This is a genomic window from Inquilinus sp. NPDC058860, assembly GCF_042743185.1.
Lineage (GTDB): Bacteria > Pseudomonadota > Alphaproteobacteria > DSM-16000 > Inquilinaceae > Inquilinus.
The window spans coordinates 1-41290 of the sequence record NZ_JBHYMS010000063.1 but is presented as its reverse complement, the minus strand read 5'-3'; the positions used below and the strand labels follow the sequence as shown (position 1 = coordinate 41290).

The following is a 41290-nucleotide window of genomic DNA, read 5'->3' as shown; positions in this document are numbered from 1 at the left end:
GACCGGGTCCCCGCCCTCCAGGCCGGACTGGAGGCTCGGCTCAAGGAGCCCGACGTCGAGGCGCTGATCGACGCCGAGCCCCCGGTCCGGGCGGCGAAACGCCTCTGCGCCTCCCTCGGCATCGACTTCGACGACGCCTGCCTGGAGCCGGAAAAACCCGACACCGGGTGACCCGCCGGCGGCCGCGTCCCGCGGGGACCGGTCTGTCCATTTTCCTCTGGATCGGCGCGGATGGAGGGGCTCTCCTGTCCGCCGGCGTCGAACCGAGGGAGGGCGGGCATGGGGGATTTCGGGAAGATCGTCGCGCTGGCGGCGGAGCGCCGCGGCGGCATGGACGTGCTCGAACGCGCGCTCGCCGAGACGAAATCGCGGACACCCGCCGAGATCGCCGCCACGCCGGACGACCGCATCCTGGCGGAGATGACGCGGCGCGTCTTCAACGCCGGCTTCGCCTCCAAGGTGATCGCCGCCAAGTGGGACGGCTTCGAGGCCGCCTTCGACGGCTTCGATCCCCGCCGCTGCGCCGCGCTGTCGGAGGAGCGGTTCGACGCGCTGCTGCAGGACAGCCGCATCGTCCGGCACGGCGCCAAGATCCAGTCGGTCGTCGCCAATGCCCGGTTCCTGCTGGACCTGGCGGCCGAACACGGCAGCGCCGCCGCATTCCTGGCGGGCTGGCCGGATTCGGACTATGTCGGCCTGCTCGAGATCCTGAAGAAGCGCGGCAACCGCCTGGGCGGCGACACCGGCATGCGCTTCCTGCGGGCGATCGGCAAGCCGGCCTTCATCCCGACCGGCGATGTCGTGGCGGCGCTGATCCGCGAGGGCGTGCTGACCAAGGCGCCCGGTGGCAAGGGCGACTTCAAGGCGATGCAGCAGGCCTTCAACCGCTGGTCGGCGGAATCGGGCCGCGACCTGACCGAGATCAGCCGCATCCTCGCCATGAGCATCGGCGACGTCGGCCACGGGCGGCCCGGGAGGTATTAAGACTGTCTTGCCCATCCTTATTTGTCATGCCCGGGCTTGACCCGGGCATCCAGAGGGCGTCGACATTCCCTGGATTGCCGGGTCAAGCCCGGCAATGACAGGAAGTGAAAAAGCCAAGCGGTTCAGCATCTTCCCGATAGCCGTGCCTCGGAGCCCACATGCAGCCGATCTACGTGACCTATCTCAACGGCCTCGACATCGAGGCGCTGGCGATCACCGACGACGAGATCCTGCAGGCGATCGAGACCAGCCTGGCGGCGCAGGGCCGCGGCGAGACCGTGATCGAGCCGCGGGTCCATCTCAAGCCCGACCCGCAGGTGCACGGCCATTTCAACGTGCTGCGCGGCGCCATCGGCGCGCCGATCAACGCCGCCGGGGTCAAGGTGGTCGGCGACTATGTCGACAACTACAAGCGCGGCCTGCCGTCGGAGATGGCGATCCTGACCCTGTTCGACCCGGCGACCGGCATGCCGCGGGCGATCCTGGACGCGACCGCGATCACCGACATGCGCACCGGGGCGGTGACCGCGATCGGCGCCAAGCACCTGGCCCGCAAGGGCAGCAAGGTGCTGGGCCATATCGGCGCCCGCGGCACCGCCTATTGGAACGTCCGGCTGCTCGACAGACTGTTCGATTTCGACGAGATCCGCGTTCATTCCCGCCGGCCGGAGAGCCGCGATGCCTTCGCCGAGCGGCTGACCCAGGATCTCGGCAAGCCGGTCCGCGCCACGACGGATTGGGAATCGGCGGTGCGCGGCGCCGACATCGTGGTCGAGGCCTCGCGCCTGCTGCAGCCCGAACCGCTGCTGCGGACCGAGTGGATCGAGCCCGGCGCGCTGGTGGTGCCCTACGGCACGATGAGCGCGGTCGAGCTGTCGCTGACCGACATCATGGCCAAGCTGGTGGTCGACGACTGGGGCCAGTGCCGCACGGGCCAGTTCGGGTCGCTGCGCGCCCATGTCGAGGCCGGCAAGCTGTCCGAGGCGACGCTGCATGCCGAGCTGGGCCAGGTCGTCGCCGGGCTGAAGCCGGGCCGCGAGCGCGAGGACGAGACCATCCTCCTGTGGCACCGCGGCCTCAGCCTCAGCGACATCGCTCTCGGCCACGCCATGCTGGAGAAGGCGAAGCGGCTGGAGATCGGCCAGCGGCTGCGCTTCGCCTGACCATGACCATCCGCCTCGGCGCCGGCCCGCTCTCCACCCGCGACCTCCTCGCCATCGCCCGGAACGGCGCGGCCGTGGCGCTCGACGAGGCCGCCCTGCAGCGGATCGAGGCCGGGCATCGCGCGCTGGAGGCGCTCGCCGCTGCCGGGGCCGCGATCTACGGCGTCAGCACCGGGCTGGGCGCCGCCGTCGACACCAGGATCGCGCCGGACGCCGCGGCGGTGCAGCGCCGCATCCCGCCCGGCCGCGCCGTCGGGGTGGGGCGGGAGGCGCGGGCGGACGAGGTGCGGGCGATCATCGCCGCCCGGCTGGCCGGGCTCTGCTGCGGCCGGTCCGGCGCATCGCGTGCCGTGGCCGAGGCGCTGGCGGCGCTGCTGAACCAGGGCGTCCATCCGGTGGTGCCGATGACCGGCTCGGTCGGCGAGGCCGACCTGCCGCCGCTGTCGCACATCGCCCTGGTGCTACTGGGCCGGGGCGAGGCCGAATTCCAGGGCGAGATCCTGCCGGCCGCCGAGGCGCTGGCCCGCGCCGGCATCGCGCCGCCGGAATTCGGCCTGAAGGACGGGCTGGCCCTGGTCTCGGCCAACGCCGCCTCGGTCGGCGCCGGCGCCCTGGTGGTCGAGGATGCGGCGCAGGCGCTGCGGGCGATGCTGGCCGCAGCCGCGCTGTCCTTCGAGGGCTTCCGCGCCGGTGTCGCCCCGCTCGACCCGCGCGCCGCCGCGCTGCGGCCGGCGCCGGGGCAGGCGGAGGCGGCGCGGTCGATCCTGGCGCTGCTGCAGGGCGGCGGCCTGGTGCGGCCCGGCGCGGCGAGGAAGCTGCAGGACCCGCTCAGCTTCCGCTGCGCGCCCTCGGTGCTGGGCGCCGCCCTGGCCGCGCTGCAGGCGGCGCGAGCCTCGGTCGAGCTGGAGCTGGCGGGAGCCGGAGACAACCCGGCGGTGATCGCCGAGGACGGCGTCGCCCTGCCGAACGCCAATTTCGACCCGACCCATCTGGCCCTGGCCTTCGAGGCGCTGGGCGGGGCGCTGGCGCGGGCGGCGGCGATCTCGGCGGCGCGGATCGTCAAGCTGATGTCGCCGTCCTCCAGCGACCTGCCGCGCTTCCTGGCCCCGGTGCAGGACGGCAGCGCCGGCTACGGCCCGACGCAGAAGACCGCGGCGGCGCTGCTGGCCGAGATCGGCCATCTCGCGGCGCCGATGCCGGTCGCGGTGCTGCCGGTTGCCGACGGGGTCGAGGACTACGCCACCATGGCGACAGCGACCGTCGACAAGACCGCCGGGATCGTGGAGCGGCTGCGGCTGCTGGCGGCGATCGAGCTGATCGTGGCGGCCCAGGCGGTCGACCTGCGGGGCGCACCGTCGCTCGGCCGGGGCACGGCGGCGATCCACGCGGCGGTGCGCGGACTGGTGCCGCGGATGCAGGCCGACCGCCCGGCCGCGCCGGACATCGCGGCGGTCGCCGCCTTCATCGCCGCGGATGGGCTCGAATCCATCCTTATGGAGCGAAGCGGGTGAAGACGTAGTCGTGGTCCTTCACCCCGGCCTCGTGGCAGGCGAAGCAGGTCTCGTGCTGGGCCTGGTCGACCGGCTTGCCGTCGATGAAGCGGCCGAAGCCCCAGCCGCCGGTGGCGGCATAGCGCTTCGAATCCTTGACCATGACCTGGACCGTCGTGGCCGCTCCCGGGACGTAGGCGGGCTCGAACTCGCTGGACTGGACATGCTTCCAAGCCAGCTTGACCAGGATGGTGCCGTCGGGGAAGGGCAGGGTGCCGTCCTGATACGCCTTGATCGCCGTCGGGTTGCCGACCACGACGCGCAGCTCGTTCAGCGGGTCGGACTCATGCGCCGGCGCGATGAACGGCCACTGCCGGTAGCCCTCGGGGATGGTGACCCCGTAGATCGGCGAGGCATTGCCGGCATCGCCGCCCGGCGCGGCCAGCGCGACCGCGACGACGACGGAGGAGGCGAGGGCGGCCCCGGACAGGGCGAGGCGGGCGGGCTTCATCGGAGGGCTCCTGCTTGGCGTGCTGCGGGCATCCAAGCAGGAGCGGGGAAGAACCGCCCGTTAGGAGTTGTGAGCGGCGTTGGCCGCCGCTCAGTTCAGCGGGATCGAGAGGTTCAGCGTCAGGGTCTCGACGCCCGGGTTCACGTCGCCGATGCCGGCGTTGGAGATGTGGTGGAAGGCGGCGCCGATCCGCATCCGGTTGTCGAATTCCCAGGCCGCTTCGATGCCGGTCCGGAATTCGAGGGTCGAGCCCATGTCCCGGCCGTCGCCGTTGAAATAGGCGCCGAGCGCGGCGTTCGGCGACAGGATGAAGTGCTCACCGAAGCGGACGTCGAACATGCCGCCGCCATAGATGTAGGTGGCGGATTCGGTGTTGCCCTCGATGCCGATGAAGGGCCGGATGCGCAGGAATTCCTGGTTGAAGCGCAGTTCCACCCGGCCGATGCCGGCACCGCCCTTGTCGCGGTCCTCGTGGCCCGGCTCGCCCTTGTCGTTCAGGATGTTGTAGTAGCCCGCCCCGAGGGTCAGCGACAGCGGTGCGCCGGTGGCGCCGTTGCCGACCCGGATGTCGCCGATGTCCGAATTCTCGCCGAGGATGCCGGCGGCAAGGACCGCGGCCGAGCCGATGCCGATCCAGATGGGCACCGACGCGGCCTGCGCCGCCTGCACGGATCCGAGCACGACGGCGACCGCCGCGACGCCGGTCAGGAGCTTCTTCATTCTGCACCCTTCATTCCTGCCGGGGCCGGGCCCCGGGGTCCGGGATGATTACGGGCGTGCGAAACCCGACGCAACGCTTTTCCGCCGGCTCATTGCGCCACGGCGGCGGTGTCCGGGCCACTGTCGCCGCGCTGGTCGAGCCGCAGCTCGATACGCCGGTTGCGGCGATAGGCCTCGGGCGTGTTGCCCGGGTCGAGCGGCTGCCACTCGCCGAATCCCGCGGCCGCCATCCGCTGCGGCGGGATGCCCTGGCTCGACAGGAAGTTCAGCACCGACAGCGCCCGGGCGGTCGAGAGCTGCCAGTTGGTGGGGAACGGACCGCCCGTGATCGGCTGCCGGTCGGTGTGGCCGTCGATGCGCAGCAGCCAGTCGACATCGGGCGGGAACTGGGCCGCGATTCGCTTCAGCGTCGCGGCGAAGGCGGCCAGCTGCTCCTCGCCGCCCGGCTGCAGCTCGGCCGAGCCGACCGGGAACAGCACCTCGGACTGGAACACGAAGCGGTCGCCGACCACGCGGACATCCGGCCGGTCGCCGAGCACGTCGCGCAGCCGGCCGAAGAAGGCGGAGCGGGAGCGGCTGAGCTCGTCGACCCGGCGCACCAGCGCCTGGTTGAGGCGCGAGGTCAGGTTGGCGATCTCGACATCCTTGTCGCTGACCGACTTCTCCGAATCGCGCAGCGTGCTCTCGATGTCCGAGAGCTGCCGGCGCAGCGCCGCCGCCTCGGCCGCCAGTTGCTCGCCGCGGCTGCGCTCGCTCTCGCTGGTCGACTTCTCGGTCGTCAGCGCCGCGGTGGCGCGGTCGAGCGTGCCGCTGAGCTCGGCGATGCGGGCGTCGAGCTGCGCCACCCGGGCGGTCAGGTCCTGCACGTCCTTCTGCGAGGCTGCGACCTGCTGCTCCAGCGCCTGGGCGCGGTCCTGCCCGGTCTTGGCGTCCTGTTGCGCGCGGTCTCGCTCGGACCGGGTGCGGTCGAGCTCGGCGCCGAGATCCGAGGCCTCCTTGCGGCTCTGCTCCAGCGCGGTCGAGAGTTGGCCTGCCGTCAGGTCGCGGTCCTGGGTCCCGGTGCGCAGCGTCGCCAGATCGGACTGCAGCTGCGCCAGCTCGCGCCGCTGCCGCTCGATCGTCGCCTGGTTGTCCTGGATCACCCGCGCCGCCTCCTTGAGCTGGGCGTCGCGGTCGGTTGTGCCGCCGGTCAGGGTCTCGATCTGGGCCAGGGCGGTGCGCAGCTGCCGGTCGACGGCGTCGCGGTCCTGCTGGACGGCGGCGAGCCGGTTGCCGAGGTCGGTCCGCTCGCGGGCGCTGCCCTCGAGGTCGGCGGACAGGCGGTCGATGCGGGTCTTCAGGTCGCGGCCGCTGTCCTGCTCCAGCGCCAGCCGGTCGGTCAGCTCGGACACCTGGCGGTTCAGCCGGCCCACGGTCTCGTCGCGGCCGCTGACCACGGTCGACAGGTAGAACTGCGAGGCCAGGAACACCATCAGCAGGAAGATGACGACCATCAGCAGGGAGGACAGCGCATCGACCCAGCCGGGCCAGACATCGATCTGGCGCCGCTCGTTGAGGGAGTACCGGCTGCGCATCGGCATCGCCTGTCAGCGCCCCTCGGTGCCTTCGGCCAGGGCGGCGATGGTGCGGGCCAAAAGCTTGATCTCGCCGCGGATCTCGCCGGACAGCTGGATCCGGCCGGTCGACATCTCCTCGATCATCCGCCGGACGGTGGTGTCCAGGCTGCGGATGTGCTGCCGGGTCGGCTCGTCGATGCCGAAGCGGTCGGATTCGAGCGCGGTGGCCAGGCGGCCCAGCACCGCGGCGGTCGCCTGCTGCCCTTCGGCCAGCCTGGCGGTCAACGCCTGCTGGTTCTGCAGATGGTCGTCGATCGTCGCCAGCTGGGTGGCGACGGCGCCGAGCGCGCCGCCCTGGCCGCGGCGCTCCTCCTCCGCCTGCACGGTCAGGCGGCGCAGCGCGTCGAGGTTCTCCGCGGTCTGCGCGACCACCGATTCGATATAGGCGGGGAACACCGGCTCACCGGCCTCGATCTCATAGCCGCCCTGCTGCGGGCCGGCGGAGAGGCGGGTGCTGGCCGACAGCCAGTCCTCGAGCTCGTTGTAGAAGCGGTTCTGCGCCTGGCTCGCCTGCAGCTCGAGAAATCCCAGGGCCAGCGAGCCGGCGAGGCCGAACAGCGAGGCGCTGAAGGCCGTGCCCATGCCCATCAGCGGCGCCTCCAGCCCGTGCTTCAGCGTGGCGAAGGCGGCGCTGGGATCCGCCGCCTCCATGTCGAGCCCGGCGATCACGCCGCTGGCCGAGCGCACCGTTTCCAGCAGGCCCCAGAAGGTGCCGAGCAGGCCGAGGAAGATCAGGAGGCCGATCAGGTAGCGCGAGATCTCGCGGCTTTCGCTGAGCCGGGCGCCGATGGCGTCGAGCAGCGAGCGCAGCGCCAGCGGCGACAGGCTGAGCTCGCCCTGCTGCTCGGCGATCACCCTCGCGATGGGGGCCAGGAGGCGTGGCTGCACCGGTGCCATCCGGCCGCCCTGGACGCGCTGCGCCAGATGGGCCTCGATCCAGCGGATGTCGGGCTCGAGGTTCAGCACGGCCCGGAAGCAGAACACGATGCCGAACAGCGTGGCACCCAGGATCACGCCGTTCAGCGCCGGATTGGCCATGAAGGCCGTGGACACGCCGGGCGCCAGCACGGCGGCGACGATGGCGACGACGATGACGAAGACCGTCATCCGGACCAGATACCGCCGCGGGCTGGACATCGCCGGGCGCATCGAGGATGGGCGAGCTGCCAGGGCGGTGATCGACATCGGGAGGGCCTTCTACTGGATCCGGAGGTCGACGCGATCCGCGGGTTGGTCCGGCGGCGAGGTGTTGCCCAGCGCGCGCAGGGCGATGCGCTTGCTGTCGACGCCGCGGTCGATCAGGAAGGACCGGATGTTGAGCGCCCGGCTGAGCGAGATGCGGCGGGCGTTGGCCGGGTCCGGCTTCGCCCCGGCAAAGGCCCGGATCTCGATCTGGCTGCCACCGTCGGCGGCCAGCTTCTCGACCAGGCCGGACAGCAGGTCGCCGGCCTCGGTGCCGATCTCCTCGGCGCCGGGGGCGAAGCGGATGCGGAAGCCGTCGCCGACGACCAGGCCGACCATGTCGCCGGGGGCCATCCCCGGCATGGCCTTGACCTTGACGTTCGGGTCGGCGAAGCCGGCGCCCTTGACCACCACGTCGGCGTCATAGGCCGGCGCCGGCTCGTCGACCAGGCCGGGCAGGGACGGGATGGCGGGCTGGGAGGGCTGCACGAACGGGATCGGGCCGGTCACCGGCCCGGCCGAGGTCGGCACCGGCAGCGGCGCCGGCGGAGCGGTCTCGCCGCGGGTCAGGATACGGGTGTCGAGCGGCAGGTCGCCGGTGGCGAGCGGATCCTCCGCCCTGGCGGCGGCCGCGCCCAGGATCAGGGCGGCGGGAAGAACCATGACCGCCGTGCGGGCCCATGCCCGCCGGCCGGTCTGCTGACGATGGGCCAAGCCGAACCTCACAACGCTACGGACCATGGATCATACACCCGCATGCAACGGGGCGGACCATAGCCTAGCGGAGGAGGGCGAAACAATCGCCATCCGGCGCGGGTTGGATCGCCTTTGTCACAAAGGCGGGCTAGGACGCGGCCGCGGCCTTTGGTGCCCGCGGGGCGCGGGCCTTGGCGATCGCCATGGCCAGGGTCTTGTGGATCAGCGCGTTGCCGGCGACCGCCGTGTCGGCGGTCAGGGCCGGGCCCTTGCCGTCGATGTCGGTGACGAAGCCGCCCGCCTCCTGCACCAGGACGATGCCGGCCGCGATGTCCCACGGGTTCAGCCCGGTCTCCCAGAAGCCGTCGAAGCGGCCGGCGGCGACATAGGCGAGGTCGAGCGACGCCGCACCCATGCGGCGGATGCCGGCGACATGCGGCATGATCATCTGCAGCTCGCGCTGATAGGCGATGCTGTCGCCGCGGCCCATGAACGGCATGCCGGTGCCGATCAGCGCGTCCGGCAGGTTCTTGCGGGCGGAGACGCGCAGGCGCCGGTCGTTGAGGAAGGCGCCGGCGCCCTTCTCGGCCCAGTACAGCTCGTCGCTCACCGGGTTGTAGATCACCCCGGCCACCGGCACGCCTTCCTGCTCCAGCGCGATCGAGATCGCGAAATGCGGGATGCCGTGCAGGAAGTTGGTGGTGCCGTCGAGCGGGTCGACGACCCAGCGGCGGTCCTTGTCCTCGCCCTCGATCACGCCGCCTTCTTCCATCAGCCAGCCGAAGCGCGGGCGGGCGCGCGTCAGCTCCTGGCGCAGGGTCTCCTCGGCCTTCAGGTCCGCGGCCGAGACGAAGTCGGCGGGGCCCTTGCGGCTGACCTGCAGGTTCTCGACCTCGCCGAAATCTCGGACGAGGCCGCGCCCGGCCTTCTGGGCCGCGCGGATCATGACGGTGATGAGGGGGGAACGTCCGGCCATAAGAGGAGATCAGTCCTTCGCGCGCTCGAGATAGGTGCCGTCGGCCGTGTTGATGACGATCCGGGTGCCCGAGGCGATGTGCGGCGGCACCATCACGCGGACGCCGTTCTCCAGCACCGCCGGCTTGTAGGAGGAGGAGGCGGTCTGCCCCTTCACCACCGGATCGGCCTCGGCGATCGTCATGGTGACGGTCTGCGGCAGCTCGAGCGACAGCGGCGCGCCTTCATACATCGTCACGGTGCAGACCATGCCTTCCTGCAGGAAGCGCGCTGGCTCGCCGACCACGTCGACCGGGACCTGGGTCTGCTCGAAGCTCTCATTGTCCATGAAGGTGAAGTGATCGCCTTCCTGGTACAGGAACTGCATCTCGTGCTCGTCCAGCCGGGCCCGCTCGACCGTCTCCTGGGTGCGGAACCGCTGCTGCGTCTTGGTGCCGGTGCGGGCGTCGCGCATCTCGACCTGGATGATGGCGTTGCCCTTGCCCGGCTGAATGATCTCGATCTTGGTCACCAGCATCAGCTTGCCCTCGTATTCGAGGACATTGCCCGGCCGGATCGTGATGGCGTTGACCTTCATGGCGGATCTTCTGCAGATAAATGCGTTTCGCGCCCCACTGGCGCGCCGGGGCGGCACGACAGGGCGGCGCGATGGGCGCGGACCCTAGCAGCAAGTCCCGCCAAGGGCAAATGTCGAGTCGGCTGCGCCGGCCGGCGCGACCTGCTATCGAAGCAGGATGACTGGATCGGACACGACCATGACGACGGGACCGGGCATTCGGGGCCTGCGCGGCCGCTGGTGGCAGAGCGGAGTCTATGCCCGCAAGCGGCCTTTCCTGGAGGCGCGGGCGCGGATCACGGCGGCCGTCCGGCAGGTCTTCGCCGAGCGCGGCTTCTTCGAGGTCGACACCCCGGCGCTGCAGGTCTCGCCGGGGCTGGAACCGCATCTGGTCGCCTTCTCGACCGAGCTGCGCGGGCCGCATCCGGACGACGCGCAGCGGCTGTACCTGCACACCAGCCCCGAATTCGCGATGAAGAAGCTGCTCGCCGCCGGGCTGGAGCGGATCTTCCAGCTGAGCCATGTGTTCCGCAACGCCGAGCGCTCCGCCACCCATCACCCGGAATTCACCATGATCGAATGGTACCGGGCGGGCGAGGGGTACCGGGTGCTGATCGACGATTGCCGCGCCTTGTTCCAGGCGGCGGCGCGGGCGGCGGGCCGCGACCGGCTGAGCTGGCGCGGGCAGGCGTGCGACCCCTTCGCCGAATGGCGGGTGCTGACGGTGCAGCAGGCGTTCCTGGAATTCACCGGCATCGACCTGCTGGCGACGGCGCCGGACCCACTTGATCCCAACCTGGCCCTGCTGAACGCGGCGACCACGGCGATCGGCATCCCGGCGCGCGAGGGCGACCGCTGGGACGACCTGTTCTTCCGCGTCTTCCTGGAGCGGATCGAGCCCCGGCTCGGCCTCGGCAGCCCCTGCGTGCTGACGGAATACCCGGTGTCGATGGCGGCGCTGTCGCGGCCGAACCCGGCCGACCCGCGCACCGCCGAGCGATTCGAGCTCTATGTCGCCGGGCTCGAGCTGGCGAACGCCTTCGGCGAGCTGACCGATGCCGCCGCGCAGCAGGCGCGGTTCGAGGCCGATATGGACCTGAAGCAGCAGCTCTACGGCGTGCGCTACCCGATCGACGAGGACTTCCTGGCGGCGCTCGACCCGGACCGCGGCGGCGGCCTTCCCGACTGCAGCGGGATCGCGCTAGGCTTCGACCGCCTGGTGATGCTCGCGACCGGGGCGGACCACATCGATGACGTGCTCTGGGCGCCCGTCATCGGAACGATGGTCGCACGCTGAGGGTTTCGGCCGGGCACCCGAGGGGCTGTTTGGCACCTTTGTAGGCCGTCGATCCGGAGTTCTTGATGATCCTGCATCCCGACTGCGAGGCGTATCTGGAGGCGGTGGAACGGTGGCGGGAGAAGACGAGCATCCAGTCCTGGGCCGATATCGGGGCGGACCGGGCCAAGGCGGTGTTCAGCGAGCTGAAGCTGTCAAGGATGCCGACGCTGCCGGAGATGGACCTCGTCGAGGACTATGAGATCGAGGGTCGGGCCGGGCCCCGCCGGCTGCGCATCCTGCGGCCGAAGGGGGCGGGGGGGCGCCCGCTGCCGGTCGCGCTCTACTTCCATGGCGAGGGCTATGTCCTCGGCGGCATCGAGGAGAGCGAGGACGAAGCCCGGCGGATCGCCGCCAACACGCCGGCGCTGGTGATCTCGGCCAGCTACCGCCTCGGCCCCGACCACCCGTTCCCCGCGGCGATCGACGACGCCTATGACGCGCTGCTCTGGGCCGCGCATCACGCCGCGGGCTTCGGCGGGGATCCGCGCCGGCTGATGGTCGGCGGCACCAGTTCCGGCGCCGGCCTCGCCGCCGCGATCAGCCGGCTGGCGGCGACCGAGAACGGGCCGCGCATCGCGCTGACCTATCTGCTGTGCCCCTGGCTCGACCTGACCATGAGCCAGCATTCGGTGCTGGATTACGGCGAGGGCTACGGCCTGGACCGGACCGATCTCGAATGGTTCCGGCAATGCTATCTCGGGCCGGACGAGGCGCCGGACCACCCGCTGGCCTCGCCGATCCTGCACCCGGTGCCGCCGCGGCTGCCGAAGACCTTCGTGCTCGCGGCGGAATGCGACCCGCTGCGCGACGAGGCGCGGGTCTATGCCCGGATGCTGAAGGAGGCGAAGGTGCCGGTCACCTATGTGATGGCGCCCGGCATGATCCACGCCTTCAACGCCCTGATCCACCTGATCCCCGGCGGCCTGCCGCAGATCGCCGCGATCGACGAGGCGCTCAGAGGAGTATGAAGGCCGACGGACGGGCGGGCTGAGATCGGCATTGATGCCGTCCGGGCGTTCGGGCAACTCTCATCGGTCCGGTGCACCTTCGTTGGCCCGCCCCGGCGATGCGGCTCGCTGCCGCCCTGGGCGATCGACACCGGCGGCGTCCAAGCCGGGCGGCCCGGACTTCAGTAGATCTCGAAATACTCCTGGTGCTCCCAGTCGGTGACGCTCGCCAGGAAGCGGCCGACCTCGAACTCCTTGAGGGCGGCGAGATAGGTGCCGAGATGCCGGCCCAGCGCGGCCTGCAGGATCTCGTCCTGCCGGAACGCGTCGATCGCCTCCATCAGGCTGCGCGGCAGGCGCGGCTGCCCGCCCTGGTAGCCCGCGCTCGCCGGCGGTCCGGCGTCGAGCCCGCGTTCGATGCCGTCGAGCCCGGCGATGATCTGCGAGGCGATGTAGAGATAGGGGTTGGCGCAGGGCTCGCCGACGCGGTTCTCGATGTGGATCTGGCCGCTCTGTCGCGCCCCCACGATGCGCAGCATGGTGCCGCGGTTCTCATGCCCCCAGTTGGCGTGGCACGGCGCCAGGCTGTCCGGCCGGTAGCGCTTGTATCCGTTGATCGTCGGCGTGGTCATGAGCGCGGTCCCGGCGGCATGCGCCAGCAGCCCGGCGAGATAGCGCATGCCGACGCCGGACAGCGGGCCCGGACCGCTGCCGTCGCCGACGAAGGCGTTGGAGCCGGTCCGGAGATCCTGGAGCGACTGGTGCAGGTGCCATCCGCTCGCCAGCGCGTTCGGGATCTTCGGAAGGGTCATGAAGGTGGCGTGGCAGCCACGGCGGCGGCAGAGCTGCTTGACCGCGCCCCGCAGCAGCAGCATGGCATCCGCGGCGGCGAGCGCCGGCATCGGCTGGAAGGTGATCTCGCATTGCCCGGGCCCCCATTCCGCGTCGAGGCCGGCGAGCGGAAGCCCCATGTCGAGCATGGCGGACCGGATCGCCGCCAGCACGTCCTCCAGCTCGTCGGTGCGGTTCTCGGACATGTACTGGTAGCCATGTGCGAGATTCGCGACCGCGGGAGGAGCGGGCGGATTGCCGGACTCTTCCGGGCTGAGACGGGCGTCGGCCAGCCTGAAGACGTGGAACTCGACCTCCAGGCCGATGATCGGCTCGAAGCCGGCCTGGTTCAGCCGGGCGATCTGGCGCTTGAGGAACTGGCGGGTGCACAGGGGGTCGGGCTCGCCGTCCTGCAGATGCATGTCGCCGAGAACCCAGGCGGTGCCGTCCAGCCAGGGCAGCCTGCGGCAGGTCGACGGATCCGGCATCAGCACGACATCCGGCAGCCCCGATATCCCCGGCAGGTCCAGATGGTTGCCGGCGGCGAACGGGTAGAGGATCGGGTGGTTGGTCGTGTCGAAGATGGTGAGGCTCGGGAAGTCCTTGCCGCTGTCGACGCAGTCGAGGAATTCCCGCGTCGTCAGGGTCTTGCTGCGGACGATGCCGTGCTGGTCGCCCCAGCCGAGGCGGACCTGGCGGATGGCATGTTCCTGCAGGTCGCGCTCGAGCCGGGCGAGCGGCGATGCGGAATCGTCCTGGTTCCGAGGCATGGTCGACCCTCCGTCCATCCCGCGGGCCCGCCCCGGCTGTTGTCCGCCTGTGGGACGGGGCTCCCATCCGGCAGTCTCGCAGATCTTTCCGCGAATACCAGATCCTCAGTCGGTCGACCGGTCCGTCGTTGGAGCAGCCCTCCGGCCCCGATCCTGCGCCGGATGGGGGAGGCCGACGGCTATCCGAAATCCTGCTCGACCCGGAACCGCGTGCCGACCACCGCGGCGATGCGGATGCGGGTGCCGGCGGGCAGGTCCGGGCCTTCCACGCCCCAGGTCGCGTCCGCGATCCGGATGCGGCCGACGCCGTTGGCGATCGGCTCGGTCAGCGTCACGATGCGGCCGACATACTGCTCTCCGCGGCGGTTCAGCGTCGGCTGGTCGCTGGCCTCGGTCTGCGGCTTCAGCCAGGCGCGCCAGGCGACGACGCTGACCACCGACAGCACGGCGAAGATCAGCACCTGAAACTCCCAGCCGATCGGGAACAGCCAGGACAGCAGGCCGACCACGCCGGCGGAGATGGCGAGCCAGAGGAAGAAGGTGGCGGGCACCATCACCTCGAGAATCAGCACCACTACGCCGGCGATCCACCACCACCAGAATTCCGGGCCCTGGACGATCATGCCTTCGGTCCCCACGGCCCGCCTTCGGGCGCCGCTGCGGCAGACCCGGCGGGCGGGCGGCGGGGCGGGGATGCCGGCGGCGGGGCGCCGTCAGCTCGGGAGCCGGAGGGGCCGAAGGCCTCGCGCGCGATCTCGGCGATGCCGCCGATGGCGCCGATCACGCTCGACGCCTCGATCGGCATGAACAGCACCTTCTGGTTCGGCGCGCTGGCGATCGCCTTCAGCGAATCGACGTATTTGGTGGCGACGAAATAGTTGATCGCCTGGACACTGCCGGCGGCGATCGCCTCGCTGACCGCGGTGGTCGCCTTGGCCTCGGCCTCGGCCGAACGCTCGCGCGCCTCGGCGTCGCGGAAGGCGGCCTCGCGCCGGCCCTCGGCCTCCAGGATCGCCGCCTGCTTCAGGCCCTCGGCGCGCAGGATCTGCGCCTGCCGGGTGCCCTCGGCCTCGAGGATGGTGGCGCGGCGGTCGCGCTCGGCCTTCATCTGCCGGCCCATGCTTTCGACCAGGTCGCGCGGCGGAGTGATGTCGCGGATCTCGATGCGGGTGACCTTGACCCCCCAGGGCTCGGTGGCGTCGTCGACCACCTTCATCAGCTTGACGTTGATCTGGTCGCGGTTGGACAGCAGCTCGTCCAGGTCCATCGAGCCCATCACCGTGCGGATGTTGGTCATGGTCAGGTTGATGATCGCCGATTCGAGATTGCCGACCTCGTAGGCCGCCTTGGCGGCATCCAGCACCTGGTAGAAGATCACGCCGTCGACCGTCACCATGGCGTTGTCCTTGGTGATGACCTCCTGCTGCGGCACCTCCAGCACGGTCTCCATCATCGACAGCTTGGCGCCGATCTGGTCGACGAACGGGACGATCAGGTTCAGGCCGGGGCGCAGGGTGCGGGTGTAGCGGCCGAACCGCTCCACCGTCCATTCGCGGCCCTGGGGCACCGACTTGACGCCCATGAAGATGACGAGGATCGCCAGGACCAGGATGGCCAGGACGATGATCGCAAAGGGCGAGACCGACATGATGGAATTCCGCTCCTCTTGGCGCGGCCGCAGTGTGCCATAGCGGCCACAGGGCCGGCCGGATTATTTCGCCGGAACTTTGTGGCGGAATCGCAGCGAGGCGGCAGCGGGGAGGGCGACCCGAGGCGGGTTGCGCGCGGATCAGGGCTCGAACTGCTCCTTCAGGATCCGCTCCTCCAGCGTCTTGCCGGGGTCGAACAGCAGGTGCAGCGACACCGACCGGTCCTCGGCGATCTCGACCCGCATGACGTCGCGCACCTCGGTCGAATCGGCGACGGCGCTGACCGGGCGCTTCGCCACCTCCAGGATGTCGAGGATGATCTTCGCCCGGTGCGGCAGCAGGGCGCCGCGCCAGCGCCGTGGCCGGAACGCGCTGATCGGGGTCAGCGCCAGGATGCCGGCGCCGAGCGGGATGATCGGGCCATGCGCCGACAGGTTGTAGGCGGTGCTGCCGGCGGGCGTCGAAACGATGGCGCCGTCGCAGATCAGCTCCGGCATCCGCACCACGCCGTCGACGGTGATCTGCAGCTTCGCCGCCTGCCGGGTCTGGCGCAGCACCGACACGTCGTTGATGCCGAGCGCCTCGTGCACCGTGCCGTCGGCCGTGGTCGCCCGCATCCGCAGCGGGTGTAGGATCACGGTGCGCGCCGCCGCCACCCGGCTGGCCAGATCCTCCTCCTGGAAGTCGTTCAGCAGGAAGCCGACCGAGCCGCAATTCATGCCGTAGATCGGCCGGCGCCGATCGACGCAGCGATGCAGCGTCTCCAGCAGGAAGCCGTCGCCGCCCAGCGCGACGATCACATCCGCCGATTCCGGCGGATGCTGGCCCCAGCGGGCGACGAGCCGCGCCTGGGCCGCCAGGGCCTCGGCGGTGTCGGCGGCGAGAATCGCCATGCGCGGCGGGGCCGGATCGGGGGATGCGAGTGTCATGGCCGGTGACTGTAGCCGAAGCGGAGCCGCGGTCCACCCCGGCCGTGAGACATTGTGAATCGGCCGTTCACGGTCGTTTCACGGTGGATGGGGGAGAGTGGCCGGGTCATCAACGGAGGAAAGCCGCAGAGGGGGTGGGGATGATGATTCCGGCTTTGATGGGAGTGTTCGCGACGATCGCCGTGCTGCTGTCCCGGTGTGGCCTGCATTTCGCCATGGTGACCGCCGGCACGGCGCTGTCGGGGACCATCCTGATGCTGACGCTGTGACCGGCGGAACTAACCGCCGGTCACGCTCATGTGCCGTGCCACTGCGGGCTGCGTGTGGCGGCGGTCGATGAAGAAGTCGTGCCCCTTCGGCTTGCGCAGGATGGCCTCGCGGATCGCGGCCTCCAGCGCCGCGTCGGTCGGATCGGTGCGCAGCGGCGCCCGCAGATCGGCGGCGTCGTCCTGGCCGAGGCACATATAGAGGGTGCCGGTGCAGGTCAGCCGCACCCGGTTGCAGCTCTCGCAGAAATTATGGGTCAGCGGGGTGATGAAGCCGAGCCGTCCGCCCGTCTCCTCCACCCGGACATAGCGCGCCGGCCCGCCGGTTCGGTAGTCGGTCTCGGTCAGCGTCCAGCGCCGGGCGAGGTCGGCCCGCACCTGTGACAGCGGCAGGTACTGGTCCAGCCGGGCCTCGCCGCCGATGTCGCCCATCGGCATCACCTCGATCAGCGTCAGGTCGTGGCCGTTCTCGCCGCACCAGCGGATCAGCGTGTCGAACTCGTCGTCGTTGACGCCCTTCAGCGCCACCGCGTTGATCTTGATCCGGATGCCGGCGGCCTTGGCCGCGGCGATGCCCTCCATCACCTTCTCGAACTTGCCCCAGCGGGTGATGGCGAGGAACTTGGCCGGGTCCAGCGTGTCGAGGCTGACATTGATCCGGCGGACGCCGCAGGCGGCCAGGTCCTCGGCGTGGCGGGCGAGCTGGCTGCCGTTGGTCGTCAGCGTCAGCTCCTCCAGCGCGCCGGTGCCGAGGTGCCGCGACAGGCTGCGGATCAGCGTCATCACGTCGCGCCGGACCAGGGGCTCGCCGCCGGTCAGGCGCAGCTTGCCGACGCCATAGCGGATGAAGGTGCTGCACAGCCGGTCCAGCTCCTCCAGCGTCAGCAGCTCCGCCTTCGGCAGGAAGGTCATCTCCTCCGCCATGCAGTAGACGCAGCGGAAGTCGCAGCGATCGGTCACCGACACCCGGAGATAGCGGATGGCGCGGCCGAACGGATCCACCAGTGGGGCGCTGGAGGAGGGCGACGGGTCGATCCTGGGCATCGGCGTCTGGAGCGTCATATACGACAATATAGGACGCTCCCCCGGCGAACGCGATAGGCCACCCTTCGCCGAACGCGTATGCTTTTCCGCGATGTGAGAAGACAGCAGGGACCGATGATCCGCAGACTGTTGGGCGTGCTGCTGCTGGTGATCGGCGCGTTCCGCGTGTTCAGCGCCGGCGAGGCGGCCTGGGACCGCGAGCAATGGCGCGAGGACGCGGTGGAGGTGCAGGGGCTGGTGCTGCCGCCCGGCGCCGGGGACCGCTCGACGCCGGCGCTGGCCGCGGCGCAGACGGTGGTGCGTCTGGGCACGCTGCGCGCCGTCTATGCCGCCGTCGACACCGGCTTGGCGACAGCGCCGCAGCCAGGCAACCGGGTCGCCATCCTGATCGACCCCGAGCGGCAGGATCGGGCGGTGCTGGACCATCCGCTGGCGATCTGGGGCGACCAGATTCTCGCCGGCGGCATCGGTGCGGTGCTGGCGCTCGTCGGGCTGGCGCTGATGCGTGCCCGGTCGCAGCAGCCGGCAACGGCCGGCGACGCCGCGGCGGCGATCACGACGGTGCTGCGGCAGGTCGCGGCGCGGCGCGCGGACGCCAAGGCGAAGCCCGCCGCGCAGCAAACGGCAGCTTCTTCCCTCGTCGAGCGTCCGGCGGCTTCCGGCAGCGTGGTCCAGCGCATGCGCGACAGCCCGGTCACCGTGCAGCGGTCCGGCGGTCCGGCCGTGAGCCGCATCGTCGAGCGGCCGAGCGGTGCCGTCCCGATCCTTGTCTTTGTCCTCGTGGTGCTGGCTCTGGCCGTCTATCTGCTCGTCGCGGCATGAGCCCGCCGGTGCTCGGGGTGATCCTGGCCGGCGGCTTGGCCCGGCGCATGGGCGGCGGCGACAAGGCGCTGCGGCCGCTGGCCGGCGTCACGCTGCTCGACCGGGTGATCACCCGGGCGGCGCCGCAGGTGGCGGCGCTTTGTCTCAACGCCAATGGCGACCCGTCACGCTTCGCCCGCTGGAGCCTGCCGGTCGTGCCGGACGATGTGCCCGGCACGCCGGGGCCGCTGGCCGGCATCCTGGCGGCGCTGGAGTGGGCCGCTATGGCCCGGCCGGAGATCAAGCTCGTGGCCAGCTTTCCCTGCGACGCGCCGTTTCTTCCACGCGACCTGGTGTCGCGGCTGGCAGCGGTGCGGCCCGACCGCGGGATCGCGGTCGCCGCCTCGGGCGGCCGGACCCATCCGGTGGTGGCGCTGTGGCCGGTGGCGCTGCGCGGCGACCTGCGGCGGGCCCTGGTCGAGGAGGACATCCGCAAGGTCGGGCGCTGGATGGCGCGCCACCCGACCGCGACGGTCGAGTTCGGCTGCGACCCGGTCGATCCCTTCCTCAACGGCAACACGCCGGAGGATCTGGCGGAGGCGGAGCGGCTGCTGACGCGGCATCCGGAGCTGGCATGACGGCCGAACCGGTCTGCGCCGGCGACGCGCCGATCCCGGTCGAGCTGGCGGAGGGCCAGGCGGTGCGCTGGTGCGCCTGCGGCCGCAGCGCCGCCCAGCCCTTCTGCGACGGATCGCATGAAGGCTGCGGCATCGGCCCTGTCGCCTTCGTGGCGCCCCGGGCCAAGACCTATTTCTTCTGCACCTGCAAGCGCAGCGGCCGGCAGCCCCTCTGCGACGGCCGCCACAACTTCGTGGCGCCGGCGCGGGGCTGATGCGGGTCAGCTTGGATCGATCTGGAAAGGAATCGGCTGACTCGAGATGCGGGACGGCGGGGGCGGCACGGGGGAGGCGCTGTTGACCCGCCGAAGGATCTCGCGATCGACCGAGGCGGAGCCGGACGACCGGGAGATCTCCGCCGAGCTGATGGTCCCGTCGAGCTCGATCGTCACGGTGACGGTGACCAAGGCCGTTTCCCGGACCATCGATGCCATCCGCCTGATCCGCTGGGTGAGATGCCCGCGCAACATGGCGGCGTAGTCGGCCGAGCGGGCGCCCCCACCGGCCGAGGCCGGCGGCGGCGGAGGGGATGGTTTGGCGGGAAGCGCCGCCTGCTGCGAGGCCGCGGGCGGGGTCTCCGCCGGCTGCTCCGTCCGGCGCGGCTGTTCGCGCCGCGGCCGCCGTTCGGCCGGCGGCTTCGGCCTGGTCGGCGGCGGCGGCACGATCTCCGGCTCCTCCGCCTGGACGGTCTCCGGCACGGCGGCGACCACGGCCTCGGTCTGGCCGGTCGTGGTCACCACCTCCGGCGGCGGGGTCTCCGGCGCCGGTTCCGGCGGCTCGATCTCCGTCGTCTCGGTCACCGGCGTCTCGGCCGGCGGAGGCGCCTCCTCGGCGACGGTCTCGACCGGCTCGGCCTGTGCAGTCTCGACGGGCACCGCCTCGGTCGGCTCGACCGTCTCCGGCTGCGCGGTCTCGACCGGTTCCGCCGTGTCCACCGCCTCCGCCGGGCCGCCGAAGCCGGCCATCTCGATCGCCATCGGGGTCTCGGCCGGCGTCGGCGCCGCCGACCCGGTCAGGCTGGGCAGAAGCGCCCAGACCACACCCCCGTGAATCAGAGCGGACGCGGCATAGGCGATGCCGCGTCCCGACAGGCGCAGGCGGGTCATGGCGCGGTCGGCGCGGCGCCGGCCCCGGCTGCGGCAGGAGCACCGGCGGCGGCCGGCTGGGTCGGCGCCCCCTGGGCGATCAGCGACACCTTGGCGAAACCGGCCTGGCCGACCACGCCCATCGCCTCCATCACCTTGCCGTAAGGCACCTCGCGATCGCCGCGGACATAGACCACCGCCTCGGGATTGGCCTGATAGGCCGCCTGCAGCGCCGTGGGCGCCGTCTCCGGCGTCAGCACCTGGCCGTTGTCGATCGACCAGGTCCCGGCCTTGTCGACGGTCAGGATCACCGGCTTCTGCGGCTGGCCGATCTTGGCCGCGCTGGTCTTCGGCAGGTCGACCGGCACGCCGACCATCATCAGCGGCGCCGCCACCATGAAGATGATCAGCAGCACCAGCATCACGTCGACCAGCGGCGTGACGTTGATCTCGGCCAGCGGCGCGTAATCGTCGCCGTCGCCGGAATCGAGCAGGGCGCCGGCCATTACTCGGCGGCCTCGCGCCGGGCGGCGGCGGCGCGCCGCGTGCCGGACAGGTGCTCGGCCATCTGGCCGATGGCGGTGATGAAGGTCTGGTTGATCCGGCGCAGATCGGTCGAGAACTTGTTGTAGGCCATCACCGCCGGGATCGCGGCGACGAGGCCGATCGCGGTTGCGAACAGCGCCTCGGCGATGCCGGGGGCCACCACCGCCAGGCTGGTGTCCTGCGAGCTGGCGATCGAGGTGAAGCTGTTCATGATGCCCCAGACCGTGCCGAACAGGCCGACGAAGGGCGCGGCCGAGCCGATGGTGGCCAGGAAGGGCAGACCCAGCTCGCGCCGGCGCACCACCTCGCCGGCGGCGCGGCGCATCGCCCGCTCGATCCGGTCGCGGCACTCGGCCCGGCTCTCCTCGGGGTCGACGGCGCGCCACTGGGCCAGGCCGGCCTCGACGATCGGCTTGGCCGGGTCGGCCGGAATCAGGTCGACCTCATGCTCGGTGTCCACGCGGCGGCGCATGGCGGCCGCGGCGCGGCGCAGCCGGCCGATGGTGAACAGCTTGTCGAGGACGATGCCCCAGCAGCCGATCGAGGCCAGAACCAGCAGCGCCAGCACGCTCTGGACGATGACGTCCGCCTGCTGCACCAGGGTGAGGATCGAGAGATCGTGCGACATCGGTGGCCTCCTCAGCGCATCAGGGCGACGGGCAGGCGAGACTTGGTCTCGACCCGGTCGATGCAGTCGGCCACCGCGCCGGCCTCGGTGCGGCAGTCGAGCACGTCGTTGACCAGGACCGAGCCGATCGCGTCGCAGGCCAGGCCCGAGACCTCGAAGGCCTTGACGCTGGTCTTGCGGGCGCGGAGCGGCGCCGCATCGACCGCCAGGCGCTTGCGGATGGCGCCGTCGGTGCCGAAGAAGACGAGATCGAGCTTGAACGACTGGTAGGCGTCGTCGCCCGTGCCGAACACCATGTTCACGGCGCAGTTCTGGCCGCGCGGCTCGAGCGTGTTGAGCTCCAGGCTGACGCCGCCCGCGGTCTCGGCGGGGGCCGCGTTGGCGGCCAGGGCCGGCGCCGCCGAAAGGGCGAGAAGCAGAGCGGAAAGCGCGGACACTGATTGGCGTCGGCTGGTCATTGCGTCCTCAGAGCGGAACAAGGAAGGGCCTGTCGGATTTCGGGTGGGAAACAATCTCGACCGGGCAGCCGAACACGGCCTCCACGGTCGCGGCGGTGAGCACCCCGGCCGGCGGGCCGGCGGCGAAGACGCGGCCGCGGCGCAGCAGCACGATCTCGTCGGCGAAGCGGGCGGCCTGGTTGAGGTCGTGCAGGATCGCCAGCACGCCGGTGCCGGCATCGGCCAGGCCGCGGGCCACGCGCAGCACCGCGGATTGATGCGCCAGGTCGAGGCTGGCGGTCGGCTCGTCCAGCAGCAGATAGGTCGGCGCCGCGGCGGCGGCGGCCCCGCCGAGCTGGGCGAGCGCCCGGGCGAACTGGACGCGCTGCTGCTCGCCGCCGGACAGGCTGGGATAGGAGCGGTCGGCCAGGAACGCGACATCGGCGGCGTCCAGGGCCGCGTCGACGGCCCGGCGGTCGGCGGCGGCATCGGCGACGCCGCGATGCGGACCGCGCCCGAGGGTCACCACCTCGCGGACCGTCAGCGGGAAGTCCAGCGTCACCTGCTGCGGCAGCACCGCCCGGCGGCGGGCCAGGGCGACCAGGTCCCAGCCGGCGATCGGCGTGCCGTCGAGGGTGACCCGGCCGGATGCCGGCGCGATCTCGCCGGCGAGGCAGCGCAGCAGCGTCGACTTGCCGGCACCGTTCGGGCCGATCACGGCGGTGAAGCGGCCGGGGGCGACGGTGAGGTCGACGCCGTCGAGCAGCAGGGCCCGGCCGATGCGGACGGCGAGGGAGTCGGCGCGGATCACGGCTCGGACCTCCGCCGGCGCAGCAGCAGCGCCAGGAAGACCGGGGCGCCGAGGCCGGTGGTGACGATGCCGATCGGCAGCTCGGCCGGGGCCACGGCGACGCGCGCGACGAGGTCGGCGCCGAGCAGCAGGGCGGCGCCGAGCAGGGCGGTGGCCGGCAGCAGGCCGCGATGATCGGCGCCGATGACGAGCCGCAGCATGTGCGGCACCAGGAGGCCGACAAAGCCGATCATGCCGCTGACCGCGACCGCGGCGCCGACCGCGAGAGCGACCGTGCCGACCAGGAGGCGCGTCACCTTCTCGACCGGGAAGCCCAGATGCACCGCCACCGCCTCGCCCAGCAGCATGCCGTTCAGCGCCCGCGCGGCCAGGGCGACGGCGGCGAGCAGCACCAGGGCAAAGGGCAGCACGGCGAGGACCGAGGTCCAGGTCGCGCCGCTGAGGCTGCCCATGGTCCAGAAGGTGATGGTGCGCATCGCGTTCTCGTCGGCCTTGAACACGACGTAGCCGGTGCCGGTGGCGACCAGCGCGTTCACCGCGATGCCGACGAGCAGCATCATCGTCACCGAGATCCGGCCGTCCCGCTTCGACAGGCGGTAGACGGCGAGGGTGGCGACGAGGCCGCCGAGGAAGGCCGCGAGCGGCAGGGCATAGATGCGGAGGAGGGGGATGCCCGCCAGCGCCGCGGGCATTCCCAGCGAGATCACCGACACGCCGGCGAAGGCGGCGCCGCCGCTGACCCCGATCAGGCCCGGATCGGCCAGCGGGTTGCGGAACAGCCCCTGCATCATCGCCCCGGACACGGCGACCACGGCGCCGACCATGGCGCCGAGCAGCGTCCGCGGCAGCCGGATGGCGTCGACGATGGCGGCGTCGCGCGTCGTCACCGCGTCGAGGCTGCCGAGCCCGAGATGGTGGCCGAGGATCGCCAGGACGTGGCCGAGCGGGATGTCCGCCGGCCCGATGCTGATGCTGGCCAGCACCGAAGCGGCCAGCAGCAGCGCCAGCCCGGCCAGGGTCAGCGACAGGCGGCGGGCCCGCCGCTGTTCCGCCGGGACCGGCATGGCGCCGCTGGTGGCCAGGACCGTCACGAACCCGCGCTCCAGGCCCGGTCGGGCAGTGTGGGCGGGGTCCAGCCGGGATGCAGCACGGCCGCCAGGTCGCGCGCCGCCTGCGGCGTGCGTGGCCCGAAGCCGAGGAGGTATAGGGAATCCATCGAGATGATCCGGCCCGACTTGGCCGCGGGGGTCTGGGCGAAGACCGGCAGCGCCGCGATCTTCTCCATGCCGCCATTCGGCTCGACGGCGTGGCTGGCGATCACCACCACCTCCGGCGCCGCGGCTGCCACCGCCTCGGACGACAGCGGCTTGTAGCGCTCCATCTCGCCGACCGCGTTGGTTCCGCCGGCCAGGCGGATGATGCCGTCCGCCGCCGTGCCGCTGCCGCCGCCCAGCGGCGCGCCCTGGGTGATCGACAGCACGAACAGCACCCGCGGCTTGCCCGGCAGCTTGGCGACGGCGACCGCCACCGTCGCGAAATCGGCGCGGACCGCCTGGCTCAGCCCCGGGTCGGCCAGGCCGAGCGCCTTCTCCACGCCGATGATCTTGGCGACGACGCCCTCGGCGGTGAAGGCCTCGGGCAGGGCCTCGACCGGCGTTCCGGCGGAGCGGATCTGCTCCAGCACCGCCGGCGGGCCGGCCGACACCGTGGTCAGCACCAGATCCGGGCTCAGCGACAGGATGCCCTCGGCCGAAAGCTGGCGCAGATAGCCGACATCCGGCCGCTCGCGGGCGGCGGGCGGATACAGGCTGGTGGTGTCGACCCCGACGATGCGGTCCTCGGCATGCAGGGCGTAGACGATCTCGGTGATGTCGCCGCCGGCGACGACGACCCGCTGCGGCGGCTCCGCCCGGACGGGCAGGGTGGCCGCGAGCAGCGCCGCGGCGGCGAGGGACATGAGCGGGCGCATCAGGCGGCGACCAGGGCGCTGACCCGGCCCACCAGCTCACGCCAGTCGGCGCGCTCCGGCTGGCCCGGCTTGCGGGCGCCGAACAGCATCGCCATCAGCGTGTTGTCGACGTCGAACAGCTCCAGCGAGGTGACGACGCCGTCCTTGGTCGGCTTGCGCACCACCCAGGCGCTGTCGATCCGGTCCTCGCGCAGATGCAGGTTGAAGCCCGGATCCAGCACGTTCAGCCAAGGCCCCATGTCGTGCAGCCGGTGCACCGGGCCGGTGTGGATCTGCAGGCAGCCGGGATTGCCGACGAAGACCATGATCGCGGCGCCGGTGTCCGCCGCCGCGGCCAGCACCCGGCGCAGCGCGTCGCGGCCGACCGGCTCGGCCCGCTGCGGCCCGGCCAGGCGCATCGCCTGCAGCCGGTCGAGCCGATGCGACTTCAGCAGGCCGAAGAACTGGTGCGTGTCCTCCATCGCGTCCCAGCCGGCGCGGAAGCCGGCGACGTCGATCTCGCCATCATCGAGGATCGCCGGGCGGACCATCTCCTGCGGCGCCAGCACCGGCGCCTGGTCGGCGTGACGGAAGCGTTCGACCAGGCCGATGAAGGCGGCGCGGTCGCTGCCCTCGGTCAGGAAGATCTTGTGGATCGCGGTGCCCGCCGGGTCGAAGAACTGCAGGCTCGGCTTCGGGTGACCGGCGCCGCCGACCGCAAAGCCGTGTGCCCAGCTCGTGTAGAACAGCCGCAGGTCGATGTCGGGGCCGAGCGCCAGGCCGACATGGCTGCCGGCCGAGACGTTCTGATAGGTGCCGGTCTTCTCGTGCACCACGCTCTCGTTGCGGGTCAACGCCATGACCGGGCCGAGCGCCTCGACCGCCTGCAGGATCGTGCTCCAGTCCCCGCCAATGCGGGTGGTGCCGGCGCCGAGCTGGGAGGCGACGAGCTCGCCTTCGCTGACGCCCAGCGCCGCCGCGGCGTCACGGGCGCGAAGCTGCGGCTGTTCGGCGCGCAGCGCCGCCCAGCGCGCGGCGAGGGCGGTCGGCGGGACCGGATGGTCAGGATCGAGGCTCTGCATCATGCTCTCCGATCACCGGTGACTGGGGGCGCCGGCGGCCGGCGGGTTGCGACAGGACACGCGAAAACGCGGCCGAAACATGGGCCGCCAGGGATGCGAAGCATGACGAGAACCTGTGCGGGCGACGGGTCCTCGCGCAAACCTGGCGGCGGGCGGATGCCCGGCTGGCTGGGGGCGCGAGCCGAGGGAAGGGGCTACTTGGTCAGGATGAGCTTGCTGTTGCGGGTGATCCGCAGGCGGTAGACGTCGTCGCCGTGCTGGATCGTCAGCTCGCGGCGGGCGCCGAACAGGTCGCGCGTGTCAAGGCTGGCCGGGGCGGGCCGCTGCGGCGGCTCGACGGCATGCGCTGTGGGTTGATCCAGCATGGTCCCCATCCACGGTGAGATTGATCGGACAAGACGATGTTGAGAGTCATTCTCACATCCCTGTGCGCCGGTCAAGCAAATGCGTGTCATTCCTAATTGCATTTATCAAAAATATTTCACATGGCGGCGGGGCCGGGCCGGAAACCTCCGGAAACGCGATGCTTGGTGCGGATCGCACCAGGGCGCATATAATGCGGGCATCAATGGAATGCCGCGAGGACGGTGCGGATGGAGGCAGAGGCCGGACGATGACCGAGGTGCAGGAGATCGAGCGCAGGCCGGCAGACCGGCCGGCCCAGCCTTCAATCGGCCTTTCCGTCTGCGAGGATCGCGTGGTCGAGCGCTTCCTCGACCATTCCGCGGCCCCGCGCAGCGACACCGATCTCCTGCGCCGGCTCAACCGCAGCCTGTTCGACGAGCCGGAGTACCAGCCGACCGTGCCGAGCCTGCGCAGCCTGGTCCTGGTGGCGGTCGTGGCGCTGTCGGCCGTGGGCGCGGCGGCCCTGATCGGCACGGCCTGGCACGATCTGAGCGGCGATCGGGCCGCGGAGCAGGAGGCCCGCTGAGCCGCCCGCCCGGTCCGATGGCCTCAGCTGTCGTATTGCAGCAGCGAGGCCAGCGGCGCGTCGATCTTGTCGCGACCGCCGAGGAAGGACAGCTCGATCAGGCAGGCCGCGCCGCGGACATCGGCGCCCACCCTGCGCAGCAGCTGGATCGCCGCCGCCATGGTGCCGCCGGTGGCCAGCAGGTCGTCCAGCACCACCGCCTTCATCCCGGGTTTGATCGCGTCGGCCTGGATCTCGATCGCGTCCGACCCGTATTCGAGCTGGTAGAGATGGCCGATCGTCTCGCCCGGCAGCTTGCCGCGCTTGCGGCACATCACGAAACCGCAGCCCAGCACATAGGATAGTGGTGCCGCCGCCAGGAACCCGCGAGATTCGATGCCGACCAGGATGTCGGGCTGCCACTCGCGGACCTTGGCCGCCAGGCTGTCGACGGCATGCCGCCACGCTTGCGGGTGGGCCAGGAGCGGCGAGATGTCGTAGAAGAGGATGCCTGGCTTGGGAAAATCCGGGATGCCGCGTATGTGCGACTTGAGATCCATGAGACGTCCTTGGTTGCGGGCCGGAGCGACCCTGCATCGTAGTGCCTGCGGCCCGAAAGGCAATTCGCAGGTGCGGGAGCCGGCCGGCCCGGAGGCTGCGCGGTGACCACGGCGACGGCCATGGACGCCGAGGCCCGCATCGACAGCCGCATCGAGAGCGGCGTCACCCGGCTGCACCTGGAAGGGCCCTGGGTGACCCGGGCGGCGGCGCCCCTCGACCACGAGCTGTCGGAGCTGGTGCGGACATCGGTGAAGGGCGAGGTGGTGCTGGACCTGTCCGGCGTCACCCGGCTCGACACCGTCGGCGCCTGGCTGGTGCATCGCACCCAGGAGGATCTCGCGGCCGCCGGCGCCGCGGTCCGGGTCGAGGGCGTGTCGGACGACCAGAAAGGCCTGCTCGAGGCGGTGTCGCGGGTCGAGCGCGACGAGCCGATCAAGCATCCCGACCGCAACATCCTGTACGAGCTGGCGCTCCGCACCGGCAAGGCGACCTACGATTTCCGCGACGAAGCGCTGGCGCTCCTGAGCTTTCTCGGCATGCTGGTGGTCAAGAGCGTCGCCACGCTGCTGCGGCCGCGCCGGATCCGCTTCACGGCGCTGGCGCACAACATCGAGGCCACCGGCCTCAACGCCATGCCGATCGTCGGCCTGCTGTCCTTCCTGATCGGCGTGGTGCTCGCCTATCAGGGGGCGGACCAGCTCAGCCGTTTCGGCGCCCAGATCTTCGTGGTCAACCTGCTCGGCGTCTCGGTGCTGCGCGAGCTCGGCGTGCTGATGACGGCGATCATCGTCGCCGGCCGCTCCGGCTCGGCCTTCACCGCGCAGATCGGCACCATGCAGGTGAACCAGGAGGTCGACGCGATGGAGACGCTGGGCCTCGACCCGATCGAGGTGCTGGTGATCCCCCGCGTCTTCGCCCTCGCCATCACCCTGCCGCTCTTGAGCTTCTATGCCAGCCTGATGGCGATCCTGGGCGGCGCGTTCATGTCGTATTTCGCTCTGAACATCAGCTTCGTGCAGTTCCTGAACCAGTTCCAGGCGGCGATCGGCATCAACACCTTCTGGGTCGGCATGGTCAAAGCCCCGGTCTTTGCCTTCACCATCGCCATGGTCGGCTGCTATGAGGGGCTGAAGGTCTCCGGCAGCGCCGAGAGCGTCGGCCGGCTGACCACTCAGTCCGTCGTCGTCTCGATCTTCCTGGTGATCGTGCTCGACGCGCTGTTCTCCATCCTGTTCGCCACCCTGGGGGTCTGACGATGAGCGAGGATCCCCGGGCGCCGGGCCAGGTGCCGGACGAGGATGCCGTGATCCGCGTGCGCGGGCTCCGGACCCAGTTCGGCACCCAGGTGATCCATGACGGGCTGGATCTCGACGTCCGGCGCGGCGAGGTGCTGGGCGTCGTCGGCGGCTCCGGCACCGGCAAGTCGGTGCTGCTGAAGGAGATCATCGGCCTGATCCGTCCCGCCGCCGGGTCGCTCGAGGTGCTCGGCGTCGACATGGACCAGGCGGACGAAGCGGAACGCCGGGCGGTGCAGCGGCGTTGGGGTGTGATGTTCCAGGACGGCGCCCTGTTCAGCTCGATGACCGTGGCCGAGAACATCCAGGTGCCGATGAAGGAGTACACCCGGCTGTCGCACCACATGATGGACGAGCTGGCGCGGGTGAAGATCGCCATGGCCGGCTTGGCCTGCAGCGCCGGCATCAAGTATCCCTCCGAGCTGTCCGGCGGCATGCGCAAGCGCGCCGCCCTGGCCCGGGCGCTGGCGCTGGATCCGGAGATCATCTTCCTCGACGAGCCGACCGCCGGCCTCGACCCGATCGGCGCCGCCGCCTTCGACCAGCTGATCTCGGAATTGCAGCGCAGCCTCAAGCTGACGGTGTTCATGGTCACCCACGATCTCGACAGCCTGGTCACGATCTGCGACCGCATCGCGGTGCTGATCGACAAGAAGGTCGTGGTCGACACCTACGAGAACCTGCTCGAGGTCGACCACCCCTGGATCCAGGAATATTTCCACGGCCCGCGCGGCCGCGCGGCGGCGGCCGAGCATGCCGCCCTGGAGCATGCGCAGACGGGGGCGGAGGGCTGAGATGGAGACGCGTGCGAGCTATGTCGCCGTCGGCAGCTTCGTCCTGATCCTGATGGTCGGGCTGGTGGTGTTCGCCGTCTGGCTCGGCGGATCGGGGCTGCGCGAGAACGCGGAACGCTACCTGATCTACTTCTCCGGCAACGTCACCGGGCTGCAGGAGGGCAGTCAGGTGCGCTACCGCGGCATTCCGGTCGGCACCGTCGAGGACGTCCAGATCGATCCGTCCAATGTCGAGCAGGTGCAGGTCCGGATCGCGGTCCGGCCGAACACGCCGATCGTCAAGGGCACAGTGGCGTCGCTCGAGATCCAGGGCCTGACCGGCGGCGCCTTCGTCCTGCTCAGCGGCGGGGTCCAGGGCGCGGCGCGGCTGGACAAGGAGGAGGGCAAGGCCTACGCGGTGATCCCGTCGCGCCAGTCCGGGCTGCAGGCGATCGTCGACACCGTGCCGCAGCTGCTCGACCGGCTGTCCGACATCTCGCGCGAGGTCCAACGGATCTTCTCCGAGGACAACGTCCGGAACATCTCTGAAGTCCTGACCAATGTGAACACCCTGACCGCGGCGCTGGCGCAGCGTTCGACCCAACTGGCGAGCACGATCGAGCGGATCGATACGCTGACCCAGAATGTCGACGGGCTGGTGACCCAGGCGCGGACCGATCTGGACCGCCTCACCACGGGCGCGGACGGCTTCCTGTCGACCACGAACACCCAGGTCAATGCCGCGGTGGTCGACGCCCGGGCGATGATCGCGTCGCTGCGCCAGAGCGCCGACGGCGTGGCCCGGCTCCTGAAACAGTCCGGCCCAGGGGTGGAGAGCTTCTCCACCGACGGGCTGTACGAGATCACCCAGCTGATCACCCAGCTCCGCCAGTTGACCGACAACCTGAACCGGACCCTGTCGCGGCTCGACCGCAGCCCGGCGCAGTTCCTGTTCGGCGGCTCGTCCGGCGGCGTGCCGCCGCAAGGTTCCTCGAGGTGAAGATGAGCTTCTCCCCCCTGTCCCGGCGTCTCTTCCTGCGCCAGGCCGCACTCTCCTCGGCCGCGGTCGGCCTGGCCGGCTGCGGCGGGATCAGCGCCCTGGCCCCGCCGGCACCGCAGGTCTACGAGCTGACGCCGAAGAACACCTTCGACCCCGGCCTGCCCAAGGCGTCGTGGCAGCTCCTGGTCGACATGCCGACGGCCAATGCCGGCATCGACACCGACCGGATCGCGATCAGCGAGAACCCGACCTCGCTCGACTATTTCGCCAAGGTGGCCTGGGTCGACCGGGCCCCGGCGATGGTCGTCGGCCTCTTGGTCGAGAGCTTCGAGAACACCGGCAAGATCGTCTCGGTCGGCCGGCAGATCTCCGGCCTGCGTGCCAACTACGTGCTGCAGCCCGAGATCCGCGAGTTCCGGGCCGAGCGCTGGCCGGGCGAGCCCTACCGCGTCCGGGTGCGGATCGGGGCCAAGCTGGTGCGCTTCCCGCAGCGGACGATCATCGGCGGCGAGAGCTTCGAGCGGGTGGTCGAGGTGCAGGGCCCCGAGTTCTCGGCGGTGATCCGGGCCTGGGACGATGCCCTGGGCGGGGTGATGAAGCAGGTGGTGGAGTGGACGCTGCGCACCGGCGACCGCGACGACCGCGCCGCGGGCCGGCCGCGGCGATAAGCCGGGGCGGGACGTCACGCCGGTTCCGGGCGGAACCGGCGTCGTGCGTCAGCGGAGCGGCCGCGTCCTCAGCGGGTGACGGTCTGCCAGAAGAAGAAGGCGATGACGCCGATGATGATGACCCACTCTGCACCCATGATCCGGTCCATCCCCGTGTTTCTTGCCGTCCTTCATAGCACGGGACGGCCCGATCGCAAGGCCGTCGCCATGGACGGCATGCCTGGCCGATGTTCGCAAATGAAAATATTGGCATCGTTTCCGCTTCCCCTTTAGCATTCTTTTTTCGTCCAGCCACGGAAGAAGAGCGGCCATGAACGCCACGGCGCGGCAGAGCCAGATCGTCGAGCTGGTCCGCCAGGAGGGCTATGTCACGGTCGAGACCTTGGCCGACCGGTTCCAGGTGACGCCGCAGACGATCCGCCGCGACATCTCGCTGCTGCAGGACCGGGCCCTGCTGCGGCGCTTCCACGGCGGCGTCACCGCGCCCGGCAGCGTCGAGAACTTCGCCTATTCCACCCGTCAGGTGCTGTGCCTGGAGGAAAAGCGCCGGATCGCGCGGCTGGTGGCGCGGCAGGTGCCGGACAACGCCTCGCTGTTCCTCAACATCGGTACGACGACCGAGGAGGTGGCGCGCGCGCTGCTCGGCCATCGCGGCCTGCGGGTGATCACCAACAACATCAACGTCGCGAACATCCTGTATTCGAATGCGAGCTGCGAGGTGATCGTCGCCGGCGGCGTGATTCGCGCGCGGGACGGCGGCATCGTCGGCGAGGCGACGCTCGATTTCGTCCGCCAGTTCAAGGTCGATGTCGGGATCATCGGCATCAGCGGCATCGACGAGGACGGCACGCTGCTCGACTACGACTACCGCGAGGTGCGGGTCGCACGGGCGATCATCGACAATTCACGCCAGGTGTTCCTGGTGGCCGACCACACCAAGTTCGGCCGCAACGCCATGGTGCGGCTGGCCTCGATCGGCGAGGTCCATGCCCTGTTCACCGACCGGGTCCCGCCGGCGCCGTTCCGCGAGGCGATCGCCGCCACCAGCTGCCGCATCCACGTCGCTGACTGACGCCGATTCGGGGCCGAATCTCAGATCACCTTGTCCTGCTGCAGGCGGGCGACCAAGTCCTTGGCCGCCCGGGCGGCGAGATCGGCGAAATCGGTGCTGGAGCCGCCGCGGGCGGTGGCCTCGCCCGCCCAGATGACGGCGCCATCGCCGGCCTGCTGCAGCCTGGCCTCGTAGCGGGCCGCCGGCTCGTCGACCCAGCCGCCGCCGGTCGCCGGGCCGGCGAAGGGGCCGCGGCCGTACCAGTACCCGCCATAGGACCAGGGGCCGCCATACGGCCAGAAGGGATCCCCGACATAGGTCGGCGGGACATAGCGGGCGACCATGGCGCGCTGGTCGACGGCGATGCGCAGCACGGCGCCGACGCCGGCCGTCCGGATCGCGGCCGTCTCGGCGGCCGGGCCGCCGGGCCGGGTCGGCGGCACCAGGTCGATCATCCGCACCGCGCGGACGCCGCGGGCCGTGAGCTCCGCCACGGCCGCGTTCTCCAGCGCTTCGCGCTCCGCGAGCCGCGGTGTCTCCGCGGCCACGGCGATCGAGCGGACCGTGGCCGCGCCGCGATAGGCGGGGTCGACATAGCCTGCGACCCGCGTCTGCACGCAGGCGGCGAGGAGGAGGGCGGTGAGGGCGAGGAGAAGGGCGCGCATGACGCCTCCTGAGAATCGATCTCACAGAGATGGCGCAGCGGATCGCGGCCGCCAAGGAGTGCGGTTGCGATTGTGACAAATTTGTCTCTCAGCCGAGCGGACGGAAGCGGGGAACCGCATACCGCCTCATGCGGCGGCTGGGCTTCCGGGAGCGTCTTGTGTATTGAGGGCAGGGTATCGGGGGCCGTCCGGGGGGAATAATGGCCGTTGCGAGGAAGATTGCCATTGCCGTTGCTGCTGCCGTCATTGCGGGCGGCACTCTCGCGGCGACGACGGGAACGGCGACGGCCAGCCCATGGGCGGAGCCGGGCGATTCGACCCTGCGCAATGACATCCACATCCTGGAGAACTTCCGCCTGATCGACGGCGTGCTGAGCGCCTGGCCGCTTCCCTGGGCGCAGATCACCTACCGCCTGGCGAAGGCCGACCGGGACCTGCTGCCGCCCTATGCCCAGGCCGCGCTCGACCGTGTCCGCGCCCGGGCCGCGGCCGAGACCCGGCAGGGCCAGCTGCATGCGGAGCTGCGGGCCGATCTGACCAACCAGCCCGCCCTGGTGCGCGGCTTCGAGTACACGGCCCGGCAACGCGGCGAGGTCACCGCCTCCTTCGAATACATGGGCGATTCGACGGCGCTGCGGCTGTCGCTCGGCGCCTATTCCCGCTTCGTCAAGGGCGACAGCCCCTGGTACTACGCCGGCGAGGACGAGTTCCAGCCGTCGCTCGACGGCACCTATCTTGCCCAGAGGGTCGACAACTGGATCCTCTATGCCGGCTGGCTCGACACCTGGTGGGGGCCGGGCGAGACCACCAGCCTGATCCTCTCGACCAATGCGCGGCCGTTCCCGAAGGTCGGCTTCATGCGCTCCAATCCGCATGCCTTCGAGACACCGTGGCTGAGCTGGATCGGACCTTGGCAGATCACCGGCTTCCTCGGCGTCCTGCCGGACGACCGGATCGTCTCCAACACCCTGATGTTCGGGTTGCGGGCCTCGATCAGCCCGATCCCGGGGCTGGAGCTCGGCGCCTCGCGCATCATGATGTTCTGCGGCAGCGGGCGGCCCTGCGGCTTCCGCTCCTTCATCGACGGCTTCTTCGGCAACACCAACGTCGATGATCCTGCACAACAGGCCCAGGACCCGGCCAACCAGATCGCCGGCTTCGACGCCCGCTACAGCAACCAGCTGTTCGGCCAGCCCTTCGAGATCTATGGCGAGCTGACCGGCGAAGACGCCGCCTATTCCGACATCGGCATCCCGCTGCCGTCGCGCAACGCGGCCGTGATCGGTGCGTCGCTGTGGAACGGCTGGGGTGACGACGGATCGATGTGGAAGGTCAATGTCGAATACTCGAACTCGACCGCGAACTTCCTCGACAAGAAGATCTACGGATATTTCTACGAGAACTTCGCCTATCGGGACGGCTACCGGTTCTACGACCGTTCGATGGGCGACAGCCTCGATGGCGATGCCGAGCTGTTCGGCGTCACCGGCACCTTCGTCGACAGCGACAACTGGACCTACAAGGCGGCCTATTACCACGCCTTCCTGAACCCGAAGAACAATCAGCGCAACACGGTCAGCCAGAGCAAGGAGGACATCAACATCCTCGATCTCGGCGTCTCGATCCCGATGCGGCGCAACACGGTCGGCATCAACCTGCGGCTGCAGGACGATTCACCGAACAGCCCGGGCGAGCAGAAGCCGATGGCGGCGCTGGGCGTGTCGACGACGATCCGCTTCTGAGCAGGGGCGGGTAGGTTGGGTTCGCGGCACGCGAACCCAACGATTTGACGGCGGTACGATGTTGGGTTCGCTGTCGCGAACCCAACCTACGATTTCCGGATCACGGCTCCTCGAGCCGGACGACGTCGTCCTCGCCAAGATAGGGGCCGGTACGGACCTCGATCAGCTCGAGGTCGATCTTGCCGGGGTTCTCGAGCTTGTGGTCGGTGCCGATGGGGAGGTAGACGGCCTCGTTCTCGCGCAGGATGCGGGACTGGCCCTCCATGGTGACGCGGGCGGTGCCGGAGAGCACGACCCAGTGCTCGGAGCGGTGGTAGTGGCGCTGCAGGGCGATGGCCTGTCCGGGATGGATCAGGACGCGCTTGACCTGGAAGCGGTCGCCGGCGTGCAGCGACTTGACGGTGCCCCAGGGGCGGTAGATCTCGCGGTGGATCACGGCCTCGGGGCGTTTGGCCTTCTTCAGCGCGTCGGTGACGGCCTTGACGTCCTGGACCTGGTCCTTGGCGGCGACCAGGACGGCGTCGTCGGTGGCGATGACGATGGCGTCGTCGAGGCCGATCACGGCGGTGAGGATGCCGTCGGAGCGGACCAGGCAGTTGCGCGAGGCAAACGCCAGGGCGTCGCCCTGGGTCAGGTTGCCGTCGGCGTCGCGGTCGCCGATCTCCCACAGCGAGGACCAGGATCCGACATCGGTCCAGCCGATCGAGGCCGGGACGATGCCGGCGCGGTCGGTCTTCTCCATGACGGCGTGGTCGATCGAGATGGAGGGGGCCTGGACGAAGGCGGCGGGGTCGAGGCGCAGGAAGGTGAGGTCGCGCGAGGCGGCCTTGAGCGCGGCGTCGGCGGCGGCCAGCACCTGGGGCGCGTGGCGGGCGCATTCGGCCAGGTACTGGCCGGCGGTGAACAGGAAGATGCCGGCGTTCCACAGGTGGCGGCCCTCGGCCAGGAAGCGCTCGGCGGTCTCGCGCGGCGGCTTCTCGACGAAGCGGGCGACGGTGCGGGCGCCGGGGGCCCCGGCGATGTCGTCGCCGGGCAGGATGTAGCCGTAGCCGGTCTCGGGCGCGGTCGGCTGCATGCCGAAGGTCATGAGATAGCCCTGGCGGGCGGCGGGCGCGGCGGCGGCGATGGATGCCCGGAAGCCCTTCGGATCGGCAATGTGGTGGTCGGCGGGCAGCACCAGCATCAGGGTGTCGGGGGCGCGGTCGGCCAGGAAGCGGGCGGCGACGGCGACGGCGGGAGCGGTGTTGCGGGCCGAGGGCTCGAGCAGGATGGCGTCGGGCGTCACGCCGATCTGGCGCATCTGCTCGGCGACGATGAAGCGGTGGTCGTCGGCGCAGATGAACACGGGAGGCGCGAAGCCGTCGGCCTCGCCGACCCGGGCCACCGTCTCCTGGATCATGGTGCTGCCCGACACCAGCGGCAGGAACTGCTTGGGGTACCCGGCCCGCGACAGCGGCCACAGCCGCGTCCCGGACCCGCCCGACAACACCACCGGCACCACGGCCTGGCCGTCGGCTTCCGTCGCCGTCATCGGTCGCTCGGCCGTCTTCGCCTTCGCCATGTCCTGTCGTTCCGTCCGACCTCGATCGGAACGCTTATCCGCCATCCGCTGCGGTCTGTCCAACATCGCCGCACCTGGAGCGGTCCGTTGACAGTGGCCGAACAATCATCCGACAATTCACGCTGATCGAAGAGTCGGGATCGCGGCGCGGCACCGCCCCGACAGACCAAATCGCCGTGGAGGAGAGCTCATGACTGGTACGTTGCAGCGCGTCCTGCTGGGCGCGGTCCTGGCGGTCGCGGTCGCCCTGCCGGCGGCGGCGCAGGACAAGAAGACAATCCTGACATCGGTGCCCAGCCTCGGCTTCCCGTTCTTCGTCCACATGATGAACGAGCTGAAGGCCGAAGCGCAGAAGCTGGGCGTGGCCTCGGTCGAATCCGACGGCCAGAACAGCGCGCCGAAGCAGACCGCCGATGTCGAGGCGGCGCTGGTGCAGAAGGTCGACGGCATCGTGATCAGCCCGATCGACGTCAACGCCATGGCGCCGGTGCTGACCGAGGCGGTGGAGGCCGGCGTGCCGGTCGTCACCATCGACCGCCGCGTCACCGGGGTCGACGGCATCCTGGCCCATGTCGGCGCCGACAACGTGCTGGGCGGCGAGGCCCAGGCCAAGTGGCTGATGGACACCTATCCGGACGGCGCCACCATCGTGAACCTGCAGGGCCAGCCGGGCGCCAGCCCGGCGATCGACCGCAACAAGGGCGTGCACAACGTCCTCGACGCCCACAAGGACAAGTACAAGTTCGTGGCGGAGCAGACCGCCAACTTCGCCCGCGACCAGGGGCTGAGCATCACCGAGTCGATCCTGGCCGGCCTGCCGACGCCGCCCGACGTGATCGTCGCCGCCAATGACGACATGGCGCTCGGCGCGCTCGAGGCGGTGCGCGGCCGCAACCTGCAGGACAAGATCAGGATCATCGGCTTCGACGCGCTGCCGGAGGCGCTGGGCAGCATCCGCGACGGCGGCCTGGCCGGCACCATCGAGCAGTTCCCGGGGGGCCAGAGCCGCAAGGCGGTCGAGGTGCTGGTCGACTATCTGAAGACCGAGAAGAAGCCGGACCCGTCGCTGATCCTGCTGACCCCGATCGCCATCACCAAGGCCAATCTCGACAAGGCCGAGCGCATCGGCGAGGTGAAGTAGCTCGCAGGTTGGGGTCGCGGCATCGCGAACCCAACAGAACAGCCGGAGAGTGTTGGGTTCGCCATGGCGAACCCAACCTACGCCGCATTCCAGGGACGCGCATGACCGAACCGCTGCTGCGCATGACCGCGATCACCAAGCGCTTTCCGGGCGTCGTCGCCCTGGACGGCGTCGGGCTGGAGGTCGCGGCCGGGGAGGTGCACGGCCTGCTCGGCGAGAACGGCGCCGGCAAGTCGACGCTGCTGAAGATCCTGTCCGGGGCGCAGGCGCCGGACGGCGGCAGCATCGTCTTCGCCGGCGAGACGGTCAGCTTCGCCGCGCCCTATGAGGCGCAGCGGCGCGGCATCGTCACGATCTATCAGGAGTTCAACCTGATCCCGAGCCTGACGGTGGGGGAGAACATCCTGATCGGGCGCGAGCTGGGGCGGGCCGGGCTGGTCGACTGGGGCGCGATGCACCGGGCGGGGAAGGCGGCGCTGGACCGGATCGGCCTGACCATCGACCCGCGCCGGCTGGTGCGCGACCTCAGCGTCGCCGAGCAGCAGATGGTCGAGATCGCCCGCGCCCTGTCGATGGAATCGCGGCTGATCGTGATGGACGAGCCGACCTCCGCCCTCAGTTCCACCGAGGTCGACCGGCTGATGGCGATCATCCGCGCCCTGCGCGGCCAGGGCATCGCCGTGATCTATGTGACCCACCGGCTGGACGAGGTGATGACGGTGTGCGACCGGGTCACGGTGCTGCGCGACGGCAGGCTGGTCGGCAGCGCGCAGGTGGCCGAGATCACCGTCGACGACATCATCCGCATGATGGTCGGCCGCGACCTCGGCGCCCTGGCCCGGATCGAGGGCGGCGCGGCCCAGGCCGGCCCGCCGGCGCTGCGGGCCGAGGGCATCGCCACCGAGCGCAGCGCGCTGAACCCGCACGCCACGGTGCTGCACGACGTGTCGCTGGCGGTGCGGCGCGGCGAGATCCTGGGCATCGCAGGGCTGGTCGGCGCCGGGCGGACCGAGCTGGCCCGCGCCGTCTTCGGCGCCGACGCCCGCACCGGCGGCCGCGTCCTGGTCGAGGACAAGCCGGTCGAGATCCGCAGCCCGGCCGACGCCATCCGCCACGGCATCGGACTGGTGCCGGAGGACCGCAAGCAGCAGGCGCTGTTCCTGTCGCTGGCGATCCGCAGCAACCTGGCCATCGCCGCGCTCGGCAAGCTGGCCGGGCTGTTCGGCTATGTGCCGGACAGCCGCGAGCGGGGACTGGTCGAGGAGTATCGCCGGGCGCTCGGCATCCGCATGGCGGGACCGGAGCAGCAGATCGCCAACCTGTCCGGCGGCAACCAGCAGAAGGTGGTGCTGGCCCGCTGGCTGGCGCTGCGGCCGAAGGTGCTGATCGTCGACGAGCCGACCCGCGGCATCGACGTCGCCGCCAAGGCCGAGGTGCACCAGCTGCTGGGCCGGCTGGCGCGGGAAGGCATCGCGGTGATCGCCATCTCGTCGGAGTTGCCCGAGGTGCTGGCGATCAGCGACCGCATCGTCACCATGTGCGAGGGCCGGATCACCGGCGAGGTCGGCCGGGCCGAGGCCGACGAGGAGACGCTGATGCGGCTGATGACTCGCCGCCGGGCGGCATAGGGAAGACCAAGATGGCGCAGGGCACGACACTTCCGGACCGCGGCGGCTTCGACCTGTTCGGGCTTCTGGCGCGGTTCGCGCCGCTGATCTTCCTGGTGGTGCTGATGGCCGGCTTCGCCATCGCCGAGCCGCGCTTCATCTCCACGGTCAATCTGCTGAACGTGCTGCGCCAGGTCTCGATCTACGGGCTGCTGGCGATCGGCATGACCTTCGTCATCCTGACCGCCGGCATCGATCTGTCGGTCGGCGCCGTCCTGGCCTTCTGCGGCCTCGCTGCCGCCATCGTCGCCAAGGGCAGCGCCACCGGCAACTTCGCGCTCGGCTCGGACGAGGTTCAAGGCTGGGGCTGGGGCGCCGCCGCCCTGGTCTCGATCCTGCTCGGCATGACGGCCGGCGCGGTGCAGGGCTTCGCCATCACCCGGCTGAAGGTGCCGCCCTTCGTGGTGACCTTGGGCGGCATGTCGGCCTTCCGCGGTGCCGCGCTGCTCCTGTCCGGCGGCGGGCCGATCAGCGGCTTCGACGCGGATTTCCGCTACTGGGGCCAGGGCAAGATCCTGGAGATCCCGGTGCCGGTGCTGGTCTTCCTGGGCTTCGCCGTGCTGGCCCATCTGGTGCTGCGCTACAGCCGCTTCGGCCGCCAGGTCTATGCCGTCGGCGGCAATCCGGAGGCGGCGCGGCTGTCCGGGCTGAAGGTGCGGCGAGTGCTGCTCAGCGTCTACGTCATCATGGGCTTCTTCGCCGGGCTCGGCGCCTTCGTGCTGTCGGCCCGGCTGAACTCGGCCGAGGCTGTGGCGGGGCAGGGCTACGAGCTGACCGTGATCGCCTCGGTGGTGATCGGCGGCACCAGCCTGTTCGGCGGCATCGGCACCATCTTCGGCACGGTGATCGGCACGGTGCTGATCGGCGTGCTGCTGAACGGCCTCGTGCTGATGAACGTCTCCTCCTACATCCAGCAGATCATCATCGGCGTGATCATCGTGCTGGCCGTGGCCTTCGACACCTTCGCCAAGTCGCGCCGCCGGCGGGTGTAGCCCCCGTCGATTTTTTCGCGGACGATGTCGAAAGGCCTTCTGCCGGCCCGTCATGGGGGTGAGCGAGACGCGCTCGACCCATGCGATGGAGACGATCATGCAGTACGCGTTGCTGTTCCAGCAGACCCCCGAGGAATTTGCCGCCCGCCGCGACCCGGAGAAGCACGCTGCCTTCTGGGCCGCCTTCATGCCCTATATGACGGCGCTTAAGGAGGCCGGACTCGTGGTCGCCGGCGCCGGGCTGGAGCCGCCGGCCACCGCCACCTCGATCCGCATCGGCGGCAGCGGGCGGCAGGTGCAGGACGGTCCCTTCGCCGACACCAAGGAGCAGCTCGCCGGCTTCTTCATCATCGAGGTGCCGAACCTGGACGTGGCGCTCGACTGGGCCTCGCGCTATCCGGGCGGCCCTGGCGGCGGGGTCGAGGTGCGGCCGGTGGCGCCGCCGAAGCCGCAGCAGTGAGCACGGACACGCGCCGCGCGGTCGAGCGGGCGGCGCGTGACTCCTACGGTCGGCTGGTGACCTTCCTGGCCGCCCGGTCGCGCGACATCGCGGCGGCGGAGGATGCGCTGGCCGACGCCTTCCGGTCGGCACTGGAGACCTGGCCGCGGGACGGCGTGCCGGACCGGCCGGAGGCTTGGCTGCTGACGGCGGCGCGCCGGCGGCTGATCGACGGCGCCCGCCACCTCCAGGTGAGGGCGGAGGCGGTCCCCGACCTCCGCGTTGCGGCAGAGGAGGCGCAGGAACTGGCCGCGTCCGACGCATTCCCGGACGAGCGGCTCAGGCTGCTCTTCGTCTGCGCCCATCCGGCGATCGATCCGGCGATCCACACGCCCCTGATGCTGCAGACGGTGCTCGGGCTCGACGCGGCGCGCATCGCCTCGGCCTTCCTGGTCAGCCCCGCCGCCATGGGCCAGCGGTTGTCGCGCGCCAAGGGCAAGATCCGCGACGCCGGCATCGGCTTCGAGCTGCCGGAGGCGAAGGAACTGCCGCCGCGCCTCGACGCGGTGCTGCAGGCGGTCTACGCCGCCTATGGCAGCGGCTGGGACGACGTCGCCGGCGCCGATCCGCGCCGCCGCGGGCTGGCGGCGGAGGCGATCGATCTCGGCCGGATGCTGCGGCCGCTGCTGCCGGCGGAGCCGGAGGTCGAGGGGCTGCTGGCGCTGATGCTGCATTGCGAGGCCCGGCGGGAGGCACGCCGCGGCCCTGCCGGGGACTACGTGCCGCTGTCGGAGCAGGACTCGGCGCGGTGGTCGAAGCCGATGATGGCGGAGGCGGAGCACATCCTGTCGGCCGCCGCCCAGGACCGGCGCATGGGGCGGTTCCAGCTGGAAGCGGCGATCCAGTCGGTGCACGCCCAGCGCGCCCGGACCGGCCGGCGGACGCCGCCTATGAGCGCGCGATCGGCCTGTGCGAGGACCCGGCGATGCGGGCCTTCCTGCTGCGGCGGTTGCGAGAGGCCTCGTAGGTTGGGTTCGCGTTGCGAACGTCAGCATCCGGTGAGGACCGCAGTGTGGTCTACTGCGAGGATCCGGGCTTGGGCGGAGCGAGGCCGGCAGCGCGCCGGTCGGCGATGATCTCCT

The 41290-nt window shown here is 70.8% G+C and carries 44 protein-coding genes; 20 read left to right on the top strand and 24 right to left on the bottom strand.

The window, feature by feature from the left end:
• Positions 1-279 precede the first annotated feature (279 nt).
• The 3 genes from ACFW16_RS30410 (at position 280) to hutH (ending at position 3658) form a co-directional block, all read left to right on the top strand.
• Positions 280-984, top strand: coding sequence for a DNA-3-methyladenine glycosylase I (locus ACFW16_RS30410; protein WP_380312314.1), 705 nt, complete (start codon positions 280-282; stop codon positions 982-984).
• Between the two features lie 158 nt (positions 985-1142).
• A complete protein-coding gene (locus ACFW16_RS30405; protein WP_380312312.1) occupies positions 1143-2147 on the top strand; it encodes an ornithine cyclodeaminase family protein in 1005 nt (334 codons plus the stop codon).
• 2 nt (positions 2148-2149) lie between these two features.
• Complete coding sequence (hutH, locus tag ACFW16_RS30400; RefSeq protein ID WP_380312310.1) at positions 2150-3658, top strand: histidine ammonia-lyase; 1509 nt, start codon at positions 2150-2152, stop codon at positions 3656-3658.
• Here the strand turns inward: hutH and ACFW16_RS30395 are convergent.
• The 7 genes from ACFW16_RS30395 to efp form a co-directional block, all read right to left on the bottom strand.
• The gene (locus tag ACFW16_RS30395) at positions 3639-4148 is read right to left on the bottom strand and encodes a cytochrome P460 family protein (protein WP_380312308.1); all 510 of its coding nucleotides are present in this window, start codon (positions 4146-4148) and stop codon (positions 3639-3641) included. The two genes, hutH and ACFW16_RS30395, sit on opposite strands and share 20 nt — an antisense overlap.
• A 90-nt stretch (positions 4149-4238) precedes the next feature.
• Positions 4239-4868, bottom strand: a complete 630-nt coding sequence (locus tag ACFW16_RS30390; protein WP_380312306.1) for an acyloxyacyl hydrolase — start codon at positions 4866-4868, stop codon at positions 4239-4241.
• Between the two features lie 89 nt (positions 4869-4957).
• Complete coding sequence (locus ACFW16_RS30385; protein WP_380312303.1) at positions 4958-6442, bottom strand: peptidoglycan -binding protein; 1485 nt, start codon at positions 6440-6442, stop codon at positions 4958-4960.
• A gap of 12 nt (positions 6443-6454) precedes the next feature.
• The gene (locus tag ACFW16_RS30380; RefSeq protein WP_380312301.1) at positions 6455-7669 is read right to left on the bottom strand and encodes a flagellar motor protein MotA; all 1215 of its coding nucleotides are present in this window, start codon (positions 7667-7669) and stop codon (positions 6455-6457) included.
• A gap of 12 nt (positions 7670-7681) precedes the next feature.
• Positions 7682-8329 (bottom strand): OmpA family protein, encoded by a 648-nt coding sequence (locus ACFW16_RS30375; RefSeq protein WP_380312299.1) that lies wholly within the window; start codon positions 8327-8329, stop codon positions 7682-7684.
• Positions 8330-8510: 181 nt separating this feature from the next.
• Positions 8511-9338: an inositol monophosphatase family protein gene (locus tag ACFW16_RS30370; RefSeq protein ID WP_380312297.1), complete on the bottom strand. Its 828-nt coding sequence runs from the start codon at positions 9336-9338 to the stop codon at positions 8511-8513.
• 9 nt (positions 9339-9347) lie between these two features.
• Positions 9348-9914: an elongation factor P gene (gene efp / locus ACFW16_RS30365; protein WP_380312295.1), complete on the bottom strand. Its 567-nt coding sequence runs from the start codon at positions 9912-9914 to the stop codon at positions 9348-9350.
• A gap of 178 nt (positions 9915-10092) precedes the next feature.
• On the opposite strand from efp, the gene epmA reads away from it, so the two are divergent.
• Positions 10093-11190 carry an EF-P lysine aminoacylase EpmA gene (gene epmA / locus ACFW16_RS30360; protein WP_380312293.1) on the top strand — a complete coding sequence of 366 codons (1098 nt, stop codon included), beginning with the start codon at positions 10093-10095 and terminating at the stop codon, positions 11188-11190.
• 65 nt (positions 11191-11255) lie between these two features.
• Positions 11256-12200, top strand: coding sequence for an alpha/beta hydrolase (locus tag ACFW16_RS30355; protein WP_380312291.1), 945 nt, complete (start codon positions 11256-11258; stop codon positions 12198-12200).
• Positions 12201-12361: 161 nt separating this feature from the next.
• On the opposite strand, the gene ACFW16_RS30350 is transcribed toward ACFW16_RS30355, so the two are convergent.
• The 5 genes from ACFW16_RS30350 to moaA form a co-directional block, all read right to left on the bottom strand.
• Positions 12362-13780 (bottom strand): glutamine synthetase family protein, encoded by a 1419-nt coding sequence (locus ACFW16_RS30350; protein ID WP_380312289.1) that lies wholly within the window; start codon positions 13778-13780, stop codon positions 12362-12364.
• 179 nt (positions 13781-13959) lie between these two features.
• Positions 13960-14403 carry an NfeD family protein gene (locus ACFW16_RS30345; protein WP_380312286.1) on the bottom strand — a complete coding sequence of 148 codons (444 nt, stop codon included), beginning with the start codon at positions 14401-14403 and terminating at the stop codon, positions 13960-13962.
• Entirely contained in the window at positions 14400-15428 is a 1029-nt protein-coding gene (locus ACFW16_RS30340; protein WP_380312284.1) for an SPFH domain-containing protein, read from the bottom strand. The genes ACFW16_RS30345 and ACFW16_RS30340 overlap by 4 nt, the downstream gene beginning before the upstream one ends.
• A 141-nt stretch (positions 15429-15569) precedes the next feature.
• A complete protein-coding gene (locus ACFW16_RS30335; protein WP_380312282.1) occupies positions 15570-16358 on the bottom strand; it encodes an NAD kinase in 789 nt (262 codons plus the stop codon).
• A 278-nt stretch (positions 16359-16636) separates the two neighbouring features.
• Positions 16637-17668, bottom strand: coding sequence for a GTP 3',8-cyclase MoaA (moaA, locus tag ACFW16_RS30330; protein ID WP_380312280.1), 1032 nt, complete (start codon positions 17666-17668; stop codon positions 16637-16639).
• Positions 17669-17782: 114 nt separating this feature from the next.
• On the opposite strand from moaA, the gene ACFW16_RS30325 reads away from it, so the two are divergent.
• Genes ACFW16_RS30325 through ACFW16_RS30315 form a run of 3 tightly spaced genes read left to right on the top strand, consistent with a single transcriptional unit; the run spans position 17783 to position 19361 of the window.
• Positions 17783-18490 carry a hypothetical protein gene (locus tag ACFW16_RS30325; protein WP_380312278.1) on the top strand — a complete coding sequence of 236 codons (708 nt, stop codon included), beginning with the start codon at positions 17783-17785 and terminating at the stop codon, positions 18488-18490.
• Between the two features lie 8 nt (positions 18491-18498).
• Positions 18499-19107: a molybdenum cofactor guanylyltransferase MobA gene (gene mobA, locus ACFW16_RS30320; protein ID WP_380312276.1), complete on the top strand. Its 609-nt coding sequence runs from the start codon at positions 18499-18501 to the stop codon at positions 19105-19107.
• Positions 19104-19361, top strand: a complete 258-nt coding sequence (locus tag ACFW16_RS30315; RefSeq protein ID WP_380312274.1) for a CDGSH iron-sulfur domain-containing protein — start codon at positions 19104-19106, stop codon at positions 19359-19361. Before mobA ends, ACFW16_RS30315 begins: the two co-directional genes overlap by 4 nt.
• Positions 19362-19367: 6 nt before the next feature.
• Here the strand turns inward: ACFW16_RS30315 and ACFW16_RS30310 are convergent, their stop codons facing one another.
• The 9 genes from ACFW16_RS30310 to ACFW16_RS30270 all read right to left on the bottom strand — a co-directional run bounded on the left by ACFW16_RS30310 (position 19368) and on the right by ACFW16_RS30270 (position 26048).
• Positions 19368-20252, bottom strand: coding sequence for a TonB family protein (locus tag ACFW16_RS30310; RefSeq protein ID WP_380312271.1), 885 nt, complete (start codon positions 20250-20252; stop codon positions 19368-19370).
• Positions 20249-20737 carry an ExbD/TolR family protein gene (locus ACFW16_RS30305; RefSeq protein ID WP_380312270.1) on the bottom strand — a complete coding sequence of 163 codons (489 nt, stop codon included), beginning with the start codon at positions 20735-20737 and terminating at the stop codon, positions 20249-20251. Before ACFW16_RS30305 ends, ACFW16_RS30310 begins: the two co-directional genes overlap by 4 nt.
• On the bottom strand, positions 20737-21405 hold the full coding sequence (locus ACFW16_RS30300; protein WP_380312268.1) for a MotA/TolQ/ExbB proton channel family protein: 669 nt from the start codon (positions 21403-21405) through the stop codon (positions 20737-20739). The genes ACFW16_RS30305 and ACFW16_RS30300 overlap by 1 nt, the downstream gene beginning before the upstream one ends.
• A gap of 11 nt (positions 21406-21416) precedes the next feature.
• Positions 21417-21842 (bottom strand): Tat pathway signal sequence domain protein, encoded by a 426-nt coding sequence (locus ACFW16_RS30295; RefSeq protein WP_380312265.1) that lies wholly within the window; start codon positions 21840-21842, stop codon positions 21417-21419.
• Between the two features lie 28 nt (positions 21843-21870).
• Complete coding sequence (locus ACFW16_RS30290; RefSeq protein ID WP_380312264.1) at positions 21871-22653, bottom strand: heme ABC transporter ATP-binding protein; 783 nt, start codon at positions 22651-22653, stop codon at positions 21871-21873.
• Positions 22650-23744 carry a FecCD family ABC transporter permease gene (locus tag ACFW16_RS30285; protein ID WP_380312262.1) on the bottom strand — a complete coding sequence of 365 codons (1095 nt, stop codon included), beginning with the start codon at positions 23742-23744 and terminating at the stop codon, positions 22650-22652. The genes ACFW16_RS30290 and ACFW16_RS30285 overlap by 4 nt, the downstream gene beginning before the upstream one ends.
• The gene (locus ACFW16_RS30280; RefSeq protein WP_380312260.1) at positions 23741-24610 is read right to left on the bottom strand and encodes a hemin ABC transporter substrate-binding protein; all 870 of its coding nucleotides are present in this window, start codon (positions 24608-24610) and stop codon (positions 23741-23743) included. The genes ACFW16_RS30285 and ACFW16_RS30280 overlap by 4 nt, the downstream gene beginning before the upstream one ends.
• An 11-nt stretch (positions 24611-24621) precedes the next feature.
• Positions 24622-25683 carry a hemin-degrading factor gene (locus tag ACFW16_RS30275; protein WP_380312258.1) on the bottom strand — a complete coding sequence of 354 codons (1062 nt, stop codon included), beginning with the start codon at positions 25681-25683 and terminating at the stop codon, positions 24622-24624.
• Between the two features lie 194 nt (positions 25684-25877).
• Complete coding sequence (locus tag ACFW16_RS30270) at positions 25878-26048, bottom strand: hemin uptake protein HemP (RefSeq protein WP_221938508.1); 171 nt, start codon at positions 26046-26048, stop codon at positions 25878-25880.
• A 248-nt stretch (positions 26049-26296) separates the two neighbouring features.
• On the opposite strand from ACFW16_RS30270, the gene ACFW16_RS30265 reads away from it, so the two are divergent.
• Positions 26297-26614 carry a hypothetical protein gene (locus ACFW16_RS30265; RefSeq protein WP_380312256.1) on the top strand — a complete coding sequence of 106 codons (318 nt, stop codon included), beginning with the start codon at positions 26297-26299 and terminating at the stop codon, positions 26612-26614.
• Between the two features lie 23 nt (positions 26615-26637).
• Here the strand turns inward: ACFW16_RS30265 and ACFW16_RS30260 are convergent, their stop codons facing one another.
• Positions 26638-27153 (bottom strand): adenine phosphoribosyltransferase, encoded by a 516-nt coding sequence (locus ACFW16_RS30260; protein ID WP_225766187.1) that lies wholly within the window; start codon positions 27151-27153, stop codon positions 26638-26640.
• A gap of 102 nt (positions 27154-27255) precedes the next feature.
• Between ACFW16_RS30260 and ACFW16_RS30255 the strand changes: the two genes are divergently transcribed.
• From ACFW16_RS30255 to ACFW16_RS30235, 5 genes are all read left to right on the top strand, one after another.
• Complete coding sequence (locus tag ACFW16_RS30255; RefSeq protein WP_380312253.1) at positions 27256-28407, top strand: MlaE family lipid ABC transporter permease subunit; 1152 nt, start codon at positions 27256-27258, stop codon at positions 28405-28407.
• Positions 28408-28409: 2 nt separating this feature from the next.
• Positions 28410-29243 carry an ABC transporter ATP-binding protein gene (locus ACFW16_RS30250; protein ID WP_380312250.1) on the top strand — a complete coding sequence of 278 codons (834 nt, stop codon included), beginning with the start codon at positions 28410-28412 and terminating at the stop codon, positions 29241-29243.
• 1 nt (position 29244) lies between these two features.
• A complete protein-coding gene (locus ACFW16_RS30245; RefSeq protein WP_380312249.1) occupies positions 29245-30222 on the top strand; it encodes an MlaD family protein in 978 nt (325 codons plus the stop codon).
• A 2-nt stretch (positions 30223-30224) separates the two neighbouring features.
• Positions 30225-30890 carry an ABC-type transport auxiliary lipoprotein family protein gene (locus tag ACFW16_RS30240; RefSeq protein ID WP_380312247.1) on the top strand — a complete coding sequence of 222 codons (666 nt, stop codon included), beginning with the start codon at positions 30225-30227 and terminating at the stop codon, positions 30888-30890.
• 310 nt (positions 30891-31200) lie between these two features.
• Positions 31201-31962, top strand: a complete 762-nt coding sequence (locus ACFW16_RS30235; protein ID WP_380312245.1) for a DeoR/GlpR family DNA-binding transcription regulator — start codon at positions 31201-31203, stop codon at positions 31960-31962.
• A 20-nt stretch (positions 31963-31982) separates the two neighbouring features.
• Here the strand turns inward: ACFW16_RS30235 and ACFW16_RS30230 are convergent, their stop codons facing one another.
• Positions 31983-32606, bottom strand: coding sequence for a hypothetical protein (locus ACFW16_RS30230; protein ID WP_380312243.1), 624 nt, complete (start codon positions 32604-32606; stop codon positions 31983-31985).
• A gap of 200 nt (positions 32607-32806) precedes the next feature.
• Between ACFW16_RS30230 and ACFW16_RS30225 the strand changes: the two genes are divergently transcribed.
• A complete protein-coding gene (locus tag ACFW16_RS30225; protein ID WP_380312241.1) occupies positions 32807-34348 on the top strand; it encodes a capsule assembly Wzi family protein in 1542 nt (513 codons plus the stop codon).
• A 100-nt stretch (positions 34349-34448) separates the two neighbouring features.
• Here the strand turns inward: ACFW16_RS30225 and ACFW16_RS30220 are convergent, their stop codons facing one another.
• Positions 34449-35879, bottom strand: coding sequence for a mannose-1-phosphate guanylyltransferase/mannose-6-phosphate isomerase (locus tag ACFW16_RS30220; protein ID WP_380312239.1), 1431 nt, complete (start codon positions 35877-35879; stop codon positions 34449-34451).
• A gap of 220 nt (positions 35880-36099) precedes the next feature.
• Here ACFW16_RS30220 and ACFW16_RS30215 point away from each other — a divergent pair, with 220 nt between their 5' ends.
• From ACFW16_RS30215 to ACFW16_RS30195, 5 genes are all read left to right on the top strand, one after another.
• Positions 36100-37050: a substrate-binding domain-containing protein gene (locus tag ACFW16_RS30215; RefSeq protein WP_380312237.1), complete on the top strand. Its 951-nt coding sequence runs from the start codon at positions 36100-36102 to the stop codon at positions 37048-37050.
• A 101-nt stretch (positions 37051-37151) separates the two neighbouring features.
• On the top strand, positions 37152-38678 hold the full coding sequence (locus ACFW16_RS30210; protein ID WP_380312235.1) for a sugar ABC transporter ATP-binding protein: 1527 nt from the start codon (positions 37152-37154) through the stop codon (positions 38676-38678).
• A gap of 11 nt (positions 38679-38689) precedes the next feature.
• Positions 38690-39709 (top strand): ABC transporter permease, encoded by a 1020-nt coding sequence (locus tag ACFW16_RS30205; RefSeq protein WP_380312233.1) that lies wholly within the window; start codon positions 38690-38692, stop codon positions 39707-39709.
• 97 nt (positions 39710-39806) lie between these two features.
• The gene (locus ACFW16_RS30200) at positions 39807-40169 is read left to right on the top strand and encodes a YciI family protein (RefSeq protein ID WP_380312231.1); all 363 of its coding nucleotides are present in this window, start codon (positions 39807-39809) and stop codon (positions 40167-40169) included.
• A complete protein-coding gene (locus ACFW16_RS30195) occupies positions 40166-41284 on the top strand; it encodes an RNA polymerase sigma factor (RefSeq protein WP_380312229.1) in 1119 nt (372 codons plus the stop codon). Before ACFW16_RS30200 ends, ACFW16_RS30195 begins: the two co-directional genes overlap by 4 nt.
• Positions 41285-41290: the final 6 nt, after the last annotated feature.

What these genes read in the sequence shown, in the direction of transcription:
- ACFW16_RS30235 (WP_380312245.1), top strand. Translation starts at nt 31,201, where the DNA reads ATGAACGCCACGGCGCGGCAGAGCCAGATCGTCGAGCTGGTCCGCCAG.
- ACFW16_RS30385 (WP_380312303.1), bottom strand. Translation starts at nt 6,442, where the DNA reads ATGCGCAGCCGGTACTCCCTCAACGAGCGGCGCCAGATCGATGTCTGG.
- ACFW16_RS30240 (WP_380312247.1), top strand. Translation starts at nt 30,225, where the DNA reads ATGAGCTTCTCCCCCCTGTCCCGGCGTCTCTTCCTGCGCCAGGCCGCA.
- ACFW16_RS30395 (WP_380312308.1), bottom strand. Translation starts at nt 4,148, where the DNA reads ATGAAGCCCGCCCGCCTCGCCCTGTCCGGGGCCGCCCTCGCCTCCTCC.
- ACFW16_RS30335 (WP_380312282.1), bottom strand. Translation starts at nt 16,358, where the DNA reads ATGACACTCGCATCCCCCGATCCGGCCCCGCCGCGCATGGCGATTCTC.
- ACFW16_RS30310 (WP_380312271.1), bottom strand. Translation starts at nt 20,252, where the DNA reads ATGACCCGCCTGCGCCTGTCGGGACGCGGCATCGCCTATGCCGCGTCC.
- hutH (WP_380312310.1), top strand. Translation starts at nt 2,150, where the DNA reads ATGACCATCCGCCTCGGCGCCGGCCCGCTCTCCACCCGCGACCTCCTC.
- ACFW16_RS30350 (WP_380312289.1), bottom strand. Translation starts at nt 13,780, where the DNA reads ATGCCTCGGAACCAGGACGATTCCGCATCGCCGCTCGCCCGGCTCGAG.
- ACFW16_RS30205 (WP_380312233.1), top strand. Translation starts at nt 38,690, where the DNA reads ATGGCGCAGGGCACGACACTTCCGGACCGCGGCGGCTTCGACCTGTTC.
- ACFW16_RS30245 (WP_380312249.1), top strand. Translation starts at nt 29,245, where the DNA reads ATGGAGACGCGTGCGAGCTATGTCGCCGTCGGCAGCTTCGTCCTGATC.
- ACFW16_RS30230 (WP_380312243.1), bottom strand. Translation starts at nt 32,606, where the DNA reads ATGCGCGCCCTTCTCCTCGCCCTCACCGCCCTCCTCCTCGCCGCCTGC.
- ACFW16_RS30380 (WP_380312301.1), bottom strand. Translation starts at nt 7,669, where the DNA reads ATGTCGATCACCGCCCTGGCAGCTCGCCCATCCTCGATGCGCCCGGCG.
- ACFW16_RS30345 (WP_380312286.1), bottom strand. Translation starts at nt 14,403, where the DNA reads ATGATCGTCCAGGGCCCGGAATTCTGGTGGTGGTGGATCGCCGGCGTA.
- ACFW16_RS30300 (WP_380312268.1), bottom strand. Translation starts at nt 21,405, where the DNA reads ATGTCGCACGATCTCTCGATCCTCACCCTGGTGCAGCAGGCGGACGTC.
- ACFW16_RS30270 (WP_221938508.1), bottom strand. Translation starts at nt 26,048, where the DNA reads ATGCTGGATCAACCCACAGCGCATGCCGTCGAGCCGCCGCAGCGGCCC.
- ACFW16_RS30225 (WP_380312241.1), top strand. Translation starts at nt 32,807, where the DNA reads ATGGCCGTTGCGAGGAAGATTGCCATTGCCGTTGCTGCTGCCGTCATT.
- ACFW16_RS30305 (WP_380312270.1), bottom strand. Translation starts at nt 20,737, where the DNA reads ATGGCCGGCGCCCTGCTCGATTCCGGCGACGGCGACGATTACGCGCCG.
- ACFW16_RS30390 (WP_380312306.1), bottom strand. Translation starts at nt 4,868, where the DNA reads ATGAAGAAGCTCCTGACCGGCGTCGCGGCGGTCGCCGTCGTGCTCGGA.
- ACFW16_RS30200 (WP_380312231.1), top strand. Translation starts at nt 39,807, where the DNA reads ATGCAGTACGCGTTGCTGTTCCAGCAGACCCCCGAGGAATTTGCCGCC.
- ACFW16_RS30410 (WP_380312314.1), top strand. Translation starts at nt 280, where the DNA reads ATGGGGGATTTCGGGAAGATCGTCGCGCTGGCGGCGGAGCGCCGCGGC.
- ACFW16_RS30250 (WP_380312250.1), top strand. Translation starts at nt 28,410, where the DNA reads ATGAGCGAGGATCCCCGGGCGCCGGGCCAGGTGCCGGACGAGGATGCC.
- epmA (WP_380312293.1), top strand. Translation starts at nt 10,093, where the DNA reads ATGACGACGGGACCGGGCATTCGGGGCCTGCGCGGCCGCTGGTGGCAG.
- ACFW16_RS30370 (WP_380312297.1), bottom strand. Translation starts at nt 9,338, where the DNA reads ATGGCCGGACGTTCCCCCCTCATCACCGTCATGATCCGCGCGGCCCAG.
- ACFW16_RS30215 (WP_380312237.1), top strand. Translation starts at nt 36,100, where the DNA reads ATGACTGGTACGTTGCAGCGCGTCCTGCTGGGCGCGGTCCTGGCGGTC.
- ACFW16_RS30315 (WP_380312274.1), top strand. Translation starts at nt 19,104, where the DNA reads ATGACGGCCGAACCGGTCTGCGCCGGCGACGCGCCGATCCCGGTCGAG.
- ACFW16_RS30275 (WP_380312258.1), bottom strand. Translation starts at nt 25,683, where the DNA reads ATGCAGAGCCTCGATCCTGACCATCCGGTCCCGCCGACCGCCCTCGCC.
- ACFW16_RS30220 (WP_380312239.1), bottom strand. Translation starts at nt 35,879, where the DNA reads ATGACGGCGACGGAAGCCGACGGCCAGGCCGTGGTGCCGGTGGTGTTG.
- ACFW16_RS30265 (WP_380312256.1), top strand. Translation starts at nt 26,297, where the DNA reads ATGACCGAGGTGCAGGAGATCGAGCGCAGGCCGGCAGACCGGCCGGCC.
- moaA (WP_380312280.1), bottom strand. Translation starts at nt 17,668, where the DNA reads ATGCCCAGGATCGACCCGTCGCCCTCCTCCAGCGCCCCACTGGTGGAT.
- ACFW16_RS30355 (WP_380312291.1), top strand. Translation starts at nt 11,256, where the DNA reads ATGATCCTGCATCCCGACTGCGAGGCGTATCTGGAGGCGGTGGAACGG.
- efp (WP_380312295.1), bottom strand. Translation starts at nt 9,914, where the DNA reads ATGAAGGTCAACGCCATCACGATCCGGCCGGGCAATGTCCTCGAATAC.
- ACFW16_RS30210 (WP_380312235.1), top strand. Translation starts at nt 37,152, where the DNA reads ATGACCGAACCGCTGCTGCGCATGACCGCGATCACCAAGCGCTTTCCG.
- ACFW16_RS30325 (WP_380312278.1), top strand. Translation starts at nt 17,783, where the DNA reads ATGATCCGCAGACTGTTGGGCGTGCTGCTGCTGGTGATCGGCGCGTTC.
- ACFW16_RS30405 (WP_380312312.1), top strand. Translation starts at nt 1,143, where the DNA reads ATGCAGCCGATCTACGTGACCTATCTCAACGGCCTCGACATCGAGGCG.
- ACFW16_RS30340 (WP_380312284.1), bottom strand. Translation starts at nt 15,428, where the DNA reads ATGTCGGTCTCGCCCTTTGCGATCATCGTCCTGGCCATCCTGGTCCTG.
- ACFW16_RS30260 (WP_225766187.1), bottom strand. Translation starts at nt 27,153, where the DNA reads ATGGATCTCAAGTCGCACATACGCGGCATCCCGGATTTTCCCAAGCCA.
- ACFW16_RS30375 (WP_380312299.1), bottom strand. Translation starts at nt 8,329, where the DNA reads ATGGTTCTTCCCGCCGCCCTGATCCTGGGCGCGGCCGCCGCCAGGGCG.
- ACFW16_RS30280 (WP_380312260.1), bottom strand. Translation starts at nt 24,610, where the DNA reads ATGTCCCTCGCCGCCGCGGCGCTGCTCGCGGCCACCCTGCCCGTCCGG.